Origin of the sequence: Halomonas koreensis, assembly GCF_031451675.1 — a bacterium.
Classification (GTDB): Bacteria; Pseudomonadota; Gammaproteobacteria; order Pseudomonadales; family Halomonadaceae; genus Halomonas; species Halomonas koreensis.
In genome coordinates this window covers 1-40,872 of sequence record NZ_JARWAK010000021.1, presented here as the reverse complement: position 1 = coordinate 40,872, position 40,872 = coordinate 1, and the positions used below count along the sequence as shown (strand labels likewise).

Sequence of the window (40,872 nt, the reverse complement as noted above, 5' to 3'; positions counted from 1 at the left end):
CGCCAGGGGTCTGGCCCAACTACTAGGCGGCTCTCGGGAGCGCCTGCCTTTGTTATCGGCCGCGACCCCGACGGCCATCTGCTGGAACTGGCCACGCCAGGGGGCTGGCCCAACTGCCAGGCGGCTCTCGGGAGTGCCTGCCTCTGTTATCGGCCGCGACCCCGACGGCCATCTGCTGGAACTGGCCACGCCAGGGGTCTGGCCCACGTACAAGGTGTGATCTCTCGGTAGGTTGTTTATCCGGAACCGGCCCCTAGCTCACCCCCAGGTAACGCCCCGGCTTGTGATTCAGGGCGATGATCAGGTTCATGGCCAGGGCGCCGAACACCGACAGCGCCACCCGGTCCAGGGGCAGCATGAAGAAGGCCACCAGCAGGATCATGCCGTCGATGGCCAGCTGGACATAGCCTGCCCGCCAGCCGTAACGCTCCTGAAGGAAGAGCGCCAGGATGTTGATGCCGCCCAGGCTGGTGCGATGGCGGAACAGCACCAGCATGCCCAGGCCGATCAGGCTGCCGCCCATCAGCGCCGCATAGAGCGGGTGCAGCCAGTCGATGGCGATCCACTGGCCGGTCAGCTCGGAGAACAGCGACACCAGGCCGATGGCCACGAAGGTGCGCAGGGTGAAGTTCCAGCCCATGCGGCGGATCGCCAGGGCATAGAACGGCAGGTTGAGCAGGAAGAACAGCAGACCGAAGCTCCAGTCGGTGGCGTACTGCAGCAGCAGCGCCATGCCCGCGGTGCTGCCGGTGAGCAGGGTCGCCTCGGTGTAGAAGTGGACCCCCAGGGCGACGAAGAGCGTGCCCAGCAGCATGGCCAGCAGGTCTTCGTAGGGGCGATGCGGGTCGGTGGGCAGCTCCTGGGGCTCCATGGACGTTCCTCGTTGATGGCATGACAAGACGGAGGCCGGCGAAGCCGGCCTCCATGACGCGCTGCAGTATACCAGGCCTCAGGCGAGGGGATGGGCGTGCTCGACCATCAGCTGCAACGACTCGCGGCCGCGCCAGCGATTGCGGTTGAGCTTGTAGGCGCAGCGCAGCCGGTCGCCGACGCCGAAGGCCGGCACCTCGCCCGGGGTCAGCGCCCGGAACCAGATCGCCTTCGTCGCCACCGGGCCGGCGGCGAGCTCCATCATCAGGTGATTGCCCTCGGCGCCCACCGGGCGCAGCGCCTCCACCAGGAACTCGCCCTCGAACAGCGGCGGGTCGAACTCGCGGCCGTAGGGACCCAGCGCCTCGAGCTCGTCGAGGGTGGCGAGGCTCATCTGGCCAGGCTCGAGCTCGCCATCGGTGTAGACCTTCGGGAACAGCTCGGTGTCGCCGAGCTGCTCGCCGACCGCCTGCAGGAAGGCTGCGCGGAAGGCGGCGAGCGATTCCGCCGGCACGCCGACGCCGGCGGCGCCGCGGTGGCCGCCGAAGCGCGGCAGCGCCTCGGGCGCCAGCTCGTGGGTGCGCTGCAGGGCGTCGCGCAGGTGCAGGGCCTCGATGGAGCGCCCCGAGCCGGTCAGCATGCCGGCCTGGGCGGCCGGGGTCAGCACCAGGGTCGGCCGGCCGAAGGCCTGCACCAGCCGGGAGGCGACGATGCCCTGCACGCCGGGATGGCCATCCTCCAGATGGACCACCAGCGCCGGCGCCCCCTCGGCGAGCTGCGGCCGGGCCAGGGCGCGGGCCTGCTCGGCCATGTCCGCCTCGATGGCCTTGCGCGACTGGTTGTCCTGATCGAGCACCTCGAGATAGCGCTGCGCGACATGATCCTGCTCGGCGAGCATGAAGTGCAGCGCGGCGTAGGGATCGTCGAGCCGCGACCGGGCATTGATCCGCGGGCCCATCTGGAAGGCCAGGGTCTCGGCGTCGAAGGGCACGCTGTCGGCGCCCAGCCGTTCGGCCATGGTCCGCCAGCAGGCCGCCTCCATGCGGTTGATCAGCGCCAGGCCCTGGGTGACCACGGCGCGGTTGGCGGCGCTGCCGCCCAGCGACACGCAGTCCGCCACGGTGCCCAATGCCACGTAGGAGAGCCAGGGCGAGAGCTTGGGCGTGGCGGCCGCCAGCACGCCCCATTCGATCAGCACCGCCCGGGCCAGCGACATGGTCAGCCAGGCGACCATGCAGCCGGCGATGGTCGGGTCCGGATAGTCGCAGTCGTCGCGGGTCGGGTTGACGGTGGCGAAGGCCGAGGCCGGCGGGCCCTCCACCGGCAGCGCGTGGTGGTCGCTGACGATGACGTCGATGCCGGCGGCCTTGAGCCGGGCGATGCGCGGCTCATCGGAGCTGCCGCAGTCGGCGGTGATCACCAGGCTCGGCCGCGGCGACAGCTTCAGCGTCCGTTCCACCAGCGGCAGGCTGATCCCGTAGCCGTCATGGATGCGGTGGCCGATCAGGCTGTGCAGCCTGGCCTCGGGCACGCCGAACAGCTCGTTCAGGGTCCGGCGGATCACCACATGGGAGGTAATGCCGTCGACGTCGTAGTCGGTGAGGATGCCGATGTGCTCGCCCTCGACCACCGCCTGGGCGATGCGCTCGGCGGCGGGGCGCGCGTCCTTGAGCCGCTCGGGATGCGCCAGGTGGCGCAGGCTGGGCGACACCAGCGGCGCGAGCTCGCCGCGGTGGCCGGGCAGGCGCCCGGCCAGCACGCGGGCCTGCAGCGGCGTCAGCCCCTCCGCCAGGGCGCGGGCCTCCAGGGCCTCGTCGCGGGGCCGCGGCAGGATGCGGGGCGTCAGCGAGGCGTCGGGGTCGGGCGTCGGGATAGCGTCCACGGAAACTCCAGGAGATGACGGCAAGACGCCCGGCGAACCGGGCGTCATGAGGCTTACGGCGAGGGCCGAGGGGTGCCGGGTTAGCCCCGAGCCAGAACATGATTACCGCCGGTTGTCGGCCACGAACCGCTGCACGGCGGCGAGCTCGGCCGGCAGCACGCTGTAGCGCTCCTCGCGCTCCAGCAGGTCGTCCATGTGCGGCGGCAGGGGCACGCCCGGGAAACCGGCCTTGACCACCGCGTCGGCGAACTTGGCGGGATGGGCGGTGGCCAGGGTGATCATCGGCACGCTGGCGTCGCCGCGCTCGCGCTCGGCGGCGCGGTAGCCGGTGGCGGTGTGCGGGTCGAGGATCTCCTGGGTGCGGTGATGCGCCTCGCGGATCACCTCCAGGATGGTGGCGTCGTCGATGCTGTGGCTGGCGAACCTCTCGCGCAGCCGCGCCAGCGGCGCCTCGGCCAGCGCCGAGGGCTCGTCCTGGAAGCGCTCGAGCAGCTCGGCCACGGCGGCGCCGTCGCGCTGGTAGGCCTCGAACAGCAGGCGCTCGAAGTTGGACGACACCACGATGTCCATGGACGGCGCCAGGGTGGCGACCAGCTCCTTCTTGGAGAAGTCGTTGTCGGCCAGGGTCCGGTGCAGGATGTCGTTGGCGTTGGTGGCGATCACGAAGCGCTCCACCGGCAGGCCCATGCGATGGGCCATGTAGCCGGCGAAGACGTTGCCGAAGTTGGCCGAGGGCACGCAGAAGCTGACCTTGCGATGCGGTGCGCCCAGCGCCACGGCGGAGGCCACGTAGTAGACGATCTGGGCCATGATGCGTGCCCAGTTGATCGAGTTCACCGCCACCAGGCGGGTGCCGTTGAGGAATCCCTGATCGGCGAAGCTCGCCTTGACCATCGCCTGGGCGTCGTCGAAGTTGCCCTCGATGGCGACGTTGAAGACGTTGTCGGCCAGCACGGTGGTCATCTGGCGGCGCTGGACCTCGGACACCCGCTGGTGCGGATGCAGGATGAAGATGTCCAGGTTGTCGCAGTGGCGGCAGCCCTCGATGGCGGCCGAACCGGTATCGCCGGAGGTGGCGCCCATGATCACGGCGCGCTCGCCGCGCTTCTCGAGGAAGTGGTCGAGCAGCCGGCCCAGCAGCTGCAGGGCCACGTCCTTGAACGCCAGGGTCGGGCCGTGGAACAGCTCGAGCAGGAAGTGATTGGCGTCGAGCTGGTTGAGCGGCACCACGGCATCGTGGCTGAAGGTCGCGTAGGCGTCGCGGACGATCTCGCGGAAGGTGTCGTCGTCGATCTCGCCGCCCACGTAGGGCTGCATCACCCGGAAGGCGATCTCGGCGTAGGAGCAGCCGGCCATGTCGGCCAGCGTCTCATGGCTCAGCTGGGGCACGGTCTCGGGCACGTAGAGGCCGCCGTCGCTGGCCATGCCGGTGAGCACGACCTCCTCGAAGGACAGCGCGGGCGCCTGCCCGCGGGTACTGATATAGCGCATTCTCTGATCCCTTGCGCCGGCGACCCGAGGCCACCGGCGGCGATTATCCGGCGAAAAGCTCGAAGCTCGAAGCTCGAAGCTCGAAGCTCGAAGCTCGAAGCTCGAAGCTCGAAGCTCGAAGCTCGAAGCTCGAAGCCAGCCTGTACCCGCCACATGAGGCGGTCTAGGTTTTTTCTTCCAGCTTCAAGCTTATGGCTTACCGCTCCGGGCGCAGCCCGGCTTATTCGTTCTCGTCCAGGGCCTCGACCCGGATCCGCGTCACCGCGCCGGCGATATCGGCCATGGACTCGATCTTGCGGATCGCCTCGTTCATCTGCCGCTCGCGGGTGCGATGCGTCATCAGGATGATCGGCACCAGCTCGCCCTCGGTGGCCTCCTTCTGGATCAGCGCCTCGATGGAGATGCCCTCCTCGGAGAGGATGGTGGCGACCCGGGCCAGCACCCCGGGGCGATCCACCGCCAGCAGACGCAGGTAATAGGCGGTGCTGATCTCCTCCATGGCCAGGATCGGCGGCTGGTCGTCGCTCTCGCCGATGCCGCTGAAGGCCAGGTAGGGCACGCGATAGTGGTGATCGGTGGTGATGTCGCGGGCCACGTCGAGCACGTCGGCCACCACCGCCGAGGCGGTGGGCTCGGCACCGGCGCCGGCGCCGTAGTAGAGGGTCGGGCCCACGGCGTCGCCCATCACGGCGATGGCGTTCTTGACGCCGTGGACGTTGGCCAGCAGCCGCTCCTTGGGGATCAGGGTCGGATGCACGCGCAGCTCCAGGCCCTCGTCGGTGCGCTTGGAGATGCCCAGGTGCTTGATGATGTAGCCCAGGTTGTCGGCCTGCTCCACGTCCTCGGCGGTCACCCGGGAGATGCCCTCGGTGTAGGCCTTCTCGAACTGCAGCGGCACGCCATAGGCGATGGAGGCCAGGATGGTGAGCTTGTGGGCGGCGTCGATGCCTTCCACGTCGAAGGTCGGGTCGGCCTCGGCATAGCCCAGCGCCTGGGCCTCGGCGAGCACGTCCTCGAAGGCCCGGCCCTCGTCGCGCATGTGGGTGAGGATGAAGTTGCCGGTGCCGTTGATGATCCCGGCCAGCCATTCGATGCGGTTGGCGCCCAGGCCCTCGCGCAGCGACTTGATCACCGGGATGCCGCCGGCCACCGCCGCCTCGAAGGCCACGATCACGCCCTTCTCGTGGGCCGCCTGGAAGATCTCGTTGCCGTGAACGGCGATCAGCGCCTTGTTGGCGGTAACCACGTGCTTGCCGTTGTCGATGGCGGTGAGCACCAGCTCCCGGGCCACGTCGTAGCCGCCGATCAGCTCGACGACGACATCGATGTCGGGGTTAGCGGCGACTTCGAAGACGTCCTGGGTGCTCTTGATGCCGGTGACGTCACACTCGGGGTTGGGCGTGCGGTAGGCCACCTGCTCGATGACGATCGGTCGCCCCGCCCGACGAGCGATCTCGTCGGCGTTGCGCGTCAGTACGTTGAAGGTCCCGCCGCCGACGGTGCCCAGGCCACAGATTCCCACTCTCACCGGTTTCAATGTCATTCCCCTCGTTACTGGCGTGTGTCTCAGCGATACGGCCTCATCGGCCCACCCGCGCTCGACGGCGCGGCTATTGGTCGTTCAGGCCCAGCATGGCCGCCAGGCGCTCCGCCGGCACGTAGCCGGGCACCAGGCGCCCATCGGGCAGCACGATGGCCGGCGTGCCCTGCACGCCGAGTTCCATGCCCAGATGATACTGGTCCTCGACCGGATTGTCGCAGGCCGCGTCGCCCTCGAACGACTCCTCGCGCTTGGCCGCCGCCATGGCCTCGGCCGGATTGGCCGCGCACCACACCCGCTCGAGCTCCCGCGCCCCCGGCGAGCGCATGCCGCCGCGGGGGAAGGCCAGGTAGTCGACCCGGATGCCCATCTCGTTGAGGCGCGGCACCTCCTCGTGCAGCCGGCGGCAGTAGGGACAGGTGGTGTCGGTAAACACCGTGATCCGGGCCTTCGGCTCGTCGGTGCCGCGGAAGATCACCCGCTCGGCATCGGGGATCGCGGCCAGGCGCTCGGCGCGTTCGGCGTTGCGCGCCTGTTCGGAAAGGTTGACCAGGCCGCCCTCGGCGTTCTCGTAGAGGTCGCCGACCAGGAAGTAGTCGCCCTCGCTGTCCGTGTAGAAGCGCTCGCCGGTCGCCAGGCGGACCTCGAAGAAGCCCTCCAGGGGCGTCGCCTCGATGCGCTCCACCGGCATGTCGCGGCCGTTGACCTGCAGGCCCTCGGCGAGACGCTCGATGGCCGCCTCCGACTCGGCCAGGGCGGGCAGCGACAGGGTGGCGAGGGCGCCGGCGATCAGGGCGCGAAGGGATGCAGTCATGGTTCAACCTCGGGGATGGTGGTCGGCGTGCAGGGCCTCGAGCCGGGCCTGCGCCACATGGGTATAGATCTGCGTGGTCGACAGGTCGCTGTGACCCAGCAACAGCTGTACGACACGCAGGTTGGCCCCATGATTCAACAGATGGGTCGCGAAGGCATGCCGCAGGGTGTGCGGCGACAGCGGCCGGTCGATGCCGGCGGCCAGCGCATGGGCCTTGATGCGGTGCCAGAAGGCCTGGCGGGTCAGGCAGGCGTCCCCGCGCCCGGGGAACAGCGCCGGGCGCGACGGATCGCGCATCAGGGCGCCGCGGGCGGTGCGCAGGTAGCGGCTCAGCCAGTGCAGCGCCTCCTCGCCAAGCGGCACCAGGCGCTCCTTGTCGCCCTTGCCGCGGACCCGCACCACGCCTTGGCGCAGGTTCAGGGCATCGGTGGTCAGCCCCACCAGCTCGCTGACCCGCAGCCCGGCCCCGTAGAGGACCTCGAGCATGGCGCGATCACGCAGGCCCAGGGCGGTGTCGAGGTCCGGCGCGGCCAGCAGCCGCTCCACCTCGCCCTCTTCCAGGGTATCCGGCAACGAGGGGCGGACCCGGGGCAGGCGCACCTCGGCCAGGGGATCCCGGTCGAGCCGCCCCTCGGCCAGGGCCCAGCGATAGAAGCGCCGCAGGCTCGACAGCAGCCGGGCGTTGCTGCGCAGCCGATAGCCGGCCTCCCGGCGCTCGTCCAGCCAGTCCGCCAGCGCCTCGCTCCCGGGCGCCAGCAGCGACTCGCCGCGCGCCTCGAGCCGGGCCGCCCAGGCCATCAGGTCGCGGCGATAGGCGGCCAGGGTGTTGTCGCTGGCGCCCTGCCCCAGCCAGAGATCGTCGAGGCAGGCCTCGATCAGGTGCATGGCATCGTCGCTGACCGTCACGCTTCCTCCCTAGCCGTCCCCCGGCCCGACACGACGAGACCCCGCCCCGCGGCTGCGGTGACGGGGTCTCGCTGTCGATGCGTGGCGCACCACGTCACCGCATGCCGGCGGGCAGGCGCCTCAGGCCAGCTTTTCCTTGATGCGGGCGGACTTGCCGCTGCGCTCGCGGAGGTAGTAGAGCTTGGCCTGGCGGACGTCGCCGCGACGCTTGACGTGGATGGAGTCGACCAGCGGGCTGTAGGTCTGGAAGGTCCGCTCGACGCCGACGCCGTGGGACACCTTGCGCACGGTGAAGGCGGAGTTCAGGCCGCGGTTGCGCTTGCCGATGACCACGCCTTCGAAGGCCTGGAGGCGCTCGCGGTTGCCTTCCTTGACCTTGACCTGGACGACCACGGTGTCACCCGGGGCGAACTCGGGGACATCCTTACTCATCTGCTCGGCTTCGAGCGCCTGGATCACCTTGTTCTTGCTGCTCATGACGATAACTCCTCGATAACATTCGTTGACGCGCCGGTCCGGCAGTGGTTGGCCGGCGTGTCGTGATCCCGGCGCTCGAGCGGGTCGAGGCGCGGGAGTCCTGTTGGTGACGCAGGTCCGCCGCCCTCAGGGCGCGTCCTGCACCTCCGCCTTGTCGGCGTGCTCCTCGATGAACTCCTCCAGCAGGGCCCGCTGCTCGGCGGTCAGCTGCCTGCCTTCCAGCAGGTCCGGCCGCCGCAGCCAGGTTCGGCCCAGGGACTGCTTGAGCCGCCAGCGCCGGATGGCGCCATGATGGCCGCTGAGCAGGACCTCCGGCACTTGACGCCCGTCGACGACCTCGGGACGGGTATAGTGCGGACAGTCCAGCAGTCCGTCGTTGAAGGAGTCCTCGACCGCGGAATCCTGGTGGCCCAGCACCCCGGGCACCAGCCTTGCCGCGGCATCGATCAGCACCATGGCCGGCAGCTCGCCGCCGCTGAGCACATAGTCGCCGATCGACCATTCCTCATCGATGTCGGCTTCCACCACCCGCTCATCGATGCCTTCGTAGCGTCCGGCCACCACCACCAGGGGCGGGCCTTCGGCCAGTTCCTGCGCGCCGCGCTGATCCAGCCGCCGCCCCTGGGGCGACAGGTAGATCACCCGGGGGCGCTGCCCGGTGGCCGCCTCGGCCCGGGCGCGGGCGTCGTGGATGGCCGAGCGCAGGGTGTCGACCTTCATCAGCATCCCCGGGCCGCCGCCATAGGGGCGGTCGTCCACGGTGCGATGCCGGTCGGTGGCGTAGTCCCGGGGATTCCAGAACTCCAGGGCGATGCGCCCCTTCTCCACCGCCCTGCCCGTCACGCCCTGATGGGTCAGGGCCTCGAACATCTCGGGAAACAGCGACACCACGCCGACCCACATGGAGGCCTCGGCGCGCATCAAAACGCCGGATCCCAGTCCACGGTCATCACGCCGGCCTCGAGGTCCACGTCCTGCACGACCTCGCCGGGCAGGTAGGGCAGCAGCCGCTCGCGGTCGTCGATGGCCGCGTCGTCGCGCCCCTTGACCACCAGCACGTCGTTGGCGCCGGTCTCGAACAGGTAGTCGACATGGCCCAGGGTCACGCCGTCGCGGGTCACCACCCGCAGGCCCTCGAGCTGGTACCAGTAGTAGTCGTCCTCGCCGTCGAGCTCGGGCAGCTCGGCCTTGGGCAGCAGCACCTCGGCGCCGGCCAGGGCCTCGGCCTGGTCGCGATACTCGACGCCCTCCAGCCGGGCCACCAGGCCCTTGCCGTGGCGCCGCCCCTGGACGAGGCGATGGCGCACCAGGCGCCCGTTCCGGCGCAGCACCCAGGCATCGTAGTCGAGGATGCCCTCCATCGGGCTGGTGTACGAATACACCTTGAGCCAGCCCTTGACGCCGTAGGGGCTGGTCAGCTTGCCCAGCACCACATGGTCGTCATCGGCCTGGCTTGGCTCGACGCTTGCGCTCATCGACGGTCCTGCGTCAGACATTCGGGGCCTTCAGGCGCTCAGGCCTGCTTGCGGGCTTCCTTGACCAGCTCGGCGACGCGGCCGGACAGCTGGGCGCCCTGGTCCTGCCAGTGCTGGATGCGGTCCAGGTCGACGCGCAGGCGCTCTTCCTGGCCACGGGCCACCGGGTTGAAGAAGCCGAGGCGCTCGATGAAACGACCGTCGCGCGCGTTGCGGGAATCGGTCACGGTCAGGTGGTAGAAGGGACGCTTCTTGGCGCCACCACGTGCCAGACGAATGGTAACCATGCGTTGACTGTCCTTCGGTTGAGTTTCGGAGGTTGTCGGTCGGGGCCGCGGCCCTCGACAAGCGGTTCGACCGCACGCCGGAGGCGTGCCGCCGGTGTGTTCGGTCTCGACGTTGGCCGCGATGCATCGCGGACCTGCCAATGAAGACGCCGCATTCTACGGAAATCCACCCCGTTTGGGAACCTTTTTGCGGCCCGCCCGGGGGGATCCCGCCGGCCGGCGGCGTTCAGCGCCAGGGCATGCCGCCCGGGCCGCCCATGCCTCCGGGACCGCCCGGACCACCCGGACCGCCGGGGCCACCGCCCATCATGCCGGACATGCCGCGCATCATCTTCTGCATGCCGCCCTTCTTGCCGGCCTTCTTCATCATCTTCTGCATCTGCTTGTGCTGCTTGAGCAGGCGATTCAGGTCGGGCACCTGCAGGCCAGCGCCGGCGGCGATGCGCCGCTTGCGCGAGCCGTTGATGATCTCCGGCTTGCGGCGCTCCTGGGGGGTCATGGAGTTGATCAGCGCCTCGAGCTTGCCCATCTCCTTCTCAGGCCCCGGCCCCTGGGCCATCTCGGCCATCTGCCCCATGCCGGGCAGCTTGCCCAGCAGGCCGCCCATGCCGCCCATCTTCTTGAGCTGCTGGAGCTGGTCGCGGAAGTCCTCGAGGTCGAAACCGTCGCCCTTCTTGACCTTCTTGGCGAGCTGCTCGGCCTTGCCCTTGTCGACGGTGCGCTCGGCCTCCTCGATCAGCGACAGCACATCGCCCATGCCGAGGATCCGCGAGGCCACGCGATCCGGGTGGAAGGGCTCCAGGGCGTCGACCTTCTCGCCCACGCCCATGAACTTGATCGGCTTGCCGGTGATGTGGCGCACCGAGAGCGCCGCGCCGCCCCGGGCGTCGCCGTCGGCCTTGGTGAGGATCACCCCGGTCAGCGGCAGCGCCTCATGGAAGGCCTTGGCGGTGTTGGCGGCGTCCTGGCCGGTCATGGCGTCGACCACGAACAGCGTCTCGTCCGGCGACACGGCGTTCTCGAGCGCCTGGATCTCGGCCATCATGGCCTCGTCGATGGCCAGCCGGCCGGCGGTGTCGACGAGCACCACGTCGTGGAACTGGATCCTGGCGTGCTTGATCGCCGCCTCGGCGATGGCCACCGGCTGCTGGTCGGAGCTCGACGGGAAGAAGTCCACGCCCACCTCGCCGGCCAGGGTCTCGAGCTGGTCGATGGCCGCCGGGCGATAGACGTCCGCCGAGACCACCAGCACCTTCTTCTTCTCGCGCTCGCGCAGGTGGCGCGCCAGCTTGGCCACGGAGGTGGTCTTGCCCGCCCCCTGAAGGCCGGCCATCAGCACCACGGCGGGCTGGCCCTTGAGGGTCAGCCCCTCGTTGGCCTCGCCCATGATCGCCTCGAGCTCCTGCTGGACGATCTTGACGAACTGCTGGCCGGGCGAGAGGCTCTTGGAGACCTCCTGACCCACGGCCCGCTCGCGGACCCGGTCGATGAAGGCCTTGACCACCGGCAGGGCGACGTCGGCCTCCAGCAGGGCCCGGCGCACCTCGCGCAGGGTGTCCTTGACGTTGTCCTCGGTCAGGCGCGCCTGACCCTTGATCGATTTGAGCGTCTGGGACAGACGATCACTGAGATTCTGGAACATCGGGCCCCTCCGAAAACGATGGCCATGGCAAGCCGGTGCCCGCGCCGCAGCGGCGGCGCGGCGGGCTTGCCTGCAATTGGTCGAAAATTATACGCCTTGTGGCGGCGAGTCTCCATGGCACCGGGGGGGCGGCGGATCGCCCCGCTGTGCGCCGGCGGGAGGATTCGGTATAGTGGCGACTCCATTCTCAGCTCGTCAGGCGCTGGCGACGGCGCACGGATAGCAATCGATGCAAGCGCTTCCCCTGGCCGTCATGGCCTTCCTCCTCTACCTCGCGGCCGCCTCCTGGCAGGGCCTGACCCTGGCCCGCCGGGTCCCGCCCCGTGCCGGCCTGGTGCGCAGCTTCGGCGCGCTGGGCCTGCTCTGCCACCTGCCGCTGGCGGTGGGGCTGCTCGGCCGGGGCGAGACGCTGCTACCGGGCCTGACCACCAGCGCGGTGCTGATCAGCGGGCTAGCGGTGCTGGTACTGCTGGGGGTCAGCCTGTTCAAGCCGGTGCTCAACGTGGCCGCCGGCCTGCTGCCGCTGGCCGGGGTGATCCTGCTGCTGGCGGTGGAATGGCCGAGCCCGGAGAAGGGCGCCGGCATGACGCCGGGCATCGCCCTGCACGCCCTGAGCTCGGCGCTGGCCTTCGCCCTGCTGGCCATCGCCGCCGTCCAGGCGGTGCTGCTCGGCGTGCAGAACCAGGCGCTGCGCCATCACCACATCCGCGGCGTGGTGCAGTCGCTGCCGCCGCTGACCACCATGGAGCGCCTGCTGTTCGAGCTGATCTGGGCCGGCATGGCGCTGCTGACCTTGTCCATCGTCAGCGGCTTCGCCTTCGTCGACGACATGTTCGCCCAGCACCTGGCCCACAAGACGATCCTGTCATTGGCCGCCTGGGTGATCTTCGCCATCCTGCTGGTCAGCCATTACTGGCTGGGCTGGCGGGGCATGCGGGCGGTGCGCTGGACCCTCGGCGGCTACCTGGTGCTGCTGCTGGCCTACTTCGGCAGCAAGTTCGTCATCGAGGTGCTGCTGGCGCGGCCTTGACACTGCCGGGCCCCGTCCCTACAACTCAAGCCTGATACGCGATTGAGGACCCTTCGACTTGAGCGACGACTTCCCTCTGGGATGGCTGTTCGGCCTGCTGCTGCTGCTCATCTGCCTTTCCGCCTTCTTCTCGAGTTCCGAGACCGGCATGATGTCGATCAACCGCTATCGCTTGAGCCATCGCGCCGGCGAGGGCGAGGGGCGCGCCCAGCGGGTGATGCGCCTGCTGAGCCGCCCCGATCGGCTGATCGGCGTGATCCTGATCGGCAACAACCTGGTCAACAACCTGGCGGCGGCGATCGCCACCGTGCTGGCCATCCACTTCTTCGGCGAGGTGACCGGTCCGGCGATCGCCCCGCTGATCCTGACCATCGTGATCCTGATCTTCGCCGAGGTCACCCCCAAGACCTACGCGGCGGTCAAGCCCGAGCGCATCGCCTACCCGGCCTCGGTGGTGCTGGAACCGCTGCTCAAGCTGCTCTACCCGCTGGTGTGGCTGGTCAACGCCATCTCCAACGGCCTGCTGCGCCTGACCGGGGTCAAGACGCTGGAGGCCGGCGGCGACAACCTGACCCGGGACGAGCTGCGCACCGTGGTCCACGAGGCCGGCCCGCTGATTCCCCGTCGCCACCAAGCCATGCTGGTATCGATCCTCGACCTCGAGAACGTCACGGTGAACGACATCATGGTGCCCCGCCACGAGGTGGTGGGCATCGACCTGGACGACGACCTGGACGACATCCTCACCCAGATCCGCACCAGCCAGCACACCCGGATCCCGGTGTTCAAGGGCGACATCAACAACATCATCGGCATGCTGCACCTGCGCAACGCGGCGCGCTTCCTGTCCCGGGGCGAGGTCACCAAGGCCGCCATCGTCCAGGAGGCCCGGGAGCCCTACTTCATCCCCGAATCGACGCCGCTGCACACCCAGCTGCTCAACTTCCAGAAGCAGAAGCGGCGCATCGGCATCGTGGTGGACGAGTACGGCGACGTCGAGGGCCTGGTGACCCTGGAGGACATCCTCGAGGAGATCGTCGGCGAGTTCACCACCGACGTGGCCGGCCAGGATCAGGACATCCACCCCCAGGACGACGGCAGCCACCTCATCGACGGCACCGCCAGCATCCGCGACATCAACAAGGCGCTGGCCTGGCAGCTGCCCACCGACGGCCCCAAGACCCTCAACGGCCTGATCCTCGAGCACCTGGAATCCTTCCCCGACGGACCGGCCTGCCTGCAGATCGGGGCGGTGCGCATGGAGATCCTCGAGGTCCGCGACAACCTCATCACCTCGGCGCGCTGCTGGCAGGCGGTGCGACGGCCGGCCCCGGTCCAGGCGTGACCGAGGATCGCGCCTCGGGATCGCCTCAGGAACCGCCGACCACCCAGGCGTCCGCCTCGGCCTTGAGCGCCCGGACCCGGGCCTCCACCCGATCCCGCCTGGCCGCCTCGGCGGCCAGCGGCTCGCCGAAGTAGAGCGCCACCCGGGCGCGGAAGCGCCGCGGCCACTTGGCCAGCGCCCGCCCCCCGCGATGGGAGGTCCAGGAGCCCCAGAGGCCGGCCAGGGCGGCCGGCACCACCGGCACCGGGTCGCGGGCCAGGATCAGCTCCAGGCCCCGCCGGAAGGCGTGCACCTCGCCGTCCGGGGTCAGCCGGCCCTCGGGGAAGAGCATCACCACCTCGCCGGCCCGCAACGCCTGGCTGACCTGATCCAGCGCCCGACGCAGCCCCCCGGGGTCGCGCCGCTCGGAATCCACCGGAATGGCGCCGACCAGCCGGAACAGCCAATGCAGCCCCGGGGACTCGTAGATCGGGCGATCCATCAGGAAACGCACCGGCCGCGGACAGCCGCCGCCCACCACCAGCGCATCGACGAAACTGACATGGTTGCAGACCACCAGCGCCGGCCCATGGGCGGGCAGGTGGCGACGGCCGCGGAAACGCAACCGGTAGAGCAGGTGGATGAGCAGGAACACCAGCCGTCGCAGCGCCCGGCGGGGCGAGCGGCAGGCCCAGCCCAGGGCGCCCAGCGCCAGCAGGAGCGGGACGCCCCAGGCCAGCAACGGGCTCAAGGTGCCGACGGCCTCGCCTTGAGGCCGGCCAGCAGGGTCGAGAGCAGCTGGTCGAGCAGCTCGTCGACCTCCAGCGGCTCGCTCTGCCAGTAGCCCAGCCGTTCGTTGAGGCCCAGCTGCACCAGGCCGTGCACGCTGCCCCAGAGGGTCCGCCCCAGGCGGCGCGCCTCCGGATCGCCCAGCGCCGGCTGATACTCCTTGAGGGTATTCTCCACCCGCAGGAACAGCGCCTCGATCATGTCGCTCTGGCGCTGATCGAGCTCGCCCTCCTGGGCCAGCGGATAATCGAACATCAGTTGCCAGCGGAAGGGCTCGCGGCGGGCGAAGGTCCAGTAGGCCATGGCCAGCGCCTTGAGCCGGGCCTCGGGCGCGGCTGCCTCGAGCAGCGGATCGATGGCGGTTTGCAGCCGCGCCAGGGACTCCAGGTTCACGTGCTGCAGCAGGTTGTTGAAGCTGCCGTAGAGCTTGAGCAGGGTGCTGGGCGCACAGCCGACCTCCCGGGCCAGGGCGCGCAGCGACAGGGTATGCACCGGTTGCTCCTGCAGCCAGGCATCGCAGGCCGCCATCACCTGGGCATGCAGGGCCTCGGGGGCGTGCTGTCTGGGACGGGCCATGGACTTCCTCGCGGAGCAGGAGAGCGGGTCGCGACGGCGGGCGCCGGCGACGAGGGGCGTATGAAAACACCGTTTCCGCTAGCATATCGTGCCTGCGGATCAACGCAAGCCCGGGCGCCGTCGCGCTTTTCTCGCCAGCGTGTCTTGGTTACCCTGACGCTCCCTTTCCCCGGAGGTTCCATGGCCGGCCGCCTCTATATCCCGCCCCTCGACCTCGAGCGCCTGATGCCGGGCCTGGCCATCGACGTCCCGCCCGTCACCGGCGCCAACCTGGCGCCGCGCCGCCCGCTGTCGATCATTCGCCTGGAGGCCGGCCGCCCCCGCCTGACCCAGGCCTTCTGGGGGCTGACGCCGCCCTGGCTCGAGGTCCTGGACCACGCGCCCCACTGCGCCCGGGCCGAATCCCTGGAGCGGCGCGCCATGTTCCGCGAGGCCTTCGCCGCCCGGCGCTGCCTGGTGCCCGCGGGGGGCGTCTACGCCTGGCAGCCGCGGCCGAGGGGCAAGCAGCCCTACCTGGTGACCCGCGTCGACCGCGGCCCCCTGCTGCTGGCCGGCCTGTGGTGCCGCTTCCACACCGGACTGACCGAGCACCACGACTCGTTCGCGCTGATCACGGTGGCCGCCAACGACCTGCTGACCCCGATCACCGACCGACTGCCGGCGGTGATCGACGCCGCCGACGCCGCGGCCTGGCTGGATCCGGCGACGCCGCGCGACACGCTTCGGGAACGGCTCGCTCCCGCGCCGGGGGAACTGTTGGGCGCATTTCCGGTATCAAGACGAGTGAACGATCCCGACCACCAGGAGGCCGCCTGCGCCTATCCCACCGGTCCCATGCTGTGTCGGAACACCGCCAAGGAGTGATGATGCCCCGCCCCCGACTGCCCCGTCTGGTCCTGTCGCTGACCCTGGCCGCCGGCCTGCTGCCCGCCGCCGCGAGCGCCACGGCGGTCGCCGCCGAACCGGCGGCGACCGCGCCCGTGCCCCACGTCAGCCCCGCGGACGATCGCGCCTACCGGCTGGCGACTCTCGACAACGGCCTCACCGCCCTGCTGGTCAGCGACCCCGAGGCCGACAAGGCGGCGGCCTCGCTGAACGTCGAGGTCGGCAGCCTGCACAATCCCGAGGACCTGGCCGGCCTGGCCCACTACCTGGAGCACATGCTGTTCCTGGGCACCGAGGCCTACCCGGAGGCCGATGCCTACCAGGGCTACCTGTCGCGGCACGGCGGCCAGCACAACGCCTATACCGCGCCCCGGGACACCAACTACTTCTTCTCGGTGGAGCCCGACGCCCTGGACGGCGCCCTGGACCGCTTCAGCCACTTCTTCATCGACCCGCTGTTCAACGCCGAACGGCTGGCCAGCGAGCGCCAGGTGGTGCATTCGGAATACATGGCCCGCAAGCGCGACGCCGGACGCCGCCAGGACGCCGTGCTCGATCGCCTGCTCAATCCCGACCACCCGGCGACGCGCTTCTCCGTGGGCAGCAACGCCACCCTGGCCGACCGACCGCCCGGCGAGCCGGACCTGCGTCGACGGGTGGTCGAGTTCTACGAACGCCACTACGGCGCCGGCGTCATGCGCCTCGCCGTGGTCGCCCCCCAGCCGCTGGACGAGCTCGAGGCCCTGGTCCGCGAGGACTTCGCCGAGGTGCCCGACCGCGGCCTGTCGCGCCCCGCGATCGAGCCGCCGCTGGTGACCCCGGAGCGCCTGCCCGCGGCCGCCGAGTGGCGCGCCCTGCGTGACAGCCGGCGGCTGTCGTTCTTCTTCCCGATCCCCGACCCGACGAGCGCCTATCGGCTGAAGCCCGCCAGCTACCTGGCCAACCTGCTCGGCCACGAGGGCGAGGGCAGCCTGCTGCACGCCCTGCGCGAGGCCGGCTGGGCCGACGGCCTGTCCGCCGGCACGACTCACGGCGACGGCCGCCAGGCGCTGTTCAGCGTCGAGATCAGCCTGACCCCCGAAGGCGCCGAGCACCTCGAGCGCATCCAGGCGAGCCTGTTCGCCGCCATCGAGCTGATTCGCCGCGAGGGCATGGCGGCCTGGCGCTACGACGAGCAGGCCCGCCTGGCCGACCAGGCGTTCCGCTTCCGCGAGCACGGCCCGGCGCTCCAGGAGGCCATGCGCCTGGCCACCCAGCTGTCCCACTACCCGGTCGAGGACGTCAACTACGCGCCCTATCGCATGGACGGCTTCGATGCCGAGCGCATCGGCACCTGGCTCGACGCCCTGCGTCCGTCGCGGATGCTGCGCCTCTACAGCGGCCCCGAGGTCGAGGGCGAGCGCACCACCCCCTGGTTCGACGTGCCCTGGTCGCCGGCCGCACCCGGCGTCGGCGACGCCGAGCCCCTGGCCGGCCTGGCGCTGCCCGCCCCCAACCCCTATATCGCCGAGGACCTGGCCCTGCGGGAGGGCCAGGACGAGGCGCCGGTACGGCGCATCGACGGCCCCGCCTTCGACTTCTGGCAGATGCGCGATGCCAGCTTCGGCGCACCTCGGGTCGAGTGGCGCTTCAGCCTGCAGCATCCCGCGGCCAGCCGCGATGCCCGCGACGCCGCCCTGGCCCGACTGCTGGCCGGCTGGCTGCAGGACAGCCTCAACGAGGCCCTGTATCCGGCCCGGCTGGCCGGCCACGACTTCGAGGCCTATGCCCACGCCCGGGGCATCACCCTGTCGTTCTCGGGCTGGCGGGACGGACAGGCGCTGCTGGTCGAGCGCGTGCTGAAGCGGCTGCGCCAGGGCACCATCGAGGCGGCCGACGTGGAGCGGGTCCGCCAGCGGCTGCGCCGGGAGTGGCGCAACGCCCCCCAGGACGCCCTCTACCGCCAGGCCGGACGCACCCTCGCCGAGACCCTGATCCGTCCCCAGTGGCCGCCCGAGGCCCTGCTGGGCGCCCTGGAGGACGTCGACGCGGCCGGCCTCGCCCGCTATCGCGAGGCCTTCCTGGACGCGCTGCACCTGGAAGCCATGGCGGTGGGCAACCAGGACGCGACCTCGGCCACGCGCCTGGCCCGCCGGGTCGCCGAGACCCTGTCGCCGAACCTCGAGGCCGCGGCGATTCCCGACCTGACCCCGCTGCAGGCCGCGGCCGACCTGCCGCCGCTGACCCCGGACACCGCCCGGGACGAGTTCCTGGTCATGCGCTACCTGCAGGGGGCGGACCGCTCGCTGGCCAGCCAGGCGCGGCTGGCCGTGCTCGGCCGGCTGCTGGAGACGCCCTTCTACCAGCGCCTGCGTACCGAGCAGCAGCTGGGCTACGTGGTCAACGCCGGCTACCGGCCGCTGCTCGACGCGCCGGGCATCGCCCTGCTGGTGCAGTCGCCGGGTACCGACAGCGCCACCCTCCAGGGGCACATCGACGCCTTCCTGGACACCTTCGACGAACGCCTGGCATCGCTGAGCGAGGAGGAGCTGGCGCCCTACCGCCAGGCCGTCCACGACGACCTGCTGCGCCGCGACACCAGCCTGGCGCAGCGCACCAACCGGCTGTGGCAGCGCCTCGCGCTGGACGGCGGCGACTTCGATCGCCGCCGGCGGCTGGCCGAGCGAGCCCTGGCGGTGACCCCGGCCGCGCTGCGGGCGCTCTGGCCGGGACTGCGCGACGAGGCCGTGGTGCAGATCACCCACGACCCGGGCGATGCCGCCAGCGACGTCATGGCCCTCAAGGCGACGCTGCCCCCGCTGCCCGACGGCGAGGGCTGAAGACGACGATGCCCGGCCGCCTGGCCGGGCATCGTGTTAGGGGGCTGGCATGGATGCCGCGGTCAGCCGAAGGCCTGGGCCGGCATGATCGCCTCCACGTGCATCACCAGCTCCTCGAGGATCTGGCGCTCGCGATCGCCGAGCGCCACCTGGTTGAGGCGCTCGATCTCGCGGGCGAAATCCTTGAGGGCGAAGCCGGCCACGGCCGGATCGTTCATGCGCTCCCAGCGGAAGGCCTCCCAGCGGGCCTGTTCCTCGCCGGTCAGGGTGTCCGGGTAGCTGCGCGCCCGGTAGCGGAACAGCATCTCCTCCAGGCGCGGATCCTGGAAGGCGAAACGCGCCCCCACCAGCTCCCAGGGGTCGGTGGCGCGTACCCGCTCCATCTGCTGGCGGTCCGAGGGCGAGAAGAAGCCCCCGGAATACAGCATCAGGTCGGGGTCATGGGGCGGCTCCGGCGGCGGGGCGGCGAACACCTCGACGACCCGCGCGATCGCCTCGGGGTGGTCGGCGAGGGTCTTCCAGTGGCGCCGGCAGGCCGCCATGTCCAGCGACAGCCGCTCGACGAGCTCGCCGTACTCCCCCTGACGAGGCCCGGCGGTGTCCTTGAGGGCATTGGGCGGCAGCACCACCGGACACTTGTTGATGTGGATGACCTTGAGCGGGATCCGCGACTCGCCCTCCGCCAGGTCGTCGTTGCTGACGAAGACCCGCTCGCGGATCTGCTCGGCGCTCAGCGTCAGCAGCGGCTCGGGATCCACCGAGAGGTCGTAGACGATGACCCCGTTGGGGTTGCTGGGATGCTCGGCGAGCGGCATCACCAGGGCGCTGCAGCCGCGGCTGGCCGGATAGCGCCGGGAGATGTGCAGCATCGGCTTGTGCCCCGGCACGTCGAGCTGGCGGGCCACCTGGCGCTTGCCGCGCAGGCCCAGCAGGTAGTCGAAGAGCTTGGCGTTGCACTCGCGCAACCGCCGCGCCAGGGCGATGGTCGCGCGTACGTCGGCCAGGGCATCGTGGGCGCCGGCATGCTCGATGCCGTTGGCGGCGGTCAGGTCCTCGAGCCTGAAGCTGGGCGAGCCGTCCTCGCGGGTCGGCCACTCGATGCCCTCGGGGCGCAGCGCATGGAAGGCTCGCACCACGTCGATCAGGTCCCAGCGCGAGTTGCCGTTCTGCCACTCCCGGGCATAGGGGTCGAGCAGGTTGCGATAGAAGAGGTGACGGCTCACCTCGTCGTCGAAACGCAGGCTGTTGTAGCCCAGCGCGCAGGTGCCGGGCTCGGCCATGGCCGCCATCACCCGGCCGGCGAATTCCGCCTCGGGCAGCCCGCGACGGCGGGCCTGCTGGGGCGTGATGCCGGTGATCAGGCAGGCCTGGGGATGCGGCAGATAGTCGTCGGCCGGCTTGCAGAACAGCTCGATGGGCTCGCCGATCTCGTTGAAGTCGGCGTCGGTGCGGATGGCCGCGAACTGGGAGGGCCGGTCCCGACGCGGGTCGGCGCCGAAGGTCTCGTAGTCGTGCCAGAGAAAGGTCAGGGGGGCGGCTTTCGACTGCGCCATGGGCGAGCGTCTCCGGGCTGCAAGGAACGGGGGCCCAGCCTAGCACAGGGCGAACGGCGGCTCAGCCGCCGTTCAGGCCTTGGGCAGGGTGACGTTGAGCTCCAGGACCGAGCAATTGTCCTCGCTGTCCAGGCTGATGTTGATGGCGTCGTCGTCGACCTGGACGTAGCGCCGGATGACCTCCAGCAGCTCCTTCTCGAGCATCGGCATGTAGTCCGGCTGCCCCCGCTGGCTGCGCTGGTGAGCAACGATGATCTGCAGCCGCTCCTTGGCGACCGAGGCGGACTTCTTGCGCTCGCGCTTCAGGAAATCGAGTAGCTTCACCGACGACCTCCTCCGAACATGCGGCTCAACAATCCCTTCTTCTGGAACTCGTGGAAGCGCAGCGGCACCTCCTCGCCCATCAGGCGAGCCACGGTGTCGGCGTAGGCCTGGCCGGCATCGCTGGCCTCGTCGTGGGTGACCGGCACGCCCTGGTTGGAGGCGCGCAGCACCGCCTCGGACTCGGGGATCAGGCCGACCAGGTCGATGGCCAGGATCTCCTGGATGTCCTCGAGGTTGAGCATGTCCCCGCTGTCGACGCGGTTGGCGTTGTAGCGGGTGATCAGCAGGTGCTCGCGGATGGGGTCGTCGCCGCGCTCCGCCCGCCGCGTCTTGGAGGCCAGCAGCCCCAGGATGCGGTCCGAGTCGCGCACCGAGGACACCTCGGGGTTGGTGACCACGATGGCCTCGTCGGCGAAGTACATGGCCAGCTGGGCGCCGCGCTCGATCCCCGCCGGCGAGTCGCAGACGATGAAGTCGAAGTCCTTGTTCAGGGTATTGAGCACGGTCTCGACCCCTTCCAGGGTCAGGGCGTCCTTGTCACGGGTCTGGGAGGCCGGGAGGATATGCAGGTTGTCGACCCGCTTGTCGCGGATCAGCGCCTGATTCAGACCGGCCTCGCCCTGGATGACGTTGACCAGGTCGTAGACCACGCGACGCTCGCAGCCCATGACCAGGTCGAGGTTGCGCAGCCCCACGTCGAAGTCGATGACCGCGGTCTTCTGGCCCCGCAGCGCCAGCCCGGTGGCGATGGCGGCAGCACTGGTTGTCTTTCCGACCCCACCCTTGCCGGAGGTCACAACGATGATCTTGGCCAAGTGTCACATCCTGTCTGTCGTGTTGTGGAAGGGGCGGCGCCGTTGGGCGCCGCCGAAACGCCGCGCCGTCCTCAGTCGAGTGGCATGATGCCCAGCTGGTCGTCGGCCAGGCGCACCTGCACGGCGGCGCCCAGCAGGCGCGGATCGATGTCCTCCAGCCGCTTGTAGTTGCCGGCCACGGACAGCAGCTCGGCGCGCAGCTCGCGGCAGAAGATGCCGGCGCCGGCATGGCCGTGGATGCCGGCCAGGGCGCGGCCGCGCAGGGCGCCATAGACGTGGATGCTGCCGCCGGCCAGCACCTCGGCGCCGGCATTGACCGCCCCGATCACGACCAGGTCGCCGTCCGGGGCGGTCACCTGCTGGCCCGAACGCACGGTGCCGCGGTAGATGCGCCCGCCGGGCTCGGCCGGCGCCGCGTCCTGAGGCGCCGACTCGGCCGCCTCCGGGGCGGCCGGCACGCTCTCCAGCGACCGGGGACGCGCGGCCTCCTGGGGCGGAAACCAGCCGAGCCCCAGCGCCCAGGCCGACTGCTTGACGGGATCGGCCCCGCCGCGCACCGCCACGGGCAGCAGCTTGTGAGCCCGGCACACCGCACAGATGCGCTCCAGGGCCAGGTGCGGCTCGTCGAGGCGCTCGACGTTGAGCACCACCGGGGTGTGCTGAAAGAAGGCTGGGGACTGGCTGAGCTTGCCGGCGAGCTGTTCCCGGATGCGCTCCGGGTCGGCGCTGGTCAGTTCCATGACCGTCATCGGCAGCATGCCGCCCTTGAAGGTGAATGCCATGCCGTCCCTGTCCACTTTGAGGCTCATTGCCGCACTCCACGTCGGGTGATGGTCGAGGCCTGCCCACAAGCTAAGCGAGTGCACCCGATACCGCAACCGATCATATGCCAGGCGGGCACGCCTTGTCAGTGTCTCCGTGTCGCCACACCCCGAGGACGGCCACCCTTTTCTGCCGGGACGCCGCGTGCTTAGATAAGTCCATGATCTCGCGCCGATGCGGCGCCCGTGACACCCAGCGCGCCGAGGGCCCGCCGCGGGCCGTCGCGCCCTTGCCAGGACACCCCATGCCAGGACTCCTTCGCCGCCTGTTCGCGCCCCGCTGGCAGCACCCGGATGCCGAGGTGCGCCGCCAGGCCGTCGCCCGCCTCGATCCGGCCCGTCCGGAGCAACGCGCGCGCCTGGAGCGCCTCGCCGCCGACGCCGATCCGGGCGTCCGCCGCGAGGCGCTCCGTCACCTGGAGGACCCGCAGCGACTGCTGGCGCTGCAGGGCGAGGGCCAGGACTCCGCGGAACTCCGCCACCGCCTGGCCGCCCTGCTCTGCGGCCGTGACGGGGGCCTGGAGCTGGCGCGGCGCATCGCCCTGGTCGAGCGGCTGGACGACGCCGAGCTGCTCGAGCGCATCGCCCTCGAGGGCGACAACCAGCAGCTGCGCCTCACCGCCCTGGGACGGCTGACGGACGAGGCGGCGCTGATTCGCCAGGCCTGCGACAACGGCATCGCCGCGGTGCGCCACGCCGCGGCCGCCCGGGTCGAGAGCGAGGCCGGCCTGCAGCGGCTGATCCAGGGCGCCCGACGCGATCGGCGGGTGGCGCGGGAGGCCCGGGAACGCCTCAATCGCCGACGCGCCGATGCCGCCTCCCTGGCCGAGGCCCGGGAACGCCGCGAGGCCCTGCTGGAACAGCTCGAACGCCACGCCCGGACGCCCTGGGAGCCCCTCTATGCCGGCCGCTTCCGCCACCTGATGCGCGAATGGTCGGGCCTCGGCGACCTGCCCGACGCCGAGCAGGAGCGCCGCTACCAGGACGCCTGCCAGCGCTGCCGCAAGGTGATCAGCGACCACGAAGCCCACGAGCAGGCCCAGGACGCCGCCGAGCGCCGCCGCGAGACCGCCGACCAGGCCCGCGAGTCCCTGGTGGAGGCGCTGGAAGAAAGCCTCGAGGGGCTCCACCAGGGCGAGCGCCTGGCGGACCAGGATATCGACAGCCTGCGCGCCCAGAAGCAGCTGCTGGCCAGCCGCTGGCAGGCGCTCTCGGATCAGCACCTCGCCGACGAGGCCCTGCGCCACCGTTACGACCAGGCCCTGGCCGACTACGACCGGATCGTCCAGGCCCGGGTGCGCCTGGACGAGCGGGCCGAGGCCATCGAGCAGGCGCTGCGCGACGGCGACGACGAGCGCCTGGCCGCCCTCGTCGAGGCCTGCGGCTGGCCACGCGACCTGCCTCCATCGCCGCTGCTGCAGCGGGCCCGCCGCCGGCTCGCCGCGGGCCCGCCGGAAGACCAGGACCTGGACGCCCGCCTGGCGTCCTTCGCCGAGGAGCTGGATCGCCTGGAGCGGCTGCTGGAGAGCGGCGCCTTCAAGGGGGCCAGCCGCCTCCACCAACGCCTGCGCGACCAGGCCGAGCGGCTGCCCGCGGCGCGGATCAAGCCCCAGCGCGCCCGGCTCAAGCGGCTCGGCGCCCGGCTGGCCGAGCTGCGCGACTGGCGGGGCTTCGTCGCCGGCCCCAAGCGGGACCAGCTGTGCGAGGCCATCCAGGCGCTGGCCGACGATGACAGCCTCGCCGACGACGAGCTCGACCGCCGCCATCGACAACTGGTCAAGGCCTGGCGGGACCTGGGCGACGCCGCCGCCAACCGTGAGCAGTCCGCCGCCTTCCGCGCCGCCTCGGAGCGCATCCAGGCGCGCCTGCAGACCTGGCGGGAGCGACAGGACCGGCTGCGCCGGGACAACCTGGCGGCCCGGGAGGCGCTCTGCGAACAGCTCGAGACCCTGCTGGCCCAGCCCGCTCCCGAGGCCGACCCGGACGCACTGCGCGAGATCCGGGATCGCGCCCGCCAGCAGTGGCGGCGGCTATCGCCGGTGCCCCGAGACGAGGCGGAGGCCGTCGGGCGGCGCTTCGGGCGCATCCGGCACGACCTGCAGGCCCTGATCGAGCAGCGCGCCGGCGAGATCGCCGAGGCCAAGCGCGCCCTCATCGAATCCGCCCGGGAGCTGCGCGATCAGGCGCAGCCCTTGGCCCGCCGCGCCGAGCGCGCCAAGGCCCTGCAGCGGCGCTGGCGAGCGCTGGGGCGCGCCCCCAAGGGCGAGGAACAGGCCCTGTGGCGGGAATTCCGGCACCTGTGCGACGAGATCTTCGCCCGGCGCGATGCCGCGCGCAGCGACCAGGCGCAGCGCGGCCGCGACCGGCTGGAGGCCATGCAGGCCCTGATCGATCGCCTGGACGCCTGGCAGCCCGCCCGCAGCGACGAGGCCAACCGGCTGGAGGAGGCCATCCAGGAGGCCGCCGCCCTGGAGCCCCTGCCCTCGGGGCGACGCAGCGAGGGCATGCGGCGTCGCTGGTCGGGCATCGTGCGCACCCGCCGCGAGCGCCTGGCGCGCCTGGCGCTGGCCGAGGAGATCGGGCGCTGGCGCCGGCTGCGCCCGCTGCTGGAGGCACACCTGGAGGCCGACGCCGCCTGCCAGGCCGGCGACCCGCCCCGGGACGTGCCGCTCCCCGAGGACATGACCCTGGCGGACGACCTGGCCGACGCCCATGCGCGGCGCAATGCCGCCCGGCGCGCGCCGCCGACGCCCGAGACGGTGGCGGAGAGCCTCGCCCGACTGCGCGTCCACCTCTCGGTGCTGGCCGGCGACCCGGTCCAGCGCCGCGACGACCCCCTGCGCCTGGCGATCCAGGTGGAGCGGCTGAACGAGAACCTGGGGCAGGCGCCCTCCCGGGCCGCGGAGTTGCGCGGGGTGCTGGCGGAGCTGCTGGCCACCGGGCCGGTGCCGCCGTCGCTGTGGGAGCGCGAGGTCGTCGAGCTGGACCGCACCCTCGAGACCCTGACCCAGTTGCCGCCGCCCTGAACGCGACGGCGCGAGGCCGGAGCCTCGCGCCGTCTTGGAAGCGGGGACAGGGCCGGGTCAGCCCATGAACTGCCCGCCGTTGATGTCGATGTTGGCCCCGGTGATGAACCCCGACTCCTTGTCGGCGAGGAACACCACCAGTCGCGCGATTTCCTCCGGCGTCCCGTAACGCTTCACCGGGATGGTCTCGCGGATCGCCTCGCGCACCTTCTCGGGAATCTTCATGATCATGTCGGTGGCGATGTAGCCCGGCGACACCGTGTTCACGGTGATGCCCTTGGTGGCGGTCTCCTGGGCCAGCGACATGGTCAGGCCATGCATCCCGGCCTTCGCCGCGGCGTAGTTCACCTGGCCGAACTGGCCCTTGCGGCCGTTGATCGAGGAGATGTTGATGATGCGCCCGTGACCGTGCTCGAGCATTCCCTCGATGACGCTGCGGCAGGTGTTGAAGACGCTGTTGAGGTTGGTGTCGATGACCTCGTGCCACTGCTCGGAGGTCATCTTCTTCAGGGTGCCATCCCGGGTGATGCCGGCGCAGTTGACCAGCACGCCGATGGGCCCGTGGGTCTCCTCGATTTCCCGGGCCCCCGCCAGGCAGGCATCGTAGTCCGCGAGGTCGACGCCGGACAGGGCGATGTTGTCGTAGCCATCGGCCTTCTGCTGCTCGAGCCAGGCCTTGGCCTTCTCCGGGTTGTGGTATCCCGCGACCACCTGATAGCCGGCATCGGCCAGCGCGCGACAGATCGCGCTGCCGATGCCGCCGGTTCCTCCGGTGACCCAGGCGACGGCAGTAGATGTTGTCATTGATACTCTCCCTGATGGTAGACGACCAGTAGCCGGTGCAACGCGCCGGCCCTCGCCGACAGTATCGTGGTCTGGGCGGTCATTCGTGTGACAGCCCGCCTCCGAGTATGGACCAGGGGGCGCGGCCATCTCGAGATGACCAATGCCTCTGTTGACTCGCGTCATTCCCCGTGTATAATGTGCCCCACGTTGATGCGGGGTGGAGCAGTCTGGTAGCTCGTCGGGCTCATAACCCGAAGGTCATCGGTTCAAATCCGGTCCCCGCTACCAAACATTAGAAGGAAGCCGATACCGAAGGGTGTCGGCTTTTTTCGTGCCGGCGGGGCGGAGCCGCCCGGCAGCTCGTCGGGCTCGGCTCTCGATCACCCCGGGAAGGTCATCGGCTCGCTCTCTCAAGCCCGGCGGTCCCGCTACCAAACATCAGAAGGAAGCCGATACCGAAGGGTGTCGGCTTTTTTCGTGCCGGCGGGGCGGAGCCGTCCGGCAGCTCGTCGGGCTCGGCTCTTTATCACCTCGGGAAGGTCATCGGCTCGCTCTCTCAAGCCCGGCGGTCCCCGCTACCAAACATCAGAAAGAAGCCGATACCGAAGGGTGTCGGCTTTTTTCGTGCCGGCGGGGCGGAGCCGTCCGGCAGCTCGTCGGGCTCGGCTCTCGATCACCCCGGGAAGGCCATCGGCCCGAATCCGATCCCCGCTACCAAACATCAGAAGGAAGCCGATACCGAAGGGGGGGTTGGTCTTTTGCATGGCCGGATGCCGAGAAGCGACACGGACCTTCTCGCCGCCCGGGCCTTGAATCCCGCCGCTCTCGCCCGCATAACTGGAGCAAATCCATCCTCGTTCAAGGCCAGACCACCATGCCGATCGTCGATCCTCGTACCGGAGAGCCGCTCACCTCAGAGCCCCAGGCCGAGGCCGCCTCGGGCGCCGCCCAGGGCCAGGGCGCGCAGCGCGACGACCTGATCCTCGATGTCGACCGCAACAACATCCAGCAGCTGCTCGAGACCTCCATGCAGGTGCCGGTGCTGCTCGACTGCTGGGCCCCCTGGTGCGAGCCCTGCAAGAACCTGATGCCGGTGCTGGAAAAGCTCACCCGGGAATACAACGGCGCCTTCCTGCTGGCCAAGCTGAACATCGACGACAACCCGGACATCGCCGGCCAGCTCGGCGTGCGCTCGGTCCCCGACGTCAAGCTGATCAGCCAGGGCGGCCTGGTGGACCAGTTCCAGGGCGCCCTGCCCGAGAAGCAGATCCGCGAGTGGCTGGGCAAGTACTTCCCCGAGCCGGAGGGCGCCCAGCTGAGCCCCGAGGAAGAGGCCGCCGCGGCCCTGGAGGCCGGCGACGCCGCCACGGCCCGCCGGATCTACGAGGAGCTGGTCCAGCAATGGCCGGATCACGCCCCCTACCGGGTGGCGCTGGCCCGCGCCCTGGTGGCGGACGGCGAGCCGGAACAGGCCAAGGCCATGCTCGAGGCCCTGCCGCCGGAGGAGCGCGATGCCGCGGCGGCCCGCGGGGTACGCGCCAGCATCGAGTTCGGCGAGGAGGCGCCGTCGGCCGAGGCCCTGGCCGCCCTGGAGGGGCGCGACGACAGCGAGGCCCGCTATCAGCGCGCCCTGCGCCAGGTGGCCGACGGCCAGTACGAGGCCGGCATCGAGGCCCTGCTGGCCCTGATGCAGGCGGATCGCGCCTACGGCGACGACGCCGCCCGCAAGACCCTGCTGCGGGTCTTCGACGCCCTGGGCGCCGACCACCCGCTGACCGTCACCTATCGCCGCAAGCTCTTCGCCCTGCTCTACTGAGCCGCTCCCGGTCGCCGGCCTTGCCGGCGGCCGTCCCGGCTCAGCCGCCGAGCACCGCCTCGAGGCGGTCCAGCGCCGCCTCCAGCTGCGTGGCGGTGGTGCCGAAGTTGAGCCTCACGAACCCCGGCCAGCCGAAGTCCGCGCCGTCGGACAGCGCCACGCCCGCCCGCTCGAGGAGCGCCCGCTGGGGCGAGTTCCCGGCATCGCGCAGCGCCGGGGCCTGGCGCAGGTCCAGCCAGGCCAGGTAGGTGGCGGCCGGCCAGGCCAGGGTCACGCCCGGCCAGCCGGCGATCCTTTCCTCCAGGCGCGCCCGGTGCCCGCGCAGGGTCTCCAGCAATGCCTGGCGCCAGGGCTCGCCGTGACGATAGGCGGCCTCGGCGGCTACCAGACCGAGCACGTTGCCGTCCGGCTGCAGGCCCTTGGCCAGGGCCGCATAGCGCCGGCGCATGCCGGCGTCGGGAATGATCGCGCAGGCCGCGGTCAGGCCCGCCAGGTTGAAGGTCTTGGAGGGCGCCCAGAGGGTCAGGATGCGCTCGGCCAGGGCCGGGTAGGCCGCGGCCAGGGGCCGGTGGCGGGCGCCCTCGTCGAGCAGCAGGTCACAATGCAGCTCGTCGGAGACCACGATCAGGTCGTGGCGCTCGACCAGTGCGGCCAGGCCGTCCAGCTCTTCCGTCCGCCAGACGCGGCCGGTGGGGTTGTGCGGCTGGCACCACAGCAACAGCCGGGTCTCGGAGGTGATCGCCGCCTCCAGCGCCTCCAGGTCCAGCCGCCACTCGCCGCCGGGCGCCTGAGGAGGCCGCATGGCCGCCTGCTGGGGCAGACGGCCGGTGCGTTCGGCGACCTGCAGGAAGGGCGGGTAGATCGGCGTCACGGTGAGCACGCCCTCCCCCGGCTCGGTGAGCGCCAGGCTGGCCATGTGCAGTGCCGGCACCACGCCCGGCAGCCACAGCTGCCAGCCGGGCTCGATGGCCCAGCCGTAGTGCTCGGCGCTCCAGTCGCAGAGCGCCCGGCGCAGGCCGTCGGGCACCAGGCCATAGCCGAACACGCCATGATCGACGCGGGCATGAAGCGCCTCGATCACCGCCGGCGGCGAGCGGAAATCCATGTCCGCCACCCACAGCGGCAGGATGTCCTCGCCGTAGCGATGCCATTTCTGTGACGGCCAATCCGCCCCCGACGGGTGGCGGCGCTCCACGGGCGTGGCAAAATCGAAATCCATTGCAGTCCCTGCTCCGAAAGGTCCAAGCATGCAAGAGACCATGCCGCAAAGCGGCTTCTATGCCAAGGTAAGGCGCGGCCTTCCCGCCGTCATCGCCCGCTGGCTCGAACTCGGCCGGGGCGACCCGGACCGCCTGGCGCTGATCCTGGCCGAGACCGCGCGGGTCGCCAGGCTCGGCGAGCCCGAGGCGACCCCCGACGGCGCGACGCTGCAGGCCTGGGCCGCCGGCCAGGGCGACGAGATCCCGTTGTGGGCCGGGCGCACCGCCGTCTTCCTGCTCGTCCAGATGCCGGCCCGGCCGCTGCCCGAGGGCGACGACGAGGCCTGTGCCTGGGCCTACTGCTGGCTGCGCAATCGCGAGCCGGCGAGCTTCGAGGCCGCCGCCGAGGCCCTGCCCGAGCACCTCCGCCCGGGCCTGGACGCCGCCCTCAAGGCGGCCTGGACCGATCGCCAGGGGCTGCGCCTGGTGTGACCCCGGACGCCTAGCGTCGCCGACTCGGCCGCTTGGGTCGAAAGCCCGCGGGCTTTGTGGCCAGCCAGTCGACGAAGGTGCGGATCTCGGGATGCGCCAGCAGGGCCTCGCGGCTGCGATAATGCTCGGCCAACTCGCGCTCGCCGAGCAACGCATGGATATGCTTGTGACAGGCATGGCACAGCCAGAGGATGGCGGTGAGCCGCTCGGCCCGATCGAAGCGCCGCCGGTAGCGGGCCTTGCCGTGCAGGGCTCGGGGGATCAGGTGATGCTTGGTCAGCGGCGCGCCCCGGCCGCACAGCTGGCAGCAGTCGGGCCGTGGCGGGGGCGACAGGTCATGGCCGGCCATGGGGACCTCGGTGACGGACATACACCCCTAGGATAAGGATATTCACATGGACGTTCCCCTGAGCTGGCAACTGGCCAAGCTGCTGATCTCGATCGGCGTGGTGCTCGGCCTCTCGGTGATCGCCGAGCGACTGAGCACGCGCATGGCCGGCCTCCTCTCGGGCTACCCGCTGGGCACCGCCATCGCCCTGTTCTTCATCGGCCTGGAGATCTCCCCGGCCTTCGCCGCCGAGGGCGCCGTGCACACCCTGGCCGGCTTCTCCGCGACCCTGGCGCTGGGCGGCGGCTACCTGCTGGGCGGGCGTCGCGACGGCCTGCCGGGGGTGCTCGCCGGCACCGGCACCGGGCTGCTGGCCTGGCTGGCCGCCGCCTGGCTGCTGACGCTGGTGGACTTCGACCGCCTCACCGGCACCCTGATCACCCTGACGGCGATCGCCGTCTTCCTGCGCCTCTACCGCCGGGTTCCGGATGCCGCCGCCCAGCCCAAGGGGGGCTTCTCCTGGGGCGCCCTGGCACTGCGCGCCGGACTGGCCGCCGCCATCATCTTCCTGATCACCGGCCTGGCCCACGTGCTGCCCTCGGCCTGGGCGGGCGTCATGGCCGCCTTCCCGGTCACCATGTACCCCTTCCTGGTGATCCTCCACCTGACTCACGGCGCGGCGCCGGTGGCCACGGTGATCAAGCACTACCCCGCCGGGCTCGGCTCGCTGCTGTGCTATGCGCTGTGCGTCTCGCTCACCTACGACCGCCTGGGGCTGGCCGCCGGCACCCTGATCGGCTTCGCCGCGGCCACCGCCTGGCTGGTCGCCTGGACCCGCGGCCAGGCCTGGTGGCGAGCGCGCCGGGCCACCGCCACTTGACCAAGCGTTCGCTCGGGCGCCATGCTGAGACGCCGGCCGCCCGGCCATGCGACGAGGAGCCGCCATGTTCACCCGCACCATCGAGCCCGCCTTCTACGACACCGATGCCCTGGGCCACGTCAACAACACGCGCCTGCCGGCCTGGTTCGAACTGGCCCGCAACGACCTCTTCCGGCTGTTCACGCCGGACCTGGACCCGGGGCGCTGGCGGCTGATCATGGCCCGCATGGAGATCGACTACCGGGCCGAGCTGTTCTACGGCGAGGATATCGAGATCCGCACCTACCTCACGCGCCTGGGCAACAGCTCCTTCACCGTCACCCAGGAAGCGCGCCAGAACGGCGTGCTGGCCAACCTGGGGCACACCGTGCTGGTCCACTACGACCACCAGGCCAAGCGCGCCCTGCCCATCGAGGGCGAGCTGCGCGAGGCCCTGGCCGGCCACCTGCAGGTACCGGAGGCCGCCGACGCATGACCCCGGCCGTGAAGACGCTGGAGAAGGCCGGCGTGGCCTTCTCGCTGGCGAGCTACGAACACGACCCGCGCCGTCCCGCCTACGGCGAGGAGGCCGCCGAGGCGCTCGGGCTCGATCCCGACCGGGTGTTCAAGACCCTGCTGGCGCGGCTCGACGACGGCCTTCTGGCGATGGCCATCGTGCCGGTATCCGCCCAGCTGGATCTCAAGGCCCTGGCCCGGGCCGCGGGGGCGCGCAAGGCGGTGATGGCCGAGCCGGCCGAGGCCGAGCGCGCCACCGGTTATGTGGTCGGCGGCATCAGCCCGCTGGGCCAGAAGAAGCGCCTGCCGGCCTATCTCGACGCCTCCGCCGAGCCCCTGGAGCGCCTGCATGTCAGCGGCGGCCGGCGCGGCCTGGAGATCGCCCTGGCCCCCGCCGACCTGGCCCGGCTGACCGGCGCGCGCTTCGCGCCCCTGGCGCGTCGCTGAGCCGAATGCCGCGCCCCGCGGTCCCAACCTTGTCACTCCACCCTTCGAGGGAGCCGCCGATGGCCATTCGCTATGATCTCTGGCTCGACCCCGACGACGTCGCCCGTCACCGCGCCGTGGAGGCGGAGCTGGAACGCTTCTTCATGGAGCGCTTCGCCGACTATCCGCATATCCGCTTGTTCGGGGCAGACCCTTACGATTATGATGCGCCCTTCAACCGCCTCTATGACGTCCTGATGGCGCGGGCCGGCGAGTACTGCGAACGGCACTGGCACTATGTGCCCACCCCCGAGCAGCTCAATCGCACCTTCTTCCGAGCCGTGGGACGTTCGAACAAGTTCATTCGAGACGACCCCGACGATGGTGATCCGCCCCGACACGATGCCTGACGAGCGCCAGCTGGCCATCATCGCCGAGCAGCTGGGCCGCGCTCCCCGCGGCATCGAGGCGCTGGCCGCCACCGACGGCGAGGGCACCCCGCTGGTGCTGCGCATGGCGCCCATCGTCGACGGCAAGCCCTTCCCGACGCTGTTCTGGCTGAGCTCCGAGCGCCTCAAGATCGAACTCTCTCGCATCGAGGCCGCCGGCGTCATCAAGACCCTGGAGGCCCGGCTGCGCGACGATCCCGACTTCCTGGCCGCCTACCACCGCAGCCACCAGGACTACGTGGCCATCCGCTGGCGGCACATGACGGCGGCCCAGCGCGACGAGGTCGAGCGCCGTGGCTACGCCCCCCTGCTGCGCGAACGCGGCATCGGCGGCATCGCCAACTGGGACCAGGTCCGCTGCCTGCATACCCAGTACGCCCATCACCTGTGCGGCGACAACGTCATCGGCCGCTGGCTCGACGCCGAATACGGCGTCATCGACGGCCTGCCCTGATTCCCGCTTCCCCTCCCCGACGACACCACAACAAGGAGTCCCCGATGTATCTCGATACCCACGTGATCGCCAGCCTCGCCCTGATCGCCAGCCTGATCGGCATCGCCGGCGGCGGCATCGCCCTGCTGCGCCAGGCCATGCGGCGCGACGCCTCTCGCGCCCGCTGAGCGCGACGCGGCCGGCATCGCGAAGGGCGCCTCCGGGCGCCCTTTTTCGTGGCCGGGCGCTTTGCCGCGCCGGGGCCGGCCCGGCTAGGATGGAGACCCGATCGAGGAGGACACCATGTCGAGATTCTGCGTCTATCTGGGCTCGCGAGAGGGACAGGATCCCCGCTACCTGGCCGCCGCCCGGGAGCTGGGCGAGCTGCTGGTCCGGCGCGGCCATTCCCTGGTCTACGGCGGCGCCCGGGTGGGCATGATGGGCGCCCTGGCCGACAGCGTGATGGCCGCCGGCGGCGAGGTCACCGGGGTGATGCCCGACCACCTGGTGGAGCGCGAGCAGGCGCATACCGGCCTGAGCCGGCTGATCCGGGTGCGCAACATGCACGAACGCAAGGCCGGGATGGCCGCCCACAGCGATGCCTTCATCGCCCTGCCCGGCGGCATCGGCACCCTAGAGGAACTGTTCGAGGCCTGGACCTGGCGCTACCTGGGGCTGCACGACAAGCCGATCGGGGTGCTCGACACCGCCGGCTTCTACGCGCCGCTGCTGCGCTTCCTCGACGCCACCGCCGCCGAGGGCTTCCTGGACGCCGGCACCCGCGCCGACCTGGTCGCCGCCGAGGCCCCGGCGGCGCTGCTCGAGGCCCTGGAGGCCCGGCTGCCCACCACCTGACCCGGAGGATCCCCATGCACGCCATGCTCGACGCCCCGGAGGGGCTCGCCTGGGAGGAGACGCCGACGCCCGAGGGCCCCGCCGCCGGCGAGGTCCGGCTGCGGGTCGCCTGGGCCGGCGTCAATCGCGCCGACCTGATGCAGCGCGCCGGCCACTACCCGCCACCGCCCGGCGCCTCGCCCCTGCTCGGCCTGGAAGTCAGCGGCCGGGTGGTCGAGGTCGGCGAGGACGTCACCGGCCTCGCGCCCGGCCAGCGGGTCTGCGCCCTGCTGGCCGGGGGCGGCTACGCCGAGCAGGTGGTGGTGGACGCCCGCCAGGTACTGCCGGTGCCCGAGGGCCTGGACCTGCGCCAGGCCGCCGCCTTGCCCGAGGTCTTCGCCACCGCCTGGCTCAACCTGTTCATGGAAGGCGACCTGCGCCCGGGGGAGCGGGTGCTGCTGCACGCCGGCGCCAGCGGGGTGGGCACCGCCGCCATCCAGCTGTGCCGTGCCTTCGGCCATCCCTGCTTCGTGACTCTGGGCAGCGACGCCAAGCTCGAGGCCTGCCGCGCGCTCGGCGCCGAGGCCGGCTGGAACCGCCACCGGGGCAGCTTCGTGGAGGCCGTCAAGGCCTGGGGCGGCGCCGACCTGATCCTCGACCCGGTGGGCGCCAGCTACCTGGCCGACAACCAGCGGGTGCTCAACGGCGATGGCCGGCTGGTGGTGATCGGCTTCATGGGCGGGCGCCAGGCGGAACTGGACTTCGGCCGGCTGCTGATGAAGCGCCAGCGCCTGATCGGTTCCACCCTGCGCAGCCGGCCGCCGGCGGAGAAGGGCGAGATCCTGGGCGCGCTGCAGCGCCGCGTCTGGCCCCTGCTGACCCGCGGCGAGATCGCCCCGCTGATCGACCGCAGCTGGCCGATCCGCGACGCCGCGGCGGCCCACGAGCATGTGCGGGCGGATGCCAATATCGGCAAGGTGCTGCTCGAGGTGTCCGGGGAGCGCTAGCGACGCCGGGCGGCTAGCCGCCGCTCGCCTCCCGGGTACGCGCATAGGTCAGCTGCAGCAGCAGGGCATCCTCCCCGGCCCGGTGCCGGTGGATGCCGCGCTCGCGAATCAGGGCTTCCTTGGTGGCGCTCCAACAGGCCAGCTGGGCTTCGCTGAGCAGGCGACGCAGCGCCTCGAGGCGGAAGGCCGGCAGCATGCCGGCATGATGGAAGAGCAGGGACAGCCAGGTGTTGTCGTAGCCCCAGCTGTCGCTGTAGGCCACCCCGACCTCGGCGAGCTCGTCGTTGAGCCAACGCGCCACCTCGCCCACGGGATAGCCCTCGCGGGCCAGGCGCCCGCGGGAGATCCCGTGCAGCAGTTCCGCCTTGGGATCCCAGTGGGTCCAGTCCGCCTGGGGCTGGATCAGGAAGGCACAGGTACTGCCGTCGGCGCGGGCCAGGCCGATCTCGATGGGGTAGCTGCCGCGTCCGAAACCGGACGCCTCGATATCCAGCAGTGTCGGTAGCGTCACGGGCTGCTGAGTCCTTGATGATGGAGGCCGCCGCTCGCTGGCGGCCGAGGATACCGCCGGGTCACGGGACGGCCATCATCCTAGTGTCGCGTCCCGACTTCGCTCGTGTCCAGTGACTCGGCGAGCCCGGCATTGCGATCGGCCAGGGCCTGCCAGTGCTCGGTGCGCTCCGGGTCTTCGGGCAGTCCCAGGTCGCCGTCGCGATAGGCCCGGGCCAGGCGCGCCGCGGCCAGGGGATGCCCAGCCTCGCCGGCGCGGGCGTACCAGGTCACCGCCCGGTCGTCGCGGCTCGGGTACTGGGCGCAGCCGTGCTCGTAGATCTGGCCGGCCTGGTACTGGGCATGGCGATCGCCGCCCTGGGCCGCCTCGAGCACGTAGCGGGCGCCCCGGGCCTTGTCCTGGGGCGTCACGGCGCGATGGAACAGCATGTGGCCGTAGAGCGACAGGGCCGCCGGGTGGCCGGCATCCGCGCAGCGCTGGAAGAGGTGCATCGTCAGCCGCTGGGTCCGCGGGGAGCGCGGCAGCCAACGGGTGTGGAACAGCTGCTCTGCCAGACGGTACTCGAGCCGAGTGAACAGTGATGATGCCTGCGGCATGGCAAACAACCTTGCGTCCAATGGTCCGAAATGATGACGTCGAGCACCTGGCTGTGTCCGGCGTCGTTCCTGGAAGTCGAAGGCCCTGCGGGCTCCGCCGAGGCGACGGGTGGGCAAGCATACGCCCGCCCCGGCAACGACTCAACCCCCGCGCGTTTACGGGCCTGACTCCCATCACTACCATGCCAGACGACCCGCCCCAACCCCTGAGGAGAGACGCATGCAGACACGCCCGCTGGGCCGGACCGGGCTCGAGGTCAGCCGGCTGTGCCTCGGCACCATGACCTTCGGCGAACAGAACACCGAGGCGGAGGCCCACGAACAGCTCGATCGCGCCACGGCCTTCGGCATCAACTTCATCGACACCGCCGAGATGTACCCGGTGCCGCCCCGCGCCGCGACACAGGGACGCACCGAGGCCTATGTCGGCAGCTGGCTCCGGGCGCGGGGCGCCCGGGACGACATCATCCTGGCCACCAAGGCCACCGGCCCCGGGCTCGAGCACATCCGCGGCGGCCCGCGGCTGACCCGCGACCAGCTGTTCCGGGCCGTGGACGACAGCCTGGCGCGCCTGCAGACCGACTACATCGACCTCTACCAGCTCCACTGGCCGGACCGCTCGACCAACTTCTTCGGCCGGCTCGGCTACTGCCCCGACGAGGACGAGCAGGCGACGCCGCTGGAGGAGAGCCTCTCGGCGCTGCAGGAGCTGGTCCAGGCGGGCAAGATCCGCGCCGTGGGGCTGTCCAACGAGACGCCCTGGGGCGTGATGCGGGCCCTCCAGCTGGCCGAGGCTTGGGGCCTTCCCCGGGTCGCCTCCATCCAGAACCCCTACAGCCTGCTCAACCGCAGCTTCGAGGTCGGCCTGGCGGAGATCGCCCATCGCGAGGACGTCGGCCTGCTGGCCTACTCGCCGCTGGCCTTCGGCACGCTCTCCGGCAAGTACCTCGACGGCGCCCGCCCCGAGGGCGCTCGCCTGACGCTGTTCGAGCGCTTCCAGCGCTACAGCGGCCCGCTGGCCGACGAGGCGATCCACGCCTACGTCGACATCGCCCGCCGGCACGATCTGGATCCGGCCCGCATGGCGCTGGCCTTCGTCAACTCGCGCCCCTTCCTGACCAGCAACATCATCGGCGCCACCACCCTCGAGCAGCTGGAGAGCAACCTGGCCAGCGAGTCGCTGCGCCTGCCCGACGAGGTCCTCGAGGCCATCGAGGCGGTGCACCGCCGCTACCCCAATCCCTGCCCCTGAGCCCGAGGACGGGGCTATCGGCGCCATAGCCCCGTCCTCGGCATGGCCTTGATATACTCGGGGCCTTTCCACCAGGCACAGGAGCGCCCCATGCTGAGCGTGATCTCGCCCGCCAAGAAGCTGGACTTCGAGACGCCGGCCACGACCGACCACCACACGCGGCCAGACTACCTGGACCGCAGCCGCGAGTTGATCGACATCCTGCGCGAGTTCTCCCCCCAGCAGCTAAGCGAGCTGATGGGCGTCAGCGACCGGATCGCCGGCCTCAACGCGGCGCGCTTCGCGGAGTGGCAGACGCCCTTCACCCCCGACAACGCCAAGCCGGCGGCCCAGGCCTTCCAGGGCGATGTCTACGTGGGCCTGGAGGCCGCGTCCTTCGACGAGGCCGACAACGACTTCGCCCAGGCACACCTGCGCATCCTCTCCGGCCTCTATGGCCTGCTGCGCCCCCTGGACCTGATCCAGCCCTATCGCCTAGAGATGGGCACCCGGCTGGCCAATCCGGCGGGCCAGGACCTCTATGCCTACTGGAAACCCACCCTCACCGAGGCGCTCGACCGGGCCGTGGCCGACAGCGGCAGCCGCGTGCTGGTCAACCTGGCCTCCAACGAGTACTTCAAGGCCATCGACGCCCGGCGGCTCGACGCCCGGGTGATCACGCCGGTGTTCAAGGACGAGAAGAACGGCCAGTACAAGATCATCAGCTTCTATGCCAAGAAGGCCCGCGGCCTGATGGCCGCCTGGATGATTCGCCAGCGCCTGGACGACCCGGAGGGCCTGAAGGACTTCGACGTGGCCGGCTACCGCTTCGATGCCGCCCAGTCCCAGGGCGACACCCTGGTGTTCTGCCGCGCCGGGCAGGACCGCTAGAAGAAGCGCAGCGGGCGAGGCGCGCGCCCTTTCAGGAAGCGGCGGTGGATGTCCTTGAAGCGCGCCTCGTCGCAACGCTCCAGCCATTCGTAGGCCACCATGTCGGCGCTGACCGCCTGGCCGCCGGCGGCCTCCAGGCGCCGCCGGGCCAGGGCGGCCTCGTCCGCGCGGCGACTGACCGCGGCCTCGCTGAGCCAGGCCACCTCATAGCCCGCCGCGAGCAGGCCGAGCCCGGTCTGCAGCACGCAGATGTGGGCCTCGGCGCCGCACAGCACGACCTGGCGCCGGCCGCTGGCGGCGAGCGCCTCGGCGAAGGCCGGCTCGGCATGGGCATCGAAATGCACCTTCTCCCAGCGACGATGCGCGCCCAGCGCCTCCAGCAGCCGCGGGTCGCTGCCCCCCAGCCCTGCCGGATACTGCTCGGTCAGCCAGACCGGCACCCCCAGCGCCTCGGCCACGCCGGCGAGCCAGCCCGCCTCCCTCAGGGCCTGTTCGCCGCCGTCGACCACCGGCATCAGGCCTGCCTGCAGGTCGACGATCAGCAGCAGGCCGGCATCTCGCGTCAGTCGCATCGACATTCCTCGTCATCGGCCGGACAACGGTGTCCGCGTCCAGCTTAGCCGCTAGAATAGCGGCTTCGATAGTCTACCGGCGGTGTCCCCGCCCCCTGATGGAGATCCCTCGATGCGTCACCTTCTCGTCATGCTCATGGTCGGCGTGCTGGGCCTCGGCCTGGCCGTCGACCATGCCGACGCGCGCCGCATGGGCGGCGGCAAGAGCGTCGGCAGCTACTCGCGCTCCGCCGATGCCCCGAGCGCCACCGCGCCGCGCGCCGGCAGCACGGCCGCCGGCCAGCGCAAGCCCTCCAGCGGCCTGTCCCGCTTCGCCGGCCCCTTCGCCGGCATGCTGGCCGGTGGCCTGCTGGCCTCGCTGTTCTTCGGCGGCGCCTTCGACGAGCTGCGCCTGTTCGATATCCTGCTGATCGGTGGCGCCCTCTTCCTGCTGTTCCGGCTCTTCGCCCGTCGGCGTCCGGCCATGGCGGGCGGGCCCGCCCCCGATGCCCAGGCGGCTCCCCAGGCCTTCCAGGCCGCCACCGGGGCCGGCGGGCTCGGCAAGGAGCCGACCTGGTTCGATCGCGAACGCTTCCTGGGCGGTGCCAAGGAGCACTTCATGACCCTGCAGCGCGCCTGGGACAACAACGACTTCTCGCGCATCCAGGAGTACGTGACCCCCGAGCTCTACAACCTGCTGCGCGAGGAGCGCGACCGCCAGCCGGCCAACAACCGCACCGAGATCGTGCGCCTGTTCGCCGAGCTCGGCAGCGTGCAGGAGATCGACGACCGGGCCGAGGCCACCGTGATCTTCCATGGCGTGCTCGACGAGAACGGCGAACAGAACGCCTTCAACGAGACCTGGCACCTGGTGCGCTCGCTGCGCGAGGAGGCGCCCTGGTACGTGCAGGGTATCGAGCAGAACCCCGGCGCCTGAGGGTAGGGGACGGAACGCGAAAAGGCCGGGACTCGCCCGGCCTTTTCGCCTCATGGGGGTGCCGGCATCAGTAGCCGGACTCGTCGGCGGCCTCCTCGATGGTGTCACCCATCTCCTCGACGGAGTCACCGGCCTCCTCCATGGCCTCGTCGACCTCTTCCCCGGCCTGCTCGGCCGGCCCTTCCTCCTCGCAGGCGGCCAGGCCCAGCGTCATCATGGCGGCCAGCAGGGACATCATCAGCGTCTTTCGCATCGTCACTCCTCCTGAGAGCATCGGAATCCATGTCGGTGGAGCCGGATCACGCCAAGGCGCCATTCCGGCGGCTGCCAGGCGGTCACTCCAGGACTCGGCGCGCGTTCAGCGGCTGCACGGGTCGGTGGTTCGCCTCCCCCAGGCGGTCGGCGAGACGGGCCAACTGGGATGCACCGAGCTGTCCGGGCGTGCTGGCCACCAGCCAGAGCACGCCCTCCGAACAGGGGGGCGTGGTCAGGGAGCCGCTATAACGATAGTAGTCGAGGGGCTCGCCCACCAGGGCACCGGCATCCAGCGCCGGCGACAGGGTCGCCTCCTGCCCCGGCTCACCGGGAGCGTGTTCCAGCAGCGACTCGAGGGCCGGCTCGGGCGCCCCGATCACGTAGGGCAGGGCCAGCACCGCCAGCCGCCCACCGTCGGTGGCGTGCACCAGATGCAGCTCCATCGCGAAGCCGGCGCCCGCCCGACGATGCTCGCCGGGCACATGGAAGTGGAGCTGCCGCAGCCGGTAGCGTCGCCCGTCGACACCCAGGACGTTGCCCCGGGGAAACGCGACCTCGAGCGTGTGCCCATCGTGAACGACTCGCTCGCCATGCACGGCGTAGTCGATCGACAGCGGGGGGAGGTCGGCCGGCAGCGCCTCGTCGATGTCGACCGGGGACTGGTTGCGTCCCTGGCCGCACATCGCATACGCCTCGGCGAGGCGGGCCCAGTGCTCGGGGCCCCGCTCGCCGTCATAGGACCAGGACGCATCGCCCGCTCCCGCGGGCAGACACCACACCAGCGCGGACAGCGCGACGAGCATCGCTCGACAATGGCTCATGGCAGAGAGACTCCTTTCTCGAGATCATCGACGGCCGGCCTCCTCGGGGGCCGGCACCCAGGCGCCTCTTATACCGGCCCGCCGCATCGGTGACCACCGCTCGCAGTCCCACGCTCGGCTGCGCTGCACCGCGCAAGGCCCCTAGCTGTTTCGAGGCCGGGGCCGTGACGCCGCCGTGACATGGCTGTCGCGGGCCCCGAACGCCGACTCAGTGCTGACGAGGTGCGGGCCGACCCTCCGGCGGTCGACGGCCGAGGCTCTCCCTGGGGCCTCCTCCGCCCGATACGGCGCCTGTCGGCCCGACATGAAAAAACCCCGACTCGATGAGCCGGGGTTTTCTCGGGATAAGTGCCCGACGATGACCGGGCCGGCCCTCCGGCGGTCGGCGCCCGAGGCTCTCCATGGGAATTCCCCCGCCCAATACGGCGCCTGTCGGCCCGACATAAAAAAATCCCCCGGGACAAGCCCGGGGGATTTTTTTGATGTAAGTGCCTGACGATGACCTACTCTCGCATGGGAACTCCCACACTACCATCGGCGCTGAGCGGTTTCACTGCTGAGTTCGGCAAGGGATCAGGTGGTTCCCGC

The 40,872-nt window shown here is 70.9% G+C and carries 43 protein-coding genes, 2 tRNA genes and 1 rRNA gene; 20 read left to right on the top strand and 26 right to left on the bottom strand.

What is annotated here, in order from left to right; genetic code table 11:
* Positions 1-253: 253 nt before the first annotated feature.
* The 11 genes from QC818_RS17410 to ffh all read right to left on the bottom strand — a co-directional run bounded on the left by QC818_RS17410 (position 254) and on the right by ffh (position 11,384).
* Positions 254-871, bottom strand: a complete 618-nt coding sequence (locus tag QC818_RS17410) for a YitT family protein (RefSeq protein ID WP_309654133.1) — start codon at positions 869-871, stop codon at positions 254-256.
* Between the two features lie 78 nt (positions 872-949).
* The gene (locus tag QC818_RS17405) at positions 950-2,752 is read right to left on the bottom strand and encodes a single-stranded-DNA-specific exonuclease RecJ (protein ID WP_309654132.1); all 1,803 of its coding nucleotides are present in this window, start codon (positions 2,750-2,752) and stop codon (positions 950-952) included.
* A 102-nt stretch (positions 2,753-2,854) separates the two neighbouring features.
* On the bottom strand, positions 2,855-4,243 hold the full coding sequence (thrC, locus tag QC818_RS17400) for a threonine synthase (protein ID WP_309654131.1): 1,389 nt from the start codon (positions 4,241-4,243) through the stop codon (positions 2,855-2,857).
* Between the two features lie 220 nt (positions 4,244-4,463).
* Positions 4,464-5,780, bottom strand: coding sequence for a homoserine dehydrogenase (locus tag QC818_RS17395; protein ID WP_309654130.1), 1,317 nt, complete (start codon positions 5,778-5,780; stop codon positions 4,464-4,466).
* A 73-nt stretch (positions 5,781-5,853) separates the two neighbouring features.
* On the bottom strand, positions 5,854-6,597 hold the full coding sequence (locus QC818_RS17390; protein ID WP_309654129.1) for a DsbC family protein: 744 nt from the start codon (positions 6,595-6,597) through the stop codon (positions 5,854-5,856).
* A gap of 3 nt (positions 6,598-6,600) precedes the next feature.
* On the bottom strand, positions 6,601-7,482 hold the full coding sequence (gene xerD, locus QC818_RS17385; protein WP_309654137.1) for a site-specific tyrosine recombinase XerD: 882 nt from the start codon (positions 7,480-7,482) through the stop codon (positions 6,601-6,603).
* A gap of 141 nt (positions 7,483-7,623) precedes the next feature.
* Positions 7,624-7,980: a 50S ribosomal protein L19 gene (rplS, locus tag QC818_RS17380; RefSeq protein WP_309654128.1), complete on the bottom strand. Its 357-nt coding sequence runs from the start codon at positions 7,978-7,980 to the stop codon at positions 7,624-7,626.
* Between the two features lie 126 nt (positions 7,981-8,106).
* On the bottom strand, positions 8,107-8,883 hold the full coding sequence (gene trmD / locus QC818_RS17375) for a tRNA (guanosine(37)-N1)-methyltransferase TrmD (RefSeq protein WP_309654136.1): 777 nt from the start codon (positions 8,881-8,883) through the stop codon (positions 8,107-8,109).
* A 17-nt stretch (positions 8,884-8,900) separates the two neighbouring features.
* Positions 8,901-9,455 carry a ribosome maturation factor RimM gene (gene rimM / locus QC818_RS17370; RefSeq protein WP_309654127.1) on the bottom strand — a complete coding sequence of 185 codons (555 nt, stop codon included), beginning with the start codon at positions 9,453-9,455 and terminating at the stop codon, positions 8,901-8,903.
* 38 nt (positions 9,456-9,493) lie between these two features.
* Positions 9,494-9,742 (bottom strand): 30S ribosomal protein S16, encoded by a 249-nt coding sequence (rpsP, locus tag QC818_RS17365; RefSeq protein ID WP_309654126.1) that lies wholly within the window; start codon positions 9,740-9,742, stop codon positions 9,494-9,496.
* Positions 9,743-9,968: 226 nt separating this feature from the next.
* The gene (ffh, locus tag QC818_RS17360; RefSeq protein ID WP_309654125.1) at positions 9,969-11,384 is read right to left on the bottom strand and encodes a signal recognition particle protein; all 1,416 of its coding nucleotides are present in this window, start codon (positions 11,382-11,384) and stop codon (positions 9,969-9,971) included.
* Between the two features lie 229 nt (positions 11,385-11,613).
* Between ffh and QC818_RS17355 the strand changes: the two genes are divergently transcribed.
* Positions 11,614-12,414, top strand: a complete 801-nt coding sequence (locus QC818_RS17355; protein WP_309654124.1) for a cytochrome C assembly family protein — start codon at positions 11,614-11,616, stop codon at positions 12,412-12,414.
* A 58-nt stretch (positions 12,415-12,472) separates the two neighbouring features.
* Positions 12,473-13,759 (top strand): HlyC/CorC family transporter, encoded by a 1,287-nt coding sequence (locus QC818_RS17350; RefSeq protein WP_309654123.1) that lies wholly within the window; start codon positions 12,473-12,475, stop codon positions 13,757-13,759.
* 25 nt (positions 13,760-13,784) lie between these two features.
* Here QC818_RS17350 and QC818_RS17345 read toward each other — a convergent pair whose 3' ends face one another.
* Entirely contained in the window at positions 13,785-14,438 is a 654-nt protein-coding gene (locus QC818_RS17345) for a 1-acyl-sn-glycerol-3-phosphate acyltransferase (RefSeq protein ID WP_374710102.1), read from the bottom strand.
* A gap of 47 nt (positions 14,439-14,485) precedes the next feature.
* The gene (locus tag QC818_RS17340) at positions 14,486-15,103 is read right to left on the bottom strand and encodes a TetR/AcrR family transcriptional regulator (protein WP_309654122.1); all 618 of its coding nucleotides are present in this window, start codon (positions 15,101-15,103) and stop codon (positions 14,486-14,488) included.
* Between the two features lie 180 nt (positions 15,104-15,283).
* Between QC818_RS17340 and QC818_RS17335 the strand changes: the two genes are divergently transcribed.
* Both QC818_RS17335 and QC818_RS17330 read left to right on the top strand, forming a co-directional pair.
* Positions 15,284-15,967, top strand: a complete 684-nt coding sequence (locus QC818_RS17335) for an SOS response-associated peptidase (protein WP_309654121.1) — start codon at positions 15,284-15,286, stop codon at positions 15,965-15,967.
* A 2-nt stretch (positions 15,968-15,969) separates the two neighbouring features.
* Entirely contained in the window at positions 15,970-18,807 is a 2,838-nt protein-coding gene (locus QC818_RS17330; protein WP_309654120.1) for an insulinase family protein, read from the top strand.
* Between the two features lie 62 nt (positions 18,808-18,869).
* On the opposite strand, the gene sbcB is transcribed toward QC818_RS17330, so the two are convergent.
* The 4 genes from sbcB to minC all read right to left on the bottom strand — a co-directional run bounded on the left by sbcB (position 18,870) and on the right by minC (position 22,308).
* Complete coding sequence (gene sbcB, locus QC818_RS17325) at positions 18,870-20,360, bottom strand: exodeoxyribonuclease I (protein ID WP_309654119.1); 1,491 nt, start codon at positions 20,358-20,360, stop codon at positions 18,870-18,872.
* A 72-nt stretch (positions 20,361-20,432) separates the two neighbouring features.
* Entirely contained in the window at positions 20,433-20,684 is a 252-nt protein-coding gene (gene minE, locus QC818_RS17320; protein ID WP_309654118.1) for a cell division topological specificity factor MinE, read from the bottom strand.
* Positions 20,681-21,499, bottom strand: coding sequence for a septum site-determining protein MinD (gene minD, locus QC818_RS17315; protein ID WP_309654117.1), 819 nt, complete (start codon positions 21,497-21,499; stop codon positions 20,681-20,683). The genes minE and minD overlap by 4 nt, the downstream gene beginning before the upstream one ends.
* Before the next feature lie 71 nt (positions 21,500-21,570).
* Entirely contained in the window at positions 21,571-22,308 is a 738-nt protein-coding gene (gene minC, locus QC818_RS17310; RefSeq protein ID WP_309654116.1) for a septum site-determining protein MinC, read from the bottom strand.
* Between the two features lie 257 nt (positions 22,309-22,565).
* Here minC and QC818_RS17305 point away from each other — a divergent pair, with 257 nt between their 5' ends.
* The gene (locus QC818_RS17305) at positions 22,566-25,346 is read left to right on the top strand and encodes a DUF349 domain-containing protein (protein WP_309654115.1); all 2,781 of its coding nucleotides are present in this window, start codon (positions 22,566-22,568) and stop codon (positions 25,344-25,346) included.
* Between the two features lie 57 nt (positions 25,347-25,403).
* Here QC818_RS17305 and phbB read toward each other — a convergent pair whose 3' ends face one another.
* A complete protein-coding gene (gene phbB, locus QC818_RS17300; RefSeq protein ID WP_309654114.1) occupies positions 25,404-26,150 on the bottom strand; it encodes an acetoacetyl-CoA reductase in 747 nt (248 codons plus the stop codon).
* Positions 26,151-26,343: 193 nt separating this feature from the next.
* Here phbB and QC818_RS17295 point away from each other — a divergent pair.
* The 3 genes from QC818_RS17295 to QC818_RS17285 all read left to right on the top strand — a co-directional run bounded on the left by QC818_RS17295 (position 26,344) and on the right by QC818_RS17285 (position 27,948).
* Positions 26,344-26,420 (top strand) — tRNA-Met (locus QC818_RS17295).
* Between the two features lie 341 nt (positions 26,421-26,761).
* Positions 26,762-26,849, top strand: a tRNA-OTHER gene (locus tag QC818_RS17290).
* A gap of 157 nt (positions 26,850-27,006) precedes the next feature.
* The gene (locus QC818_RS17285) at positions 27,007-27,948 is read left to right on the top strand and encodes a tetratricopeptide repeat protein (RefSeq protein ID WP_309654113.1); all 942 of its coding nucleotides are present in this window, start codon (positions 27,007-27,009) and stop codon (positions 27,946-27,948) included.
* A 40-nt stretch (positions 27,949-27,988) separates the two neighbouring features.
* Here the strand turns inward: QC818_RS17285 and QC818_RS17280 are convergent, their stop codons facing one another.
* A complete protein-coding gene (locus tag QC818_RS17280) occupies positions 27,989-29,167 on the bottom strand; it encodes a MalY/PatB family protein (RefSeq protein ID WP_309654112.1) in 1,179 nt (392 codons plus the stop codon).
* 40 nt (positions 29,168-29,207) lie between these two features.
* Here QC818_RS17280 and QC818_RS17275 point away from each other — a divergent pair, with 40 nt between their 5' ends.
* Entirely contained in the window at positions 29,208-29,639 is a 432-nt protein-coding gene (locus QC818_RS17275; RefSeq protein WP_309654134.1) for a hypothetical protein, read from the top strand.
* A gap of 10 nt (positions 29,640-29,649) precedes the next feature.
* Here QC818_RS17275 and QC818_RS17270 read toward each other — a convergent pair whose 3' ends face one another.
* Positions 29,650-29,988 carry a hypothetical protein gene (locus QC818_RS17270; RefSeq protein ID WP_309654111.1) on the bottom strand — a complete coding sequence of 113 codons (339 nt, stop codon included), beginning with the start codon at positions 29,986-29,988 and terminating at the stop codon, positions 29,650-29,652.
* A 46-nt stretch (positions 29,989-30,034) separates the two neighbouring features.
* On the opposite strand from QC818_RS17270, the gene QC818_RS17265 reads away from it, so the two are divergent.
* The 8 genes from QC818_RS17265 (at position 30,035) to QC818_RS17230 (ending at position 34,491) form a co-directional block, all read left to right on the top strand.
* Complete coding sequence (locus QC818_RS17265; protein WP_309654110.1) at positions 30,035-30,847, top strand: hypothetical protein; 813 nt, start codon at positions 30,035-30,037, stop codon at positions 30,845-30,847.
* Positions 30,848-30,911: 64 nt separating this feature from the next.
* Complete coding sequence (locus QC818_RS17260; protein WP_309654109.1) at positions 30,912-31,322, top strand: acyl-CoA thioesterase; 411 nt, start codon at positions 30,912-30,914, stop codon at positions 31,320-31,322.
* The gene (gene ybaK / locus QC818_RS17255; RefSeq protein ID WP_309654108.1) at positions 31,319-31,789 is read left to right on the top strand and encodes a Cys-tRNA(Pro) deacylase; all 471 of its coding nucleotides are present in this window, start codon (positions 31,319-31,321) and stop codon (positions 31,787-31,789) included. The genes QC818_RS17260 and ybaK overlap by 4 nt, the downstream gene beginning before the upstream one ends.
* A 59-nt stretch (positions 31,790-31,848) precedes the next feature.
* Complete coding sequence (locus QC818_RS17250; protein ID WP_309654107.1) at positions 31,849-32,178, top strand: hypothetical protein; 330 nt, start codon at positions 31,849-31,851, stop codon at positions 32,176-32,178.
* Entirely contained in the window at positions 32,150-32,671 is a 522-nt protein-coding gene (locus tag QC818_RS17245) for a DUF501 domain-containing protein (RefSeq protein ID WP_309654106.1), read from the top strand. The genes QC818_RS17250 and QC818_RS17245 overlap by 29 nt, the downstream gene beginning before the upstream one ends.
* Before the next feature lie 44 nt (positions 32,672-32,715).
* On the top strand, positions 32,716-32,838 hold the full coding sequence (locus tag QC818_RS17240) for a hypothetical protein (RefSeq protein WP_309654105.1): 123 nt from the start codon (positions 32,716-32,718) through the stop codon (positions 32,836-32,838).
* Between the two features lie 115 nt (positions 32,839-32,953).
* Positions 32,954-33,505 (top strand): LOG family protein, encoded by a 552-nt coding sequence (locus QC818_RS17235; protein WP_309654104.1) that lies wholly within the window; start codon positions 32,954-32,956, stop codon positions 33,503-33,505.
* Positions 33,506-33,519: 14 nt separating this feature from the next.
* A complete protein-coding gene (locus QC818_RS17230; RefSeq protein ID WP_309654103.1) occupies positions 33,520-34,491 on the top strand; it encodes an NAD(P)H-quinone oxidoreductase in 972 nt (323 codons plus the stop codon).
* 13 nt (positions 34,492-34,504) lie between these two features.
* On the opposite strand, the gene QC818_RS17225 is transcribed toward QC818_RS17230, so the two are convergent.
* A complete protein-coding gene (locus tag QC818_RS17225) occupies positions 34,505-35,002 on the bottom strand; it encodes a 3'-5' exonuclease (protein WP_309654102.1) in 498 nt (165 codons plus the stop codon).
* 80 nt (positions 35,003-35,082) lie between these two features.
* The gene (locus QC818_RS17220) at positions 35,083-35,598 is read right to left on the bottom strand and encodes a tetratricopeptide repeat protein (RefSeq protein WP_309654101.1); all 516 of its coding nucleotides are present in this window, start codon (positions 35,596-35,598) and stop codon (positions 35,083-35,085) included.
* Positions 35,599-35,818: 220 nt separating this feature from the next.
* On the opposite strand from QC818_RS17220, the gene QC818_RS17215 reads away from it, so the two are divergent.
* Entirely contained in the window at positions 35,819-36,850 is a 1,032-nt protein-coding gene (locus QC818_RS17215) for an NADP(H)-dependent aldo-keto reductase (RefSeq protein WP_309654100.1), read from the top strand.
* 90 nt (positions 36,851-36,940) lie between these two features.
* On the top strand, positions 36,941-37,720 hold the full coding sequence (gene yaaA / locus QC818_RS17210) for a peroxide stress protein YaaA (protein WP_309654099.1): 780 nt from the start codon (positions 36,941-36,943) through the stop codon (positions 37,718-37,720).
* On the opposite strand, the gene QC818_RS17205 is transcribed toward yaaA, so the two are convergent.
* Complete coding sequence (locus tag QC818_RS17205) at positions 37,717-38,292, bottom strand: isochorismatase family protein (protein WP_309654098.1); 576 nt, start codon at positions 38,290-38,292, stop codon at positions 37,717-37,719. The genes yaaA and QC818_RS17205 overlap by 4 nt on opposite strands.
* Positions 38,293-38,404: 112 nt before the next feature.
* Here QC818_RS17205 and QC818_RS17200 point away from each other — a divergent pair, with 112 nt between their 5' ends.
* Positions 38,405-39,208 carry a Tim44 domain-containing protein gene (locus QC818_RS17200; protein WP_309654097.1) on the top strand — a complete coding sequence of 268 codons (804 nt, stop codon included), beginning with the start codon at positions 38,405-38,407 and terminating at the stop codon, positions 39,206-39,208.
* A gap of 67 nt (positions 39,209-39,275) precedes the next feature.
* Here QC818_RS17200 and QC818_RS17195 read toward each other — a convergent pair whose 3' ends face one another.
* From QC818_RS17195 to rrf, 3 genes are all read right to left on the bottom strand, one after another.
* Entirely contained in the window at positions 39,276-39,461 is a 186-nt protein-coding gene (locus tag QC818_RS17195) for a hypothetical protein (RefSeq protein WP_309654096.1), read from the bottom strand.
* Positions 39,462-39,543: 82 nt separating this feature from the next.
* Positions 39,544-40,284 (bottom strand): carbonic anhydrase, encoded by a 741-nt coding sequence (locus QC818_RS17190; protein WP_309654095.1) that lies wholly within the window; start codon positions 40,282-40,284, stop codon positions 39,544-39,546.
* A 490-nt stretch (positions 40,285-40,774) separates the two neighbouring features.
* A 5S ribosomal RNA gene (gene rrf, locus QC818_RS17185) occupies positions 40,775-40,872 on the bottom strand; the annotation flags it as partial.

What these genes read in the sequence shown, in the direction of transcription:
- QC818_RS17410 (WP_309654133.1), bottom strand. Translation starts at nt 871, where the DNA reads ATGGAGCCCCAGGAGCTGCCCACCGACCCGCATCGCCCCTACGAAGAC.
- thrC (WP_309654131.1), bottom strand. Translation starts at nt 4,243, where the DNA reads ATGCGCTATATCAGTACCCGCGGGCAGGCGCCCGCGCTGTCCTTCGAG.
- QC818_RS17390 (WP_309654129.1), bottom strand. Translation starts at nt 6,597, where the DNA reads ATGACTGCATCCCTTCGCGCCCTGATCGCCGGCGCCCTCGCCACCCTG.
- xerD (WP_309654137.1), bottom strand. Translation starts at nt 7,482, where the DNA reads ATGCACCTGATCGAGGCCTGCCTCGACGATCTCTGGCTGGGGCAGGGC.
- rplS (WP_309654128.1), bottom strand. Translation starts at nt 7,980, where the DNA reads ATGAGCAGCAAGAACAAGGTGATCCAGGCGCTCGAAGCCGAGCAGATG.
- trmD (WP_309654136.1), bottom strand. Translation starts at nt 8,883, where the DNA reads ATGTGGGTCGGCGTGGTGTCGCTGTTTCCCGAGATGTTCGAGGCCCTG.
- rimM (WP_309654127.1), bottom strand. Translation starts at nt 9,455, where the DNA reads ATGAGCGCAAGCGTCGAGCCAAGCCAGGCCGATGACGACCATGTGGTG.
- rpsP (WP_309654126.1), bottom strand. Translation starts at nt 9,742, where the DNA reads ATGGTTACCATTCGTCTGGCACGTGGTGGCGCCAAGAAGCGTCCCTTC.
- ffh (WP_309654125.1), bottom strand. Translation starts at nt 11,384, where the DNA reads ATGTTCCAGAATCTCAGTGATCGTCTGTCCCAGACGCTCAAATCGATC.
- QC818_RS17355 (WP_309654124.1), top strand. Translation starts at nt 11,614, where the DNA reads ATGCAAGCGCTTCCCCTGGCCGTCATGGCCTTCCTCCTCTACCTCGCG.
- QC818_RS17340 (WP_309654122.1), bottom strand. Translation starts at nt 15,103, where the DNA reads ATGGCCCGTCCCAGACAGCACGCCCCCGAGGCCCTGCATGCCCAGGTG.
- QC818_RS17335 (WP_309654121.1), top strand. Translation starts at nt 15,284, where the DNA reads ATGGCCGGCCGCCTCTATATCCCGCCCCTCGACCTCGAGCGCCTGATG.
- QC818_RS17330 (WP_309654120.1), top strand. Translation starts at nt 15,970, where the DNA reads ATGCCCCGCCCCCGACTGCCCCGTCTGGTCCTGTCGCTGACCCTGGCC.
- sbcB (WP_309654119.1), bottom strand. Translation starts at nt 20,360, where the DNA reads ATGGCGCAGTCGAAAGCCGCCCCCCTGACCTTTCTCTGGCACGACTAC.
- minC (WP_309654116.1), bottom strand. Translation starts at nt 22,308, where the DNA reads ATGAGCCTCAAAGTGGACAGGGACGGCATGGCATTCACCTTCAAGGGC.
- QC818_RS17305 (WP_309654115.1), top strand. Translation starts at nt 22,566, where the DNA reads ATGCCAGGACTCCTTCGCCGCCTGTTCGCGCCCCGCTGGCAGCACCCG.
- phbB (WP_309654114.1), bottom strand. Translation starts at nt 26,150, where the DNA reads ATGACAACATCTACTGCCGTCGCCTGGGTCACCGGAGGAACCGGCGGC.
- QC818_RS17285 (WP_309654113.1), top strand. Translation starts at nt 27,007, where the DNA reads ATGCCGATCGTCGATCCTCGTACCGGAGAGCCGCTCACCTCAGAGCCC.
- QC818_RS17280 (WP_309654112.1), bottom strand. Translation starts at nt 29,167, where the DNA reads ATGGATTTCGATTTTGCCACGCCCGTGGAGCGCCGCCACCCGTCGGGG.
- QC818_RS17275 (WP_309654134.1), top strand. Translation starts at nt 29,208, where the DNA reads ATGCCGCAAAGCGGCTTCTATGCCAAGGTAAGGCGCGGCCTTCCCGCC.
- QC818_RS17270 (WP_309654111.1), bottom strand. Translation starts at nt 29,988, where the DNA reads ATGGCCGGCCATGACCTGTCGCCCCCGCCACGGCCCGACTGCTGCCAG.
- QC818_RS17265 (WP_309654110.1), top strand. Translation starts at nt 30,035, where the DNA reads ATGGACGTTCCCCTGAGCTGGCAACTGGCCAAGCTGCTGATCTCGATC.
- QC818_RS17260 (WP_309654109.1), top strand. Translation starts at nt 30,912, where the DNA reads ATGTTCACCCGCACCATCGAGCCCGCCTTCTACGACACCGATGCCCTG.
- ybaK (WP_309654108.1), top strand. Translation starts at nt 31,319, where the DNA reads ATGACCCCGGCCGTGAAGACGCTGGAGAAGGCCGGCGTGGCCTTCTCG.
- QC818_RS17250 (WP_309654107.1), top strand. Translation starts at nt 31,849, where the DNA reads ATGGCCATTCGCTATGATCTCTGGCTCGACCCCGACGACGTCGCCCGT.
- QC818_RS17245 (WP_309654106.1), top strand. Translation starts at nt 32,150, where the DNA reads ATGGTGATCCGCCCCGACACGATGCCTGACGAGCGCCAGCTGGCCATC.
- QC818_RS17240 (WP_309654105.1), top strand. Translation starts at nt 32,716, where the DNA reads ATGTATCTCGATACCCACGTGATCGCCAGCCTCGCCCTGATCGCCAGC.
- QC818_RS17235 (WP_309654104.1), top strand. Translation starts at nt 32,954, where the DNA reads ATGTCGAGATTCTGCGTCTATCTGGGCTCGCGAGAGGGACAGGATCCC.
- QC818_RS17230 (WP_309654103.1), top strand. Translation starts at nt 33,520, where the DNA reads ATGCACGCCATGCTCGACGCCCCGGAGGGGCTCGCCTGGGAGGAGACG.
- QC818_RS17220 (WP_309654101.1), bottom strand. Translation starts at nt 35,598, where the DNA reads ATGCCGCAGGCATCATCACTGTTCACTCGGCTCGAGTACCGTCTGGCA.
- QC818_RS17215 (WP_309654100.1), top strand. Translation starts at nt 35,819, where the DNA reads ATGCAGACACGCCCGCTGGGCCGGACCGGGCTCGAGGTCAGCCGGCTG.
- yaaA (WP_309654099.1), top strand. Translation starts at nt 36,941, where the DNA reads ATGCTGAGCGTGATCTCGCCCGCCAAGAAGCTGGACTTCGAGACGCCG.
- QC818_RS17205 (WP_309654098.1), bottom strand. Translation starts at nt 38,292, where the DNA reads ATGCGACTGACGCGAGATGCCGGCCTGCTGCTGATCGTCGACCTGCAG.
- QC818_RS17200 (WP_309654097.1), top strand. Translation starts at nt 38,405, where the DNA reads ATGCGTCACCTTCTCGTCATGCTCATGGTCGGCGTGCTGGGCCTCGGC.
- QC818_RS17195 (WP_309654096.1), bottom strand. Translation starts at nt 39,461, where the DNA reads ATGCGAAAGACGCTGATGATGTCCCTGCTGGCCGCCATGATGACGCTG.
- QC818_RS17190 (WP_309654095.1), bottom strand. Translation starts at nt 40,284, where the DNA reads ATGAGCCATTGTCGAGCGATGCTCGTCGCGCTGTCCGCGCTGGTGTGG.